At 69.0% G+C, this 56,087-nt stretch carries 52 protein-coding genes and 1 tRNA gene (1 of these 53 running past the window's edge); 30 read left to right on the forward strand and 23 right to left on the reverse strand.

The window, feature by feature from the left end; translation table 11 throughout:
- Positions 1–337 precede the first annotated feature (337 nt).
- Genes ODE13_RS12190 through ODE13_RS12205 form a run of 4 tightly spaced genes read left to right on the forward strand, consistent with a single transcriptional unit; the run spans position 338 to position 4,194 of the window.
- Complete coding sequence (locus ODE13_RS12190) at positions 338–808, forward strand: DUF3052 family protein (protein WP_179542870.1); 471 nt, start codon at positions 338–340, stop codon at positions 806–808.
- A gap of 41 nt (positions 809–849) precedes the next feature.
- Positions 850–1,329 (forward strand): redoxin domain-containing protein, encoded by a 480-nt coding sequence (locus tag ODE13_RS12195; protein WP_322479533.1) that lies wholly within the window; start codon positions 850–852, stop codon positions 1,327–1,329.
- The gene (locus tag ODE13_RS12200; RefSeq protein WP_322479534.1) at positions 1,326–2,663 is read left to right on the forward strand and encodes an MFS transporter; all 1,338 of its coding nucleotides are present in this window, start codon (positions 1,326–1,328) and stop codon (positions 2,661–2,663) included. Before ODE13_RS12195 ends, ODE13_RS12200 begins: the two co-directional genes overlap by 4 nt.
- 55 nt (positions 2,664–2,718) lie before the next feature.
- A complete protein-coding gene (locus ODE13_RS12205; RefSeq protein ID WP_322479535.1) occupies positions 2,719–4,194 on the forward strand; it encodes an NCS2 family permease in 1,476 nt (491 codons plus the stop codon).
- On the opposite strand, the gene ODE13_RS12210 is transcribed toward ODE13_RS12205, so the two are convergent.
- Positions 4,149–4,631, reverse strand: a complete 483-nt coding sequence (locus ODE13_RS12210) for a RidA family protein (RefSeq protein ID WP_322479536.1) — start codon at positions 4,629–4,631, stop codon at positions 4,149–4,151. The two genes, ODE13_RS12205 and ODE13_RS12210, sit on opposite strands and share 46 nt — an antisense overlap.
- Before the next feature lie 367 nt (positions 4,632–4,998).
- On the opposite strand from ODE13_RS12210, the gene ODE13_RS12215 reads away from it, so the two are divergent.
- The 3 genes from ODE13_RS12215 to ODE13_RS12225 all read left to right on the forward strand — a co-directional run bounded on the left by ODE13_RS12215 (position 4,999) and on the right by ODE13_RS12225 (position 8,858).
- Positions 4,999–6,048, forward strand: coding sequence for an iron ABC transporter substrate-binding protein (locus ODE13_RS12215; protein ID WP_322479537.1), 1,050 nt, complete (start codon positions 4,999–5,001; stop codon positions 6,046–6,048).
- A 75-nt stretch (positions 6,049–6,123) separates the two neighbouring features.
- Positions 6,124–7,653, forward strand: a complete 1,530-nt coding sequence (locus ODE13_RS12220; protein ID WP_322479538.1) for an iron ABC transporter permease — start codon at positions 6,124–6,126, stop codon at positions 7,651–7,653.
- Positions 7,650–8,858, forward strand: a complete 1,209-nt coding sequence (locus ODE13_RS12225) for an ABC transporter ATP-binding protein (protein WP_322479539.1) — start codon at positions 7,650–7,652, stop codon at positions 8,856–8,858. Before ODE13_RS12220 ends, ODE13_RS12225 begins: the two co-directional genes overlap by 4 nt.
- 23 nt (positions 8,859–8,881) lie before the next feature.
- Here ODE13_RS12225 and ODE13_RS12230 read toward each other — a convergent pair whose 3' ends face one another.
- The gene (locus tag ODE13_RS12230) at positions 8,882–9,421 is read right to left on the reverse strand and encodes a DUF3995 domain-containing protein (RefSeq protein WP_322479540.1); all 540 of its coding nucleotides are present in this window, start codon (positions 9,419–9,421) and stop codon (positions 8,882–8,884) included.
- A 298-nt stretch (positions 9,422–9,719) separates the two neighbouring features.
- On the opposite strand from ODE13_RS12230, the gene ODE13_RS12235 reads away from it, so the two are divergent.
- Both ODE13_RS12235 and ODE13_RS12240 read left to right on the forward strand, forming a co-directional pair.
- The gene (locus tag ODE13_RS12235; RefSeq protein ID WP_322479541.1) at positions 9,720–10,052 is read left to right on the forward strand and encodes a metalloregulator ArsR/SmtB family transcription factor; all 333 of its coding nucleotides are present in this window, start codon (positions 9,720–9,722) and stop codon (positions 10,050–10,052) included.
- Entirely contained in the window at positions 10,049–10,201 is a 153-nt protein-coding gene (locus tag ODE13_RS12240) for a zinc transporter permease (RefSeq protein ID WP_322479542.1), read from the forward strand. The genes ODE13_RS12235 and ODE13_RS12240 overlap by 4 nt, the downstream gene beginning before the upstream one ends.
- A 99-nt stretch (positions 10,202–10,300) precedes the next feature.
- Here ODE13_RS12240 and ODE13_RS12245 read toward each other — a convergent pair whose 3' ends face one another.
- The 5 genes from ODE13_RS12245 to ODE13_RS12265 all read right to left on the reverse strand — a co-directional run bounded on the left by ODE13_RS12245 (position 10,301) and on the right by ODE13_RS12265 (position 14,479).
- Positions 10,301–10,921: a M23 family metallopeptidase gene (locus tag ODE13_RS12245; protein WP_322479543.1), complete on the reverse strand. Its 621-nt coding sequence runs from the start codon at positions 10,919–10,921 to the stop codon at positions 10,301–10,303.
- 106 nt (positions 10,922–11,027) lie between these two features.
- Positions 11,028–11,100: transfer RNA gene (locus ODE13_RS12250), tRNA-Val, on the reverse strand.
- 96 nt (positions 11,101–11,196) lie between these two features.
- Positions 11,197–12,105, reverse strand: a complete 909-nt coding sequence (gene ppgK / locus ODE13_RS12255; RefSeq protein ID WP_322479544.1) for a polyphosphate--glucose phosphotransferase — start codon at positions 12,103–12,105, stop codon at positions 11,197–11,199.
- A 195-nt stretch (positions 12,106–12,300) separates the two neighbouring features.
- Entirely contained in the window at positions 12,301–13,197 is an 897-nt protein-coding gene (gene map / locus ODE13_RS12260; protein WP_322479545.1) for a type I methionyl aminopeptidase, read from the reverse strand.
- Between the two features lie 52 nt (positions 13,198–13,249).
- Complete coding sequence (locus ODE13_RS12265; protein WP_322479546.1) at positions 13,250–14,479, reverse strand: MFS transporter; 1,230 nt, start codon at positions 14,477–14,479, stop codon at positions 13,250–13,252.
- Positions 14,480–14,509: 30 nt separating this feature from the next.
- Here ODE13_RS12265 and ODE13_RS12270 point away from each other — a divergent pair, with 30 nt between their 5' ends.
- Both ODE13_RS12270 and ODE13_RS12275 read left to right on the forward strand, forming a co-directional pair.
- The gene (locus ODE13_RS12270; RefSeq protein WP_322479547.1) at positions 14,510–15,283 is read left to right on the forward strand and encodes a DeoR/GlpR family DNA-binding transcription regulator; all 774 of its coding nucleotides are present in this window, start codon (positions 14,510–14,512) and stop codon (positions 15,281–15,283) included.
- A gap of 18 nt (positions 15,284–15,301) precedes the next feature.
- A complete protein-coding gene (locus tag ODE13_RS12275; protein ID WP_179542855.1) occupies positions 15,302–15,472 on the forward strand; it encodes an SPOR domain-containing protein in 171 nt (56 codons plus the stop codon).
- A gap of 10 nt (positions 15,473–15,482) precedes the next feature.
- On the opposite strand, the gene panB is transcribed toward ODE13_RS12275, so the two are convergent.
- Positions 15,483–16,412, reverse strand: coding sequence for a 3-methyl-2-oxobutanoate hydroxymethyltransferase (gene panB / locus ODE13_RS12280; protein ID WP_322479548.1), 930 nt, complete (start codon positions 16,410–16,412; stop codon positions 15,483–15,485).
- Between the two features lie 127 nt (positions 16,413–16,539).
- Here panB and ODE13_RS12285 point away from each other — a divergent pair, with 127 nt between their 5' ends.
- On the forward strand, positions 16,540–17,880 hold the full coding sequence (locus ODE13_RS12285; RefSeq protein WP_179542853.1) for a glutamine synthetase family protein: 1,341 nt from the start codon (positions 16,540–16,542) through the stop codon (positions 17,878–17,880).
- A gap of 16 nt (positions 17,881–17,896) precedes the next feature.
- Positions 17,897–20,968 (forward strand): bifunctional [glutamine synthetase] adenylyltransferase/[glutamine synthetase]-adenylyl-L-tyrosine phosphorylase, encoded by a 3,072-nt coding sequence (locus ODE13_RS12290; RefSeq protein ID WP_322479549.1) that lies wholly within the window; start codon positions 17,897–17,899, stop codon positions 20,966–20,968.
- Here ODE13_RS12290 and ODE13_RS12295 read toward each other — a convergent pair.
- Positions 20,953–21,951 (reverse strand): LLM class flavin-dependent oxidoreductase, encoded by a 999-nt coding sequence (locus ODE13_RS12295; RefSeq protein ID WP_322479550.1) that lies wholly within the window; start codon positions 21,949–21,951, stop codon positions 20,953–20,955. The genes ODE13_RS12290 and ODE13_RS12295 overlap by 16 nt on opposite strands.
- A gap of 231 nt (positions 21,952–22,182) precedes the next feature.
- On the opposite strand from ODE13_RS12295, the gene ODE13_RS12300 reads away from it, so the two are divergent.
- Positions 22,183–22,314 (forward strand): hypothetical protein, encoded by a 132-nt coding sequence (locus tag ODE13_RS12300; RefSeq protein ID WP_281366358.1) that lies wholly within the window; start codon positions 22,183–22,185, stop codon positions 22,312–22,314.
- Positions 22,315–22,334: 20 nt separating this feature from the next.
- The gene (locus ODE13_RS12305) at positions 22,335–23,453 is read left to right on the forward strand and encodes a N(5)-(carboxyethyl)ornithine synthase (protein WP_416210687.1); all 1,119 of its coding nucleotides are present in this window, start codon (positions 22,335–22,337) and stop codon (positions 23,451–23,453) included.
- 127 nt (positions 23,454–23,580) lie between these two features.
- On the opposite strand, the gene glnA is transcribed toward ODE13_RS12305, so the two are convergent.
- Positions 23,581–25,005, reverse strand: coding sequence for a type I glutamate--ammonia ligase (gene glnA / locus ODE13_RS12310; RefSeq protein WP_179542850.1), 1,425 nt, complete (start codon positions 25,003–25,005; stop codon positions 23,581–23,583).
- 389 nt (positions 25,006–25,394) lie between these two features.
- On the opposite strand from glnA, the gene ODE13_RS12315 reads away from it, so the two are divergent.
- Positions 25,395–25,832, forward strand: coding sequence for an RDD family protein (locus tag ODE13_RS12315; RefSeq protein WP_322479551.1), 438 nt, complete (start codon positions 25,395–25,397; stop codon positions 25,830–25,832).
- A 49-nt stretch (positions 25,833–25,881) separates the two neighbouring features.
- On the opposite strand, the gene ODE13_RS12320 is transcribed toward ODE13_RS12315, so the two are convergent.
- Genes ODE13_RS12320 through ODE13_RS12330 form a run of 3 tightly spaced genes read right to left on the reverse strand, consistent with a single transcriptional unit; the run spans position 25,882 to position 28,558 of the window.
- Positions 25,882–26,859 carry a COX15/CtaA family protein gene (locus ODE13_RS12320; protein WP_322479552.1) on the reverse strand — a complete coding sequence of 326 codons (978 nt, stop codon included), beginning with the start codon at positions 26,857–26,859 and terminating at the stop codon, positions 25,882–25,884.
- The gene (locus tag ODE13_RS12325) at positions 26,850–27,614 is read right to left on the reverse strand and encodes an ABC transporter permease (protein WP_179542848.1); all 765 of its coding nucleotides are present in this window, start codon (positions 27,612–27,614) and stop codon (positions 26,850–26,852) included. The genes ODE13_RS12320 and ODE13_RS12325 overlap by 10 nt, the downstream gene beginning before the upstream one ends.
- A complete protein-coding gene (locus ODE13_RS12330) occupies positions 27,611–28,558 on the reverse strand; it encodes an ABC transporter ATP-binding protein (protein ID WP_322479553.1) in 948 nt (315 codons plus the stop codon). The genes ODE13_RS12325 and ODE13_RS12330 overlap by 4 nt, the downstream gene beginning before the upstream one ends.
- A gap of 153 nt (positions 28,559–28,711) precedes the next feature.
- Between ODE13_RS12330 and ODE13_RS12335 the strand changes: the two genes are divergently transcribed.
- From ODE13_RS12335 to ODE13_RS12365, 7 genes are all read left to right on the forward strand, one after another.
- The gene (locus ODE13_RS12335; RefSeq protein ID WP_322479554.1) at positions 28,712–29,575 is read left to right on the forward strand and encodes a helix-turn-helix transcriptional regulator; all 864 of its coding nucleotides are present in this window, start codon (positions 28,712–28,714) and stop codon (positions 29,573–29,575) included.
- Positions 29,572–31,029, forward strand: a complete 1,458-nt coding sequence (gene sufB, locus ODE13_RS12340; protein ID WP_179542846.1) for a Fe-S cluster assembly protein SufB — start codon at positions 29,572–29,574, stop codon at positions 31,027–31,029. Before ODE13_RS12335 ends, sufB begins: the two co-directional genes overlap by 4 nt.
- 123 nt (positions 31,030–31,152) lie before the next feature.
- Positions 31,153–32,442, forward strand: a complete 1,290-nt coding sequence (gene sufD, locus ODE13_RS12345) for a Fe-S cluster assembly protein SufD (protein ID WP_322479555.1) — start codon at positions 31,153–31,155, stop codon at positions 32,440–32,442.
- A 92-nt stretch (positions 32,443–32,534) separates the two neighbouring features.
- The gene (sufC, locus tag ODE13_RS12350; RefSeq protein ID WP_322479556.1) at positions 32,535–33,293 is read left to right on the forward strand and encodes a Fe-S cluster assembly ATPase SufC; all 759 of its coding nucleotides are present in this window, start codon (positions 32,535–32,537) and stop codon (positions 33,291–33,293) included.
- 28 nt (positions 33,294–33,321) lie between these two features.
- Positions 33,322–34,683, forward strand: a complete 1,362-nt coding sequence (locus ODE13_RS12355; protein WP_322479557.1) for a SufS family cysteine desulfurase — start codon at positions 33,322–33,324, stop codon at positions 34,681–34,683.
- The gene (gene sufU, locus ODE13_RS12360; protein ID WP_322479558.1) at positions 34,676–35,170 is read left to right on the forward strand and encodes a Fe-S cluster assembly sulfur transfer protein SufU; all 495 of its coding nucleotides are present in this window, start codon (positions 34,676–34,678) and stop codon (positions 35,168–35,170) included. The genes ODE13_RS12355 and sufU overlap by 8 nt, the downstream gene beginning before the upstream one ends.
- 109 nt (positions 35,171–35,279) lie before the next feature.
- A complete protein-coding gene (locus ODE13_RS12365; protein WP_179542842.1) occupies positions 35,280–35,612 on the forward strand; it encodes a metal-sulfur cluster assembly factor in 333 nt (110 codons plus the stop codon).
- 33 nt (positions 35,613–35,645) lie between these two features.
- Here the strand turns inward: ODE13_RS12365 and ODE13_RS12370 are convergent, their stop codons facing one another.
- On the reverse strand, positions 35,646–36,440 hold the full coding sequence (locus ODE13_RS12370; protein ID WP_322479559.1) for an ABC transporter ATP-binding protein: 795 nt from the start codon (positions 36,438–36,440) through the stop codon (positions 35,646–35,648).
- A gap of 58 nt (positions 36,441–36,498) precedes the next feature.
- Here ODE13_RS12370 and ODE13_RS12375 point away from each other — a divergent pair, with 58 nt between their 5' ends.
- Positions 36,499–38,097: an ATP-binding cassette domain-containing protein gene (locus ODE13_RS12375; protein ID WP_179542841.1), complete on the forward strand. Its 1,599-nt coding sequence runs from the start codon at positions 36,499–36,501 to the stop codon at positions 38,095–38,097.
- 64 nt (positions 38,098–38,161) lie between these two features.
- On the opposite strand, the gene ODE13_RS12380 is transcribed toward ODE13_RS12375, so the two are convergent.
- The gene (locus ODE13_RS12380; protein ID WP_322479560.1) at positions 38,162–38,926 is read right to left on the reverse strand and encodes an SDR family oxidoreductase; all 765 of its coding nucleotides are present in this window, start codon (positions 38,924–38,926) and stop codon (positions 38,162–38,164) included.
- Between the two features lie 49 nt (positions 38,927–38,975).
- A complete protein-coding gene (gene fabG, locus ODE13_RS12385) occupies positions 38,976–39,683 on the reverse strand; it encodes a 3-oxoacyl-ACP reductase FabG (RefSeq protein WP_322479561.1) in 708 nt (235 codons plus the stop codon).
- A gap of 113 nt (positions 39,684–39,796) precedes the next feature.
- Here fabG and ODE13_RS12390 point away from each other — a divergent pair, with 113 nt between their 5' ends.
- From ODE13_RS12390 to ODE13_RS12400, 3 genes are read left to right on the forward strand one after another with little or no spacing between them, the layout of a single operon-like run.
- A complete protein-coding gene (locus tag ODE13_RS12390; protein WP_322479562.1) occupies positions 39,797–40,222 on the forward strand; it encodes a DUF3099 domain-containing protein in 426 nt (141 codons plus the stop codon).
- A complete protein-coding gene (locus ODE13_RS12395) occupies positions 40,209–40,508 on the forward strand; it encodes an acetone carboxylase (protein ID WP_322479563.1) in 300 nt (99 codons plus the stop codon). Before ODE13_RS12390 ends, ODE13_RS12395 begins: the two co-directional genes overlap by 14 nt.
- Positions 40,505–41,416 carry an SURF1 family protein gene (locus ODE13_RS12400; protein WP_322479564.1) on the forward strand — a complete coding sequence of 304 codons (912 nt, stop codon included), beginning with the start codon at positions 40,505–40,507 and terminating at the stop codon, positions 41,414–41,416. The genes ODE13_RS12395 and ODE13_RS12400 overlap by 4 nt, the downstream gene beginning before the upstream one ends.
- Before the next feature lie 27 nt (positions 41,417–41,443).
- Here ODE13_RS12400 and ODE13_RS12405 read toward each other — a convergent pair whose 3' ends face one another.
- The 3 genes from ODE13_RS12405 to ODE13_RS12415 form a co-directional block, all read right to left on the reverse strand.
- Entirely contained in the window at positions 41,444–42,475 is a 1,032-nt protein-coding gene (locus ODE13_RS12405) for a M56 family metallopeptidase (protein WP_322479565.1), read from the reverse strand.
- Positions 42,476–42,520: 45 nt separating this feature from the next.
- Positions 42,521–42,865: a BlaI/MecI/CopY family transcriptional regulator gene (locus ODE13_RS12410; RefSeq protein WP_322479566.1), complete on the reverse strand. Its 345-nt coding sequence runs from the start codon at positions 42,863–42,865 to the stop codon at positions 42,521–42,523.
- Between the two features lie 178 nt (positions 42,866–43,043).
- The gene (locus ODE13_RS12415; protein WP_322479567.1) at positions 43,044–45,647 is read right to left on the reverse strand and encodes a DNA topoisomerase IV subunit A; all 2,604 of its coding nucleotides are present in this window, start codon (positions 45,645–45,647) and stop codon (positions 43,044–43,046) included.
- Positions 45,648–45,739: 92 nt separating this feature from the next.
- On the opposite strand from ODE13_RS12415, the gene ODE13_RS12420 reads away from it, so the two are divergent.
- Entirely contained in the window at positions 45,740–48,478 is a 2,739-nt protein-coding gene (locus ODE13_RS12420) for a GNAT family N-acetyltransferase (protein ID WP_322479568.1), read from the forward strand.
- A gap of 45 nt (positions 48,479–48,523) precedes the next feature.
- Here ODE13_RS12420 and ODE13_RS12425 read toward each other — a convergent pair whose 3' ends face one another.
- The gene (locus ODE13_RS12425; RefSeq protein ID WP_322479569.1) at positions 48,524–49,129 is read right to left on the reverse strand and encodes a TetR/AcrR family transcriptional regulator; all 606 of its coding nucleotides are present in this window, start codon (positions 49,127–49,129) and stop codon (positions 48,524–48,526) included.
- An 81-nt stretch (positions 49,130–49,210) separates the two neighbouring features.
- Between ODE13_RS12425 and ODE13_RS12430 the strand changes: the two genes are divergently transcribed.
- Entirely contained in the window at positions 49,211–51,061 is a 1,851-nt protein-coding gene (locus ODE13_RS12430; protein WP_322479570.1) for an ABC transporter ATP-binding protein, read from the forward strand.
- 3 nt (positions 51,062–51,064) lie between these two features.
- On the opposite strand, the gene ODE13_RS12435 is transcribed toward ODE13_RS12430, so the two are convergent.
- From ODE13_RS12435 to ODE13_RS12445, 3 genes are read right to left on the reverse strand one after another with little or no spacing between them, the layout of a single operon-like run.
- Positions 51,065–52,120: an NAD-dependent epimerase/dehydratase family protein gene (locus tag ODE13_RS12435; protein WP_322479571.1), complete on the reverse strand. Its 1,056-nt coding sequence runs from the start codon at positions 52,118–52,120 to the stop codon at positions 51,065–51,067.
- On the reverse strand, positions 52,117–54,900 hold the full coding sequence (locus ODE13_RS12440) for an alpha/beta fold hydrolase (RefSeq protein WP_322479572.1): 2,784 nt from the start codon (positions 54,898–54,900) through the stop codon (positions 52,117–52,119). The genes ODE13_RS12435 and ODE13_RS12440 overlap by 4 nt, the downstream gene beginning before the upstream one ends.
- A complete protein-coding gene (locus tag ODE13_RS12445) occupies positions 54,894–55,922 on the reverse strand; it encodes a 3-oxoacyl-ACP synthase III (protein WP_322479573.1) in 1,029 nt (342 codons plus the stop codon). The genes ODE13_RS12440 and ODE13_RS12445 overlap by 7 nt, the downstream gene beginning before the upstream one ends.
- A 61-nt stretch (positions 55,923–55,983) precedes the next feature.
- Between ODE13_RS12445 and ODE13_RS12450 the strand changes: the two genes are divergently transcribed.
- Positions 55,984–56,087 carry the 5' portion of a DUF5998 family protein gene (locus tag ODE13_RS12450; protein ID WP_179542830.1) on the forward strand. The gene runs 517 nt beyond the window's last position, so 104 of the gene's 621 nt are visible here — the first part of the coding sequence; its start codon is at positions 55,984–55,986; its stop codon lies beyond the right edge, outside the window.

A 56,087-nucleotide genomic window follows, 5' to 3' on the forward strand; every position in this document is an offset into this window, starting at 1 on the left:
CTCCAACCATTCCTGAGTCTCTTCAGGATCACGATCCGGAAGCTGATTGGTCAGACCACTGCGAATATGCGAGATCTCTTCACCAGCGCTCACAAGCACCTCTCTCAAAAATCGAAGGACAACGCCGGTGGCCCGAGGACAGGGATGGTCCTCGGCGACGCCGTGGAGGTCAGGCACGCTCGTCAGGGTGCGGGCGCGCGTCGTCACGGCAACTCTACCCGGAACACCAGGTGTCGCACTTCCCACCGAGCGCCCTGGGGACGTAACGTTGCCTGTGAGAGGCGCGGCACACGCCGTCGTCCTCTGTCCCATGACATGAGAGGAAGTGACGCCCGAGGTGAGTCAGGCAGCCGCTGCCGAGGACCCGTTGAGTGCTGAGACCGGGCAGCTCTACGACGCCGCGACCAATGTGGTCGAGACATCCGGACTGCTGGGGGAGCTGGGTTTCTCGTCCGATTCCCTCGTCCAGGAGATCGGCGTGGACGACGACGTCGACGACGCCTTCCGAGATGCCCTGGAGGATCTGCTCGACGAGCCGCTGGTCGACGAGGACGACGATGAGGTCGTCGACGCCGTGCTCCTGTGGTTCCGCGAAGGCGACGGAGACCTCACCGATGCGCTGGTGGACTCGCTGACCACCCTCGATGAGGGAGGGGTCGTCTGGCTGCTCACCCCGCGCTCCGGTCGTGACGGTTATGTCGCTCCGGTGGAGATCCAGGACGCCGCCCCGAACGCCGGGCTGCACGTGACCTCCTCGGCTGGAGTGTGTGCTCACTGGGCCGCGGCGCGCCTCATGCCGCGCAAGTGACCGGTGCGGCACGGACCCGCCGCGACGGTGCAGGCCCAGGGGTGACCGGACAGCTGAGCGTGGGGGACCGGATCCCGTCCCTGCGGGGCCGCACCCACCACGGGGAGGACCTCTCCCTGGAGCAGCTCGCCGGGGCGCCGGCCCTGGTGATGTTCTATCCCTTTGCCTTCAGCCGCGTCTGCGGCTCCGAGCTCGCGGCTCTGCACGCGGCGCGCGGCGACCTGGCGGAGCTGGGCGCCCGGGCGGTCGCCATCAGCTGTGACGCCGTCCATGCTCTGCGCGCCTACGCCGAGCACCTGGCTCCTACGGAGGCTGAGCTCGGCTTCGACCTGCTGAGCGACTTCTGGCCTCACGGCGCCGTCGCCCGGGGCTGCGGCGCCTTCGACGAGGCCCGCGGGGCCCCCACGCGGACCAGCTACATCCTTGACCCGGCTCTGCGGGTCCGCCACGTCCAGCACGTCCCTGCCCACCAGTCGCGTGACCTGCAGGAGGCTCTGGTCGAGCTCGGCCGCGCCGCATGACCGCGGCCGATGCCCCCTCCGCGGGGCCTTCGCGCCTGCTGCTCCTGGCCACCGTGCTTCTGGTGGCCGCCAATCTGCGCCCGGCGATCACCGTCGTCGGCCCGCTGATCGAGCAGATCGGTGTGGAGAACGGGATCAGCCCGAGCGCCCTCGGTCTGCTCGGGGCCCTGCCCGTGCTGAGTCTGGGCGTGTTCTCGCCGCTGGTGCATCGTCTCTCGGCTCGGATCGGCATGGAGCGCAGCATCCTGCTGGGCCTCGTCGTGCTGGCAGGCGGCACGGTGCTGCGTTCGCTGCCCGGTGGCCAGATGCCCAGCGGGGCGTGGACCCTGTATCTGGGCACTGCGATCATCGGGGCGGCCATTGCCGTGGGCAATGTGCTGGTCCCGGCAGTGGTCAAGCGTGATTTCCCCCACCAGGTCCCGCTCATGACCGGTCTCTACACCGCGACGCTGGTGGGCGCGGCGGCGGTCGCCTCCGGAGTGGCGGTGCCCCTGGCCGAGCTGGTGGGCTGGGAGCTGACCCTCGGTGCTGCGGCGCTGCTCGCTCTCGCGACGGCCGGCATCTGGGTGCGGCGCGGTCCACCTCCGCCTCGGGGCGCTCTGCGTGAGGGCCCTGTGCGTGAGGGCCCTGTGCGGCTCGGCCGGCAGGGCCTCGTCCCCGTCGAGGGGCGGGGGGCCGAGGGCGTGACGGGAAGGAGCGGCGCAGGCCCGGCAGGGCGTCCCGGCCGTGCGCTGCTCCGCTCGCCCGTCGCCTGGCAGGTGACCGCCTACTTCGGGCTCCAGTCTGCGGTCTTCTATGTGATGCTCACGTGGCTGCCCTCGATCCAGACTTATCAGGGCGTCACACCGGTGGTGGCGGGCTGGTGGCTGTCCGGCTATCAGGCGATGGGGATCGTCGCGAGCCTGGTGGTGGGGCCGCTCATGCAGCGCACCAGCGATCAGCGGGTCATCGCCGTCGGACTCTCGGCGATGATGGGCCTCGGAGTGGCGGGCATGGCCTTCGCTCCGGAGCTGCTCCCGATCTGGTGTCTGATCTCGGGATTCGCCTCCGGGGCGACGCTGCTGGTGAGCCTGACCATGGTCTCGCTGCGGGCGCGCACACCGCAGCAGGCGGCCCGGCTCGCCGGGATGGCACAGGGCATCGGGTATCTGGTGGCCGGCCTCGGGCCGCTGGCGGCAGGCGTGCTGGTCGACGTCGCGGGCTCCTGGCTGCCGGTGCTGCAGGTGCTCCTGGTGGTGGTGGGTGTGCAGGGCATGGCCGGGTGGTTCGCCGGGCGAAGGGTCTTCGTGGACGGAGCGCCCGAGGAGGGGCCGGCAGGAGGTCCTCCTCGGTGACGCGTGGGGGCGGACCGGCGGACGCCCGGGTGCTGATCGCTTAGAGTGGGTCCCCGTGAGTGTTCAGAGTTCCCCAAGGACGCAGCTGGGCGTCCTCGACCGCTATTTCCACATCTCCGAGCGTGGGTCCACCATCGGGCGCGAGGTCCGTGGAGGACTGGCCACGTTCTTGGCCATGAGCTACATCATCGTGCTCAATCCCCTGATCATCGGCGCCGCGGCGGATTCCACGGGGCACTACCTGGGCGGAGGGACCGAGCCCAACCTGCCCGCGGTGGCCGCGGCGACCTCGCTGATCTCCGGAGTGCTGACCATCCTGATGGGCGTCATCGGCAAGTTCCCCATGGCGGTGTCCTCGTCGCTGGGTCTGTCTGCGTTCATCACCTACGGCATTGTGGTGCTGCCCGGCATGACCTGGGCAGACGCGATGGGTCTGGTGGTCATCGAGGGCTTCATCCTGCTGATCCTCGTGCTCACCGGCTTCCGCTCGGCGATCTTCAACGCCGTGCCGTCGCCGCTGAAGACGGCGATCAGCGTCGGCATCGGTCTGTTCATCGCCCTGATCGGCATGATGAATGCCGGGTTCATCCAGAACTCCGGCGGCGTCGGGCTTGAGCTCGGGGTGGGCGGCTTCCTCTTCGGGTGGCCGCTGCTGATCTTCCTGGTGGCCCTGTTCGCGCTGTTCGCCATGTGGGCGGCGAAGGTGCGCGGGGCCATCCTCTACTCCATCATCGGCGCCTCAGTCCTGGCGATCACGGTGGAATCGATCTTCCGGGTGGGCCCGCAGACCGGTCCCGACGGCGAGGAGAACCCCTTCGGCTGGGGGCTCTCCGTGCCGACGCTGGACCAGGACTGGTTCACCCTTCCGGACCTCTCGCTCCTGGGCGAGTTCAGCCTGCTGGGATCCTGGCAGAACATCGGGATCATCGCCGCGTCGCTGGCGATCTTCACGCTGCTGCTGGCCAACTTCTTCGATCTGCTGGGCACCATGGTGGGCGTCTCCAACGCCGGAGGGATCAAGGACGAGAAGGGCGACATCCCCTATTCACGCCGGATCATGGTCTCCGATGCGATCGGCACCATGGGCGGCGGCCTCGGCTCGACGTCGGTGAACTCCGGGTTCATCGAGTCCACCGTCGGAGTCGGCGACGGCGCCCGCACCGGCCTGGCCAACGTCGTCACCGGCCTGCTGTTCCTGGCCACCATCGTCCTCGCTCCGCTGGCAGCCGTGATCCCGACCGAGGCGGCCTCGGCGACGCTGGTGCTCGTCGGGTTCCTGATGATGCAGCAGATCACCCGGATCGACTGGACGGACGTGGAGATCGCCATCCCGGCGTTCATGACCGTGGTGATGATGCCGTTCTCCTACTCGATCACCAACGGCATCGGTGCCGGTTTCATCACCTTCGTGGTCATCAAGGTGCTTCGCGGCAAGGCTCGTGCGGTGCATCCGCTGATGTACGTCACCGCCGTGCTGTTCGTGCTCTACTTCGTCTCCGGGCCCATCCAGGAGGCGCTCGGCGTCAGCTGAGCGGTCGGCTCCGCGTCGACGACGGCCGTGGACTCGATCTCCACGAGCTGGTCGTCGTAGCCGAGGGCGGCCACACCGACGAGGGTGCTGGGCACGTCGTGGGCGCCGAAGCTGTCGCGGACGACCTCCCAGGCCGCGACGAGGTCCTGCTGCCGGGACGAGGCGACCAGCACGCGGGTGGTGGCCACATGGCTCAGGTCGGCACCGAGCTCGCTGAGCACCGTGCGCAGATTCTCCACGCACCGGTGGGCCTGGCCCGCGACGTCGCCGACGGCGACGGTCCGCCCGTCGGCGTCGAGCGGGCAGGAGCCGGCCAGGAAGGCCAGTCGGGCTCCGGCGGGGACGGTGGAGGCATAGGCATACTCGGCGACATCGCTCAGCGTGGCGGAGCGGTGCAGGGTGACGGGCGAGGGTCGGTCAGCGGGGGAGGCGTCCATGGGTTCATCATCTCAGCCCGCGGCCGCCACCAGGGGCTCGGGTGCGATGGCCTCGACGTGTCATATTCCGTGGTGCTGACGCGCGACATCCAGGAACTGACGCGCGTCATGTGACAGGCAAGGGGTGCCTCACTCCATTGGAGGGCACCGGAGCTCAATTAGTGAACACCCGCCTTGCGTATACTGTGGCATTGTGCCCGTCGGGGACGTCGGGCACGCGCTGTCGCACACCAAGGACCGCACCTGCGGTCGCCACGCACCACACCGACAGTCACGCAGACCGGGCCACGGCCCCGGGCGTCCGGGCACCCCGGGACGTCCATCGGCCCGGGCGCCTGCGACGCCCCTTGGAAAGGACACTCATCCGATGACTCGCACTCTGATGCCGGCGGCCCTTGCGCTGCTGGCCCTGACGCTGACCTCCTGCGGCAATGCCGCCGATGACCAGGAGGACGGCGCCGGCGAGCAGGCCGAAGCCGGTCAGGACAGCCTCGTGCTGTACTCCGGACGCAACGAGGAGCTCATCCAGCCGCTGATCGATCAGTTCAGCGAGGACTCGGGGATCGAGGTGGAGGTCCGCTACGGCGACACCGCCGAGCTCGCGGCCCAGATCCTCGAAGAGGGAGAGGACACACCGGCGGACGTCTTCCTCGCCCAGGATGCCGGTGCTCTCGGCGCGGTGGCTCAGGAAGGGCTCTTCGACGAGCTCGACGCTGAGACCCTCGGCCAGGTTCCGGAGGCCTTCCGCGACGCGGAGGACCACTGGATCGGCGTCTCTGGCCGGGCTCGCACTCTGGTCTACAACACGGACCTCCTCGACGAGGAGGACCTGCCCGACTCGGTGGCCGAGCTCACCGAGCCCGAGTACGAAGGACGCGTCGGCGTCGCCCCGACCAACGCGTCCTTCCAGTCCTTCGTGACCGCGTACCGCGAGGTCGAGGGCGAGCAGGCCGCAGAGGACTTCCTCACCGGCCTGGCCGAGAACGATCCACAGATCCGTGAGAAGAACGGCGAGATCGTGTCCGATGTCGCCGACGGCGCCATCGAGATGGGTCTGGTCAACCACTACTACCTCTACGGTCGTGCGGCAGAGCTCGGACAGGATCCCGCCGACCTGAACATCGCGAACCACCTCTTCGGCGGCGGCGACATCGGGGCCCTGGTGAACGTGGCCGGCGTCGGGCTGTTCGACGCGGAACACGAGGCCTCCCAGAGGCTGGTGGAGCACCTGCTCAGTGAGGACGGACAGCGCTACTTCGCGGAGGAGACCGCGGAGTACCCGCTGATCGAGGGTGTGGAGGGACCCGAAGGGATGCCCGCTCTGGAGGACCTAGATGTCCCTGAGATCGACCTGAACTCCTTGGAAGACCTGGAGACCACCGTGCAGATGATCACCGAGTCCGGGCTGGTGGGCTGACCCATCACCCTGGCCACCGCCGGACGCCTCCGGCGCACTCGCGGCTCCGCCCCCGGCAGGGGCGGAGCCGTCGGTGTGCCCTGGTGGCTGCGGGCGGCCGCCCTGGTTGGCACAGGTGTGGCACTGCTGCCGCTGGCCTACCTGGTGGTCCGAGCCGCCCAGTACCCGCCGGGGGACTTCATCGACGTGGTGTTCAGCGCGCGCAGCGGGCGGCTCGCCGTCACCTCACTGGCCCTGACTGGTGCGGTCACGGCGCTGTGCGTGGCCGTCGGTGTCGGTCTCGCCGTACTGGTGACCCGGATCCGGGTGCGCGGCCGCCTCGCCTTGGGCGTAGCCGCTGCGCTGCCGCTGGCCATCCCCTCCTATGTGGCGGCCTTCGGCTGGCAGTCGATGAACGCCCTGATCAGTCCAGGAACCACCTTCGAGGGCTTCGCCGCCGCTGTGCTGGTCATCACGTCGGTGACCTACCCCTATGTGTACCTTCCCGCAGTCGCTGCGCTGGTCGCCGTCGACCCCGGTCAGGAGGAGGCGGCCCGGTCACTGGGTCGGGGACCGGTCATCACGTTCTTCACCGTCACCGCACGGCAGGCCGCTCCGGCGATTACGGCCGGAGGGCTGCTGTGTGCTGTCTACGTCATCGCCGACTTTGGTGCCGTGTCGATCCTGCGCGTTGACACCTTCACCCGTGCCGTGTTCACCAGCTTCTCCATGGGCTTCGACCGGCTGGGAGGCATTGCGCTCTCCTCGGTGCTGCTGGTCTTCACCCTCTGCGTGCTCACTGCCGAGGGACGCATCCGACGCACCGGAACCCGCTACGCGAGCCTCTCCGGTGCGAGCCGCACGCGCCCGGAGCTTCTCGATGTGGGGCGCTGGGCGGCCCCGGCCGCGCTGCTGGGATGGGCGCCGGTCGTCGTCGGGCTCGGCGTGCCGCTGTGCGCCCTCGGTGTCTGGAGTGCCCAGGGGGTCTCGCGGCCCGGATCGATCGGGGAGATCCTCGCCGCACTGGGAAGCTCTCTGTGGGCCGCCGGCGCCGCAGCGGCCGCGACCACCGTGGTCGCGGTGCCGCTGGGCCTGTGGCTCGCCCGGCGCCCCACCGTGCTCGCTCGACTCCTCGAGCGCACCGCCTATCTGGCGCACTCGCTGCCCGGCGTGGTGATCGGGCTCTCTGTGGTCATGCTGGGCATCACCGTGCTCCCGGGGCTCTATCAGACGATGTGGCTGCTCACCCTGGCCTACTGCACCCTCATGCTGCCGCTGGCCCTGGGTCCGGTGCTCGCCTCCGCGCTGACCGCCCCTCCCGAGCTGGAGGATGCCGCCCGCGCACTCGGCAAGAGCCCCCTGCTGGCCTACGCCCGGGTCACCTTGCCGCTGATGTTCCCGGGGATCATCTCCGGGGCGCTGCTGGTGCTGCTGACCGTGATCAAGGAGCTTCCCGCGACCCTCATGCTGCGACCCACCGGATTTGACACCCTGGCCACGCGGCTGTGGACCTACACCGGCAACGAGTCCTATGCGGCCGCCGCACCGTTCGCGGCGCTGCTGGTGCTCGTCGCCGCGGTCCCGGCCTGGATGATGATCTCTCGACTGCTCAAGGAGGTCCGATGAGCGCCCTGACCCTGAACACCTCGACGTCCGAGCCCCACCCTGCCGCGGCCGCGTCGAGTCCGCTCGATGTCGCCACCCCCGCGGGACTGGAGGTCACAGGCGTGGCGGTCAGCTTCGGCGGGGAGGGGGTTCTCCGCGACATCGCTCTGCAGGTGTCGGCCGGCACCACCACCGCGATCGTGGGGCCATCGGGCTCTGGAAAGACCTCGCTGCTGCGGGTCATCGCCGGATTCCTCGACCCTGGATCCGGGGCCGTGCGGCTCCGCGGCGCTGATGTCACAGCCGTGGCGCCACATCGGCGCAGCATCGGCCTGGTGGCGCAGGACGGAGCGCTCTTCCCGCACCTTGACGTCGCCGGCAACATCGCCTTCGGCCTGCCGCGCGGGACTCGACGCAGGGAGACCCGGCGCCGGGTCGAGGAGCTCCTTGATTTGGTCAGCCTGGACCGTGAGCACGCTCGCCGGAGGCCCGACCAGCTCTCCGGCGGCCAGCGGCAGCGCGTCGCACTTGCTCGGGCGCTGGCACGCCGGCCTGACGTCATCCTGCTCGACGAACCCTTCTCCGCGCTGGACGCAGGGCTCCGCGAGACCACTCGTCAGGCAGTGCGTGAGATCCTCGCCACCACCGGCACCACCACGGTGCTGGTCACCCATGATCAGGACGAGGCGCTGTCCTTCGCAGATCAGGTGGCCGTGCTCCAGGAGGGACGCCTCTCTCAGATCGGCAGTCCAGAGTCCGTCTACCGGCGTCCGCGGGACACCCGCACCGCACAGTTCCTCGGGGAGTCGGTGCTGCTCCCGGCGCGGACCACGGGCACCGGCCGAGCCACCACGGCCCTGGGTGAGATCCGAGTGATCTCCCCGGACGCAGCCGAGCCCACGGCCCTTCAGAATTCGCCCAAGGTCCCCGACGGCCAGCCCGGGCACGGCACCGTGATGCTGCGTCCGGAGCAGATCGAGCTCACCGAACAGGGCACGCCGGGGATCGTGGTGTCCTCGCAGTACTTCGGCCACGACACCACGGCTGTGGTGACGGTGGAGGGGCTCAAGGAGCCCGTACGGGTGCGTCGGCTCAACGCCGACTCCCTGCGAGCCGGTGCTGCGGTCGGGCTGACGGTCACCGGGGTCGGGGTCCTGTATCCGGCCGCACCCGGGGGATCAGGGGCTGCGGATGCTCCTGGCATCGAGCTGCTCTCTCCTCGCTGACACCTCGCCGGAGTCTGGCGGAATCATCGCGACGAGGCAACGGGACGACGCCGGCTCAGCACCAGGGCCCCGAGTAGTGCCAGGCCCCACAGCATGAAATGGGGACCCCAGAGGAGGGTGTGCCCGAGGAGACCGGTTCGGTCGGTGACCTCGACGTCCAGGACGCCCATCAGGACGAGCCCGCCGGCGACGATATCGGCGCCTCCATAGAGGATCAGGCCCACGGCTCCCACCCAGGAGGTCGCCCGCCACAGCGTGGGCCAGGGGAGTCTGCCCTCCTCGGCGAGCATCGGCACCCACGCGGCGGCGAGCTTCAGCACGCCGGTCGCCAGGAGGAGGAGCGTCCACGAGGTGTCGCCTTGTCTGACGGCGTCGACGGCCCACTGTCCGACCAGTGGCAGCAGCTGTTCGCCGCCCAGGGCCCAGTAGAAGCTAGGGATCGCATGCAGCGTGCCCAGGACTGCCGCGACCAGGAAGGCGAGACGAATCGTCCGGCGGGACGTCGGCGCGTGCCGCCGAGGCGAGGTGGCGGCAGAGTCGCCGTCAGTGTGGGGGTCAGGCACGGTTCCTCCTCTTCCCGCCGAGTCACACGATGGAGCGCAGCTCCACCGTCTCGCCGGGTCCCGCTCCCTCGCCCCTGGCGTAGGCAGTGCCTCGTCGTCCTCGACACGGACGCTCGGCAGTCTACTGAACCCAGCGGTCGATGGCACGAGCTCACCGGCTGCGGCCCCGCGTGGGGCGGGACCTCCGGGTGGGGTGCCGGATGACGGGTCGGACAGAGGCTCGCTTATCCTGAAGGTCCTGAGAATGATTCCTGATAAATAGATTGCAATCTGTTTATGTATGTGGTGAGGTGGGATTGTGCACGACGAACACGGTGTGGTGGCGGCTGCTCAGCTGTTCAAAGTCCTCGGCAATGAGTCGAGGCTCCAGCTGCTGCAGCTGCTCGGCGAGTCGCCCCGAACGGTGGGGACACTGGTGGAGGTGACAGGAATGTCGCAGCCGTTGGTCTCCCAGCACCTGCGGTCCCTGAAGCAGGCGGGACTGGTGGCGGCGGACCGGCATGGCAAAGCCATGAACTATCACCTGGCGGACGATCATGTCGCACACATCGTCGATGACGCCATCGCGCACGTCGAAGAGTCTCACACCACGAAGGCGGCCGACCGACGGCCCGGAAGGATCTCACCATGACTGACCACAAGACTGCCGAGCACACCGTCGAGGAGCACCAGCACGGCGAGAACTGCGGCCACGAAGCTGTGCCGCACGAGGACCACGTGGACTACGTCCACGACGGCCACCGCCACGCCGCCCACGGCGACCACTACGACGAGCACTGAGCGCACGCGCGGTCAGCCGGGCCTCTCAGGACCTGACCGGAGCCCGGGCCTACGCATCAGCGTGGACCCGGGCTCCCGTCATCGGATGCTCGGGTGGAGTCAGATCTTCCCGCTGTCGACGATCGCACCACTGGCCGGCAGCGAGCCGCGCAAGGTGAAGGGCATGGCCCGGGCGCGCTCGACGTCGAACCGGTCCATCGCCTGAAGGTGGAGGTGCGGTTCGGTGCTGTTGCCTGAGTTCCCGCAGCGTCCCAGCATGTCGCCGGGACGCACCCTCTGCCCGACCTCCACGCAGACACTGCCCTGCTGGAGGTGGCAGAGGGCGATGACGGCGCGGTCGGCGTCGATGAACACATGATTGCCGGCGAGCGCGATCCAGCCTTGGGCCGCGCGGGAGCGCTGGGTGAGGGCATAACCGACTGAGGGCAGCCCGCGATGGGCGGCGTGATCGCCTTCGGCGTCATGCGCCGCCACGATGACCCCATCGACGGGCGCCAGCACCGGGCGGCCGAAGCCCGGGAACCGGTCCGGCGACTCCGGGCGCACCAGTGAGCGCAGGGAGATCGGAGCGGTGCGCCCGGTGTCGTCCACGGGCACGAAGTCGATGGCGTACGAGGCGGCGAACAGGGCAGTGCCATGGCTGGGCACTCGATCGGCAGGGCTGTTCTGCGTCAGCCACTGGCCGTCGAAGGGGTAGTGCAGGTCCACAGCTGCGGACATCGGGTGCCTCGTTCCGAGTGGCGCCTCCTCACCGAGTCCGCGTCAGGAGACTGGAGATGCGCTGGTGCGACGGGCGTCCGATGGGCTGAGGACGACGCCGATTGTGTGGGCCCTGCCGGGATCGAACCGACGACACTCGCGGTGTAAACGCGATGCTCTACCAGCTGAGCTAAAGGCCCTGGACCGGCGGCCTCGTCCCGTGGTCGCGCGGTGACAGGGGACGGGCGCGCCGGCGTCTGAACTATACCAAGACTCCCTGCGGACGAGGCCGGAGCTCAGGCTTCAGCGGCAACTTTCTCCGCGGCCACGCGATCGAGATCCGCGGCGTCGGATCGCTGGGCCAGGGCGCGCTGTTCCGCTCCATAGAGGGCCGCGCCCACGATGCCGGCGTTGTTCTTCAGCTGTGCCGGGACCACGGGGGCGCGAGGGCTGCTGACCTGAGGCAGGAAGTCGTCGCTGCGTTTGGAGATGCCTCCTCCGATGATGAACTGCGAGGGGGAGAACAGCCGCTCCACATGGGTGAGATAGCGGTCTAGGAGCCTCCCGTACTCATCCCAGGGCATGTCCATCCGCTCCCGGGCAGCGGCGGAGGCCACCACCTCGGCGACCTCGCCCTCGAACTCCAGATGGCCCAGCTCGCTGTTGGGCACGAGCACCCCGTCGTGCACCAGGGCCGAGCCGATGCCCGTCCCCAGGGTGATGGTCAGGACGGAGCCCGACCGCCCGGCGCCGGCGCCATAGCGCGCCTCGGCCAGGCCGGCACCGTCGGCGTCGTTGAACGTGAAGATGTCCCCGGGGAGCTCGCGCAGCAACTCGCCGGCGTCGCATTCGATCCAGGAGTCGTCGATGTTCGCCGCGGAGAGCACGACGTTGTCGATCACGATGCCGGGCACCAGCACGCCCACCGCCAGTTCGTCGCGGTCGGGAGCCCTCTCGCGCCCCAGCAGCTCCTCCAGGATGGTGCTGATGACCTCGGCCACGGCCTCCGGCGTGGCAGGCCTCGGCGTCGGGATGCGGAATCGTTCCCCGACCAGCTTGCCCTTGTGGAGATTGACGATCCCGCCCTTGATGCCGGTGCCGCCCACATCGATGCCGATGGCGCGCTTCGGCAGGTGGTCGAGGGCGACGCTGGCCGGGGCCACCGCCTGGGCGGCCAAGGGCTGGGACTGGTCAGACTGGGTCATTGCTCTCCAAGGGGTGAGGCGAGAAGAGCACGGCCGACGGTCGGCGACGCGCCTTCGGCTCCGCTCGCGGGCCACAGGGACTGGACGTGCGTCGTCGCACCGGATGTGATCGACCGGACGCTCCTGCGAGCCGGCCACGGACCAGGATAGCCGGTGTACGCGATCTAGGTCACCTCTGTCACCCGCGAGCCGTGGTCAGCCGTCGTCCCCCGAGGGCAGTGTGAGGATCTCGGAGCCGCCGTCGGTGACGACCAGCGTGTGTTCGAACTGGGCGGTGCGCCTTCTGTCCCGGGTCACTGCGGTCCAGTCATCGGCCCACATGTCCCAGTGACGGGTGCCGAGAGTCAGCATCGGCTCGATGGTGAACACCATGCCCGGCTCCATCAGCTGGGAGTGGTCCGGGGCGGTGTCGTAGTGGGGGATCACCAGGCCGGTGTGGAAGGCCTTGCCCACGCCGTGGCCGATGAACTCACGCACCACCCCGTATCCGAACCGTTTGGCGTAGGACTCGATGGAGCGGCCGATCACGTTGATGGGGCGCCCTGGTTTCACCGCACGGATGCCACGCATCATCGCCTCATGGGTGCGTTCGACGAGAAGGCGCGACTCCTCGTCGACGTCGCCCACCAGGAAGGTGTGGTTGTGGTCGCCATGGACTCCGTCGAGGTAGGCGGTGATGTCGAGATTGACGATGTCGCCGTCCTGCAGCGGGGTGGAGTCCGGGATCCCATGGCAGATGACCTCGTTGATGGAGGTGCAGATCGCCTTGGGGAAGCCTCGGTAGGAGAGGCAGGATGGGTAGGCCCCCCTTGAGATGAGGTAGTCGTGGGCGAAGGCGTCCAGCTCGTCGGTGGTCACCCCGGGCCTGATCTGTTCCCCGGTGGCGACCATCGCGTCGGCGGCGAGCCGTCCCGCCCGGCGGATCCGAGCCACGGTCTCGGCGTCGTAGACGTTCTCGCCCGTGTAGTCGGGCGGGGCGTCCAGGCCGACATAGTTCGGCTTCTCGATGTGGTCCGGGACCGGGCGCGGCGGGCTCACGGTGCCCTTGGTCAGCGTGCCGACGGGGGCAGTCGTGGGAGAGACGGAAGCCATGGGATCCATCCTATCGTCGGCATCGGTCCGACCGTCGAGACGAGGGTGGACATCAGGGTCCCGTCGGGCCGCCGCGGGGTTCAGCGCCCCGGGTCCGCAGCTGCAGCGCCAGCGCCAGCACCGCGATCAGCGTCACCACGGTGAGGGCGATCGGCAGGGAGGTTCCCTGGCTCAGGGCACCGATCGTCGGAGAGAGGCTCAGAGTGACCGTCCGCATCGTCCAGCTGATCCAGGTGACGCCGCTGTGCGGAGGCAGGCCGGGAACCGCGTCGGCCCGGGCGAAGGCGATGGGTACGGTGACGGCGCAGCCCAGCCCGGCCAGCGCCAGGCCGGCCAGCGTCAGCACGATGGTCGGAGCCCAGGCCGCGGCGAGGAGTCCGAGGATGACGGCTGCGAGGCTCAGCAGCAGCGACCGGCGATCGCCGAGACGGTCGATCACGCGATCGCCGAGCATCCTGCCGATGAACTGGGCGGTCAGCAGCACGGTCAGACCCACGCCGGCGGAAGCGGCTGCCATGTCCCGTTCGCTGGAGAGCAGCACCGCCGACCAGTTGTTGCCGACGTCCTCCACCGAGATGCCGGCCAGGGCGACCAGCGCCAGGGGGACGAGGATCTTCGCCGTCGCCCAGCCGGTGGGTCGTGTGGTGCTCTGGGCGGTGCCCAGGACGCGCCGCGGCTCAGGCAGGAACGCACGCGCGGAGAGGCTCATGGCCAGCACGCAGATCATCGCCCAGACCGCCATGTGCCCGAGCAGCGGAATCCCGGCCAGGGCCGCCAGCGTGCCGATGCCGCCACCGAGTGCGGCACCGATGCTCCAGCCCGCGTGCATGGAGTTCAGCAGAGAGCGGCCGTAGGCCTCCTGGACCCGAAGCCCCTGGGAGTTCTGCGCGACGTCCACCGTGGCGTCACCGAAGCCGGCCAGGAGAAGGCCCGCCACCACCAGCCAGGGATCGCCGAGGGCGACGCCGACGGTGGCCAGCACCAGCGAGGCGCCGACCCACAGGGTGCCGAATCCTGCGGCGCGCGCCACGCCGACGGTGCGGGAGACCACTCCTGGAAGGTGTACTGCGAGTGTGCCCCCCAGGCCGAAGCCGACCACCAGCAGGCCGAAGAGCGCCGGGCTCAGCCCCAGAGTCTCCTTAACCTCCGCGTAGCGAGCCAGCAGCGAGGCCGGCAGCGCGCCGTTGGTGGCGAAAGCCGTCATGGTGGCCAGACGGCTGCGGCGCAGCGGGACGGAGACCGGTCCGTGTCGGTCTCCGCGCGGTGAGGTGGGCGTTTGCATGGCGAGCAGTCTTCCGCTGGAATCGCACACATGCAACGTGCGAACAGACATAGAACGATCATCGCGTCCGTCCGCGGAGGTGAGGAGGTCCGTGCCGCCGATCTGGTGCGAGCCACCGGGGCGTCGGCGATGACGATCCGGCGGGACCTCAGCGAGCTCGAACAGTGTGGCCTGCTCCGTCGCACCCACGGCGGCGCGGTCGGTCTGCCCGCACGCGGCATGCATCTGCCCTATGAGGTTCGGAGGGAAAGCCATGTCGAGGAGAAGCGGGCGATCGGTCGGGCTGCGGCCGCGCTGATCCCGGACGGCTCCAGCGTGATCATCGATGACGGCACCACCTGCACGGCGGTGGCCCAGGCACTGGCCGGTCGGGATGTCACGGTCCTGGCGCTCTCTCTGCACATCGCCGTGGTGCTGGCTCGGGACCCCGGGGCGGCGGAGCGTGGCACCCGGGTCCTCACCCCGGGAGGAGAGCTGAACGCCGGGGAGCTCTCCTGGAGCGGGCACCGGGCCGTGCGGGACATCGAGGGGTTCCGTGCCGACGTCGGGGTGCTCGGGGTCTGCGGCTGGGACGAGTACTCCGGGATGACCGCCTCCACCGTCCAGGACGCCGACGTCAAGCGAGCCATCCGGAGCTCATCGCGTGAGATCATCGCCGCCGCAGGTGCGGACAAGCTGGGCGTCTCGGCGACCTTCGCGGTCTGTGCGACCGAAGAGATCGGGACGGTGGTCACCGGCGAGCTGCGCCTCGTGCAGCGCCTCTGGCTGGAGCATTCAGGGGTGGATGTCGTCACCGTCGGCTGACCGGCGTAGGCTGGCTCCATGACCACGCAGTACTGGTACAACGTCCGCACCGGCGAGGTGGAGCAGGGGGCGCAGTCCAGCTGGAAGCACCTGCTGGGCCCCTATGACTCCCACGCCGAAGCCTCTCAGGCCATGAAGAAGGTCCAGGCCAACAACGAGCGCTGGGAGGGTGAGGACGCCGAGGACTGAGCCGGACTCCTCAGAAGCCGTGCTCCTCGGCGGGGAAGGCCCCGGAACGCACGTCCTCGGCGTAGGCGGCCGCAGCCGCGGAGACGGTGCTGCGGAGATCCGCGTACCGCTTCACGAAGCGCGGAAGCCTCCCTGGCGTCATGCCCAGCATGTCCTGCCACACGAGCACCTGACCCGTGGTCGCGGGACCGGCCCCGATCCCGATCGTCGGGACGTCCAAGGCGGCCTCGACCTCGGCCGCGACGTCGGAGGGGACCATCTCCATCAGCACGCAGAAGGCCCCGGCCTCCTGCATGGCTCGGGCGTCGGCGAGCACGCGGGCGGCGGCGTCTCCGCGTCCCTGGACGCGGTAACCGCCCAGGGCGTGCTCGGACTGCGGGGTGAATCCCACGTGCGCCATCACCGGGATCCCTGCTGAGACCATGGCCCGCACGTGGCCGGCCATGGACGCGTCGCCCTCCACCTTGACGGCGTGGACCTCGGCCTCCTTCATGAAGCGGACTCCGGTCTCCACCGCCTGCTGGGCTGAGGCCTCATAGCTGCCGAACGGCACATCGGCCACCACGAGGGCCCGCTCGGCCCCGTTGACCACGGAGCGGGAGAAGACCAGCATCTCCTCCACAGTAATCGGCAGGGTCGTGCTGCGGCCCATCATCACGTTCGAGGCTGAGTCGCCCACCAGCAGGACTTCCACGCCCGCCTCGTCGAAGATCGAGGCGATCTGCGCGTCATAGGCGGTGAGCATGGCGAAGCGGCGACCTTCCTCCTTGAAACGCCGCAGGTGCACGGTGCGGATCCGCGCGGGCGTGCGAGGAGGCTTCTGGGGCGCCGTGGGATCGCCGGTGCCCGCGTCACCCGGCGCGGCGGCGCCCCCGTAGGGGCGTGGAGCGTCCGAGGCGGGGTCGACGGGGGCGTGGCTGCTCTGATTCTCGGCTGGCATGACACCAGGCTAGCCTCTTGCGGACTCACGGGTGCCTCCCGGGCCAGGCTGCCCCAGACCTCAGTGGAGTCTTGGGTAGAGTGGGAACGGCGAGACACCCACGCATGTCAGAGAGGCTGCAGCGAGCATGGACCGACAGCAGGAATTCGTACTTCGCACCATCGAGGAACGAGACGTGCGTTTCGTGCGCCTCTGGTTCACCGACGTCGTCGGCGCGCTCAAGTCCGTGGCGCTGGCTCCGGCCGAGGTCGAGGGCGTCTTCAGCGAAGGGCTGGGCTTCGACGGCTCCTCCATCGAAGGGCTCTCCCGCGTCTTCGAATCCGACATGCTGCTCAAGCCGGACCCCTCCAGCTTCCAGATCCTGCCCTGGCGGGGTGAGGAGGAGCCGACGTCGCGGATGTTCTGCGACATCCTGACCCCGGACCAGGAGCCTGCCTCCGCGGACCCGCGATCGGTGCTGCGCCGTCAGCTCGACTCCGCCGGTGAGATGGGCTTCACCTGCTACACCCACCCGGAGATCGAGTTCTACCTGCTCGACTCCGAGGAGCTCGACGCCACGGGCAGCCCTGTTCCTGTGGACCGCGCCGGCTACTTCGACCATGTCACCGGCAGCGTCTCCCAGGACTTCCGCCGCCATGTGGTCTCCATGCTCGAGGCCGTGGGCATCTCGGTCGAGTTCAGCCACCATGAGGCCGGCCCGGGGCAGAACGAGATCGATCTCCGCTACGCCGACGCCCTGACCACCGCGGACAACATCATGACCTTCCGCACGGTCATCAAAGAGGTCGCCGTCATGCAGGGGAAGTACGCGACCTTCATGCCGAAGCCCTTCACCGAGCACCCGGGCTCCGGCATGCACACGCATTTCGGGCTCTTCGAAGGCGACACCAACGCCTTCTTCGCACCCAACGCGGAGTTCAACCTGTCGACCATCGCCCGGCAGTTCATCGCCGGAGTGCTGACGCACGCGCCCGAGTTCACTGCCGTCACGAACCAGTTCGTGAACTCCTACAAGCGGCTCTGGGGAGGGGGAGAGGCCCCGTCGCACGTCTCCTGGGGGCACAACAACCGGTCCGCGCTGATGCGTGTGCCGCTGTACAAGCCGACGAAGGGCGGATCCGCCCGTGTGGAGTTCCGCGGCATCGACTCCTCCGCCAACCCGTACCTCGCCTATGCCGTGGTGCTCGGCGCCGGGCTGAAGGGCATCAAGGAGGAGTACCAGCTGGCAGAGGCGATCACCGAGGACGTCTGGTCGCTGACCACTCCCGAGCGCAAGGCGCTGGGCATCAAGCCGCTGCCGGGCACTCTGCACGACGCGATCCGGCAGATGGAGGAGTCCGAGCTGGTGGCCGAGATCCTGGGAGAGCAGGTCTTCGAGAACTTTCTGCGCAACAAGCAGCAGGAGTGGGACGAGTACCGCATCAACGTCTCTCCGTTCGAGATCAACCGCTACCTCGGGATGATCTGAGCCCGGTCGGGCGAGCATGAGCGGACTGACCTCACGTGACCTGATCGCTGCCGGATTCGACGAGCTGGAGCGGGCGGCGACCTTCCTCCAGGATGAGCAGCTCAGCGGCCTGGACCGCACCGCCCTGCTGCGGACACTGCGCCGGGCGCCTGACGCTGACCAGGCGCTGCTGCTGCTGATCCGTCTGCTCGAGCGGGCTCCGGAGGTGTGTCGGCTCTTCGACGATGTCGATGAGGGGCACCACCGGCAGGCCGTGCCGCTGATTCGGCTCCTGGGCGCGTCTCGGGCGCTGGGCGAGTTCCTCGTCCGAAGGCCCGAATCCGTCCAGGTGCTCTTCGACCACGCCGCGGCCGGTCAGGGGGAATCGCCTCGCGAGCTGCCCGCGGTGGTCGACGCCGAGACCTTCCGCACCGGGCTCATGGAGGCGGTGCGCGCAGATCCGCAGGCGGAGGCGCCCGCCGCCGGGCTCGAGGGGGAGTTCACCGCACGGGAGGCCGCCGTCGCCCTGCGTGTGGCCTATCGTCGCGAACTGACCGCCGTCGCGCTCCGCGACCTCTGCGCCGCAGATCCGCTGGCCTATCAGCCTCTGGTCTCCCAGCAGCTGGCGGACCTGGCCGCGGGAGCGGTCGACGCCGCCCTGGCCGTCACACGTGCTGAGCTGGCTGACCGCCACGGCGAGGCCGCCCACCAGGTGGAGCTCGCTGTCATCGGCATGGGCAAGTGTGGAGCCCGGGAGCTCAACTACATCTCCGACGTGGACGTCGTCTACGTCCACCGGGCCCCGGAGCACCTCGACGAGATCGAGGCGCGCAGGATCGCCGTCAGCCTGGCCGGCGGGATCTCCAGGACCATCAACTCCTCCGCCCCCGAGCCCGGGCTGTGGGAGGTGGACGCGAACCTGCGCCCGGAGGGCAAGGACGGCGCGCTCAGCCGGACCCTGGAGTCCCACGTGGAGTACTACCGCCGATGGGCCCATGGATGGGAGTTCCAAGCGCTGCTGAAGGCCCGGCCGATCGCCGGCAGCATGGCCCTGGGCCAGGACTACATCGAGAAGCTCTGGCCGCTGGTGTGGAGCTCCTCGCAGCAGGTCGAGTTCGTGGAGAACGTCCAGCGGATGCGCCGCCGGGTCTTCGAACACATCCCCGCCGAGGACGTCGACCGGGAGATCAAGCTCGGGCGGGGCGGGCTGCGCGACATCGAGTTCACCGTCCAGCTGCTCCAGCTGGTCCATGGCCGGGTGGACGAGGACCTCCGCGTCCGGGACACCCTCACCGCCATCCGCGCTCTGGACGAGGGCGAGTACATGGCCCACCGGGACCAGGAGGCGATGTCGCGGTGCTACCGGCAGCTGCGCCTCTATGAGCATCGCATCCAGATGTCGAACATGCGGCGCACCCATCTGATGCCGACCCGTGAACCGGAGCTGCGGGCTCTCGCGCACGCCGTGCGGCCCCCGCAGGCCGAGCGCCGTGACACGGCCCAGGACCTGCTCAAGGCCTGGCGCAGCGTGGTCCGTGAGGTCGCCACCTTCCATGAGACGATCTTCTACCGACCGCTGCTCTCCACCACTGCCGTGCTCTCCGACGAAGAGGTCAGGCTCTCCTCGCAGGCCGCCCAGGACCGCCTGGCCGCGCTGGGCTACTCCGACACTTCCGGGGCGATGCGGCACATCGAGGCGCTGACCTCCGGAGTGACCCGCCGGGCCACGCTCCAGCGGCGGATCCTGCCGATGATGCTCGGCTGGTTCGCCGAGGGAGTGGATCCTGATCGTGGGCTGCTGGCCTTCCGCCGGCTCAGCGAGTCGCTGGGCACGAGTCCCTGGTACCTGACCATGCTGCGTGACTCCTCGGTGGCGGCCGAGCGGCTCTGCCACATCCTGACCAGCTCCCGGTTCATCTCGGACCTGCTGGAGCACTCCCCGGAGTCGAGCCGGTGGCTGGGAGACGACACCGCCCTGCAGCCGCTGAGCTTCGAGTCCCTGTGGACCGAGATCCGTCATCAGCTGGCTCGCCACGAGGGTGATTCCTCCACGGCGGTGAGGCTGACCCGGCTGGTGCGTCAGCGTGAGGTGCTGCGCATCGCCATCGCGGACGCCGCCGGGCTGCTGGAGCTCGACGAGGTGGGGCGGGCGCTCTCCGACGTGGACCGTGCCGCCACGCTCGGGGCCCTGCATGTGGCCGAGCGGGAGGTCTTCGCAGAGCACGGCGAGCAGGTGAAGTTCCTGGTGGTGGCCATGGGACGTCAGGGCGGCCGCGAGATCTCCTACGGCTCGGACATGGACGCGATGTTCGTCCACCGTGCAGTGGACGGCGCGGATCCCTCCGTCGCCGATGAGCAGGCTCATCGACTGGCCACCCGACTGACCGCGCTGCTGTCCCAGTCGGTGAAGCCGCCGGTGCGCGGTGAGGATCCGCTCAAGTTGGACGCTGATCTGCGACCGGAAGGAAAGAACGGGCCCATCTCGCGGACACTGGAGTCCTTCCGTGAGTACTACCGCCGCTGGATGGACGTCTGGGAGCGGCAGGCTCTCCTCCGAGCCCGCCCGATTGCCGGTTTCGACGGTCTGGCGGAGGATTTCATGGCGCTGGTCGACGAAGTGCGCTATGGCGCGGCACCCAGCGCGGCCGAGGTGCGGGAGATCCGCCGCATCAAGGCGCGCGTCGAGTCCGAGCGGCTGCCTCGTGGAGCCGATCCCTCACGCCATGTGAAGCTGGGCCGCGGTGGGCTCTCCGACGTCGAATGGCTCGCTCAGCTGATGCAGCTCCAACATGCCCACGATGTGCCGGCGCTGCGGGTGACCAACACGTTGGACACCCTGGAGATCCTCGTCCAGCACGAGCTGATGGACAGTGCGGACGCCGGTGTCCTGGCCGAGGCGTGGCGGCTCTGCACGCGGGTGCGGGCAGCCTCGAAGGTCTGGAGCGGCAGGACGGCGGACGTGCTGCCCTCCTCGCGTCGTGACGTGGAGGCGGTGGCCCGCTGGTGCGGATTCGACGCCGGCTCCGCGGCTGCCTTCGAGGAGCACTATCTGCGCACCACCAGGCGGTGTCGACAGGTCTACGAGCGGCTCTTCTACGCCGAGGCCTGAGGAGCGAGCAGCTCGAGACTGCGGTGCTGCACGTCCTCTTGGGGAGCGAGGTTGACCAGCATCAGCTCATCGGCGGAGGCCTCCTCGGCGAAGGTGTCCAGCCAGTCGATGACCTCCTCCGCGGTGCCTGCCACAGTGCGGCTGAGCATGCCCAGAACCTGCTGCCCGGCCGGGTGGTCACGCAGCATGACCACGTCATCGTCGCTGAGGGTGCGGTTCCGGCCCAGCATGTTCCGGATCCAGGAGTCTTCTGCGGCCTGACGCTGCGCCCGAGCGATGTCGCCGTCGTCGTGGGCGATCACGTTGGCCGCGGCGATGAAGTGGGGACGGGCGTCCGGGCCCAGCAGCGATGTGGAGGCGTCGAACGATGAGCGGTAGACGTCGGCGGCCTGGACGAGCATCTGCGGGGCGAAGTGGGAAGCGAAGGCGTAGGGCAGACCGAGCTTGGCGGCCAGCTGGGCGCCGAACAGCGAAGAGCCCAGGACGTACATCGGGACCCTGGTGGCATGGCCGGGATACGCGTGGACCCCGGGGATCCGGGAGTATCCGGCCAGGTAGCCGTTGAGCTCCATGATGTCGGACTCGAAACGGTCCGCCTCGGTGCCGTCGCGCCGCAGCGCCCGCATGGTGGCGCCGTCGGTGCCGGGTGCCCGCCCCAGTCCCAGGTCGATCCTTCCCGGGAACAACGTCTCGAGCATGCCGAACTGCTCGGCGATGACCAGCGGTGTGTGATTGGGCAGCATGATTCCCCCCGACCCGACGCGGATGGTCGACGTCGCGGCGGCGATGTGCTGGATCATCAGCGCGGTTGCTGAGGAGGCGATGTGCGGCATGTTGTGGTGTTCGGCGAACCAGAGCCGGGAGTAGCCGAGTCCGTCGGCGGTGCGGGCCAGACGCCGACTGCGGGCGATCCCGTCTGCGATGCTCTCCGAGCCTCGGACGGTCGCCAGATCCAGCAGGGACAGCGGACGGGATGCAGGCACAGCGACTCCTCGCGACGGGGACGGGCCAGGACGATTCATCAGGCCCTCTGGTGCAACGGGGAGGGCACAGGTGGTCATCCCGGGTTCGCTGAGAGCATCATCACCCTTCGACCACGGGCCGCCTTCCCTGGTGCCGGATCCGGGCCGGAGCTACCGGGAGTCAGCCCCGTGGACGGAACAGGCGTACGGTGGGGTCATGGAGCCGTCCAGGCTTCCAACCCAGGAGTCACCATGAGCGATAAGTCGCCTCGTAAGAATCTTTCCAAGAAGTCCGAGAAGTCCATCAAAGAGAAGCGCGCCGACAAGCGGGCTGCGGCGGCTGAGAAGTCCTTCGGCGAGAAGCTCGCCGGGAAGAAACGCTGACGGGCCGATCCCTTGGCGTGGTGGGGACCTCGACCAAGGAGAACGAATTCCGCCTTCCGCTGCATCCCGATCACCTGGGGCGACTGGACGAATCGATCCGGTCCCGCATCACCCTGGAGCACGGGTACGGGCAGCGGTTCGGCTGCACTGATGATGATCTGGGCGAACTCGTCGGCGGCTTCGCGCCGCGGGACGAGCTGATCGCGACCTCCGACGTCGTGCTGATGCCCAAGCCCCAGCATGAGGACGTGGCGCTGATGCGCGAGGGCCAGGTGCTCTGGGCCTGGACCCACTGCGTCCAGGACCCGGGGATCACGCAGCTGGCGATCGACGAGGGCCTGACACTGATCGCCTTCGAGGCCATGCATCATTGGACCGCCGACGGCGCGGTGGGACTTCATGTATTCCACAAGAACAACGAGCTCGCCGGATACAGCTCGGTCCTTCATGCCCTACAGCTGACAGGATCCACAGGTGACTACGGACGCCCGCTGAGCGCCGTCGTCATCGGATTCGGTGCGACCGCCCGAGGGGCGGTCACTGCTCTCAACGCACACGGCGTGCATGACGTCCATGTGCTGACCAACCGCGGTGTCGCGGCCGTCGGGTCACCGATCCACTCGGTCCGGATCCGGCAGTTCGAGCACGACCGCGACGGCGCACACCTCTCCGAGGTCATCACCGACGAGGGCCGCATGCCGCTGGCGGCGTTTCTGGCGCGTGCTGACATCGTGGTCAACTGCACCCTGCAGGACACGGCCGCACCGTTGACGTACCTGACTCACGACGACCTCGACCGTTTCCGTCCCGGAAGTCTGATCGTGGACGTGTCCTGCGACGAAGGGATGGGTTTCGAATGGGCGCGGCCGACCTCGTTCATCGACCCGATCTTCACCGTGGGCGAGAACGTCATCTACTACGGAGTGGACCACAGCCCCTCCTATCTGTGGAACTCCGCGACCTGGGAGAACAGCCTCGCGCTGCTCGGGTTCGTGCCGACGGTGCTGGACGGGCCGGAGGCTTGGGAGGGGGACGAGACGATCGGCCGCGCGATCGAGATCCGCGACGGCCACGTCATCAACCCTCAGATCCTGGCGTTCCAGGGTCGCGCCGCAGAGCACCCCCATCTGGTCGGCTGAGCTGAGCAGAGGCCGGACATGACAGAAGCGCCGCACGCAGCTGGTGGACAGCTGCGAGCGGCGCTTCTGTGTCTGTGTCACCTGGGGGAGGAGCGGGCGATGGCCCCGCCGCCTCCCGGTGAACCCGTCAGACCGAGTAGTAGAGCTCGAACTCGTAGGGGTTCGGGCGCAGGTTCAGCGGGAGGATCTCCTCCTCGCGCTTGTACGCGATCCAGGTCTTGACGATCTCCTCGGTGAACACCCCGCCTTCGAGCAGGAACTCGTAGTCGTTCTCCAGCGCCTCGAGGGCCTCGTCCAGCGAGCCGGGAGCCTGCGGGATGGTCGCGAGCTCTTCGGCGGGCAGCTCGTAGAGGTCCTTGTCGACCGGCTCGTGCGGCTCGATGCGGTTCCGGATCCCGTCCAGGCCCGCCATCATCTGCGCCGCGAAGGCCAGGTAGGGGTTGCCCGAGGCGTCGGGGGCGCGGAACTCGAGGCGCTTGGCCTTCGGGTTGGCGCCGGTGATCGGGATGCGGATGGAGGCTGAGCGGTTGCCCTGCGAGTACACCAGGGAGACTGGAGCCTCATAGCCCTTGACCAGTCGCTTGTAGGAGTTCACGGTCGGGTTCGTGAACGCGAGCACCGCGTGGGCGTGCTTCAGCAGACCACCGATGTACCAGCGAGCCGTGTCCGAGAGGTTCGCATAGCCCTTCTCGTCGAAGAACAGCGGCTCGCCGTCCTTCCACAGCGACTGGTGGCAGTGCATGCCGGAGCCGTTCTCCTCGAAGATCGGCTTGGGCATGAAGGTTGCGGACTTGCCGAACTGGTCAGCGGTGTTCTTGACCACGTACTTGAACTTCTGCACGTCGTCGGCCGCGTGGACCAAGGTGTTGAACTTGTAGTTGATCTCCTGCTGGCCCGGGGCTGCGACCTCGTGGTGCGAGCGCTCGACCTCGAGGCCGACGTTGTCCATGGCCACGCAGATCGCGTCACGGAGGTCGGCGGTCTTGTCCTGCGGGGAGACGGGGAAGTATCCGCCCTTGGTGGCGAGCTTGTGGCCCATGTTGCCGCCGCTGATCTCTTCCGCGGAGTTCCAGTTGGCCTCCTCGGCGTCCACGGCGTAGAAGGACGCCTGCGGGGAGGACTGCCACTTCACGTCGTCGAAGACGAAGAACTCTGCCTCGGCGCCGAAGAAGGCGGTGTCGGCGATGCCGGAGGACGCCAGGTACTCCTCGGCCTTCTGCGCGACGCCGCGCGGGTCGCGGACATAGGGCTCCCCGGTGCGCGGGTTGACGATCGAGAAGTTCATCGCCAGGGTCTTCTCGACACGGTACTCGTCGATGAACGCGGTCGCGACGTCGGGGAGCAGCTGCATGTCAGACTCTTCGATGCCCTGGAATCCACGGATCGAGGAGCCGTCGAACAGCTGGCCGTTCTCGAAGAAGTCGAGGTCGACAGTCTTGGCCGGGACGTTGAAGTGGTGCTGGCTGCCAGGAAGGTCGGTGAAGCGGATGTCGACGAACTTGACGTCCTCCTCCTGGATGAACTTCAGGACTTCTTCGGGATTGCTGAACATGCGTCCTTGCTCCTCATGGATATCGTGCTGGGCTCCGGGCGGACCCGGTCTGCGTTGTTCACCCTAGCGGCATCGGCACAGGCATGTGGGACCGATCACCGTGGATGACCTGCCGACCGTGATGCCTCGTCGCCGCGGTCACGCGGTGGTCGGTCCTGCGATTCTGTGCTGTGAGCCGGGGCTCTCGCTCGGGCTCAACGGTATGCAGGCGGCATTTCTCGACCGTCACGCAAATGTTTCAGCCATGTAACTTAAGTTGCTCATCGGGTCCCGTGGAGCGGACGTCCACACGGTCTCCCGGGGCTCACTGTGCCTGAGGTGCCACTAGACTGATGGGCCTGAAGGTGCCGGCCGACCAGCGCCGGTGATCCGCCGAGCAGAGGAGATCCGTGGCAGCCAGTCGAGACCCGCGTCCTGGGCGTTCTGAGGAACCCGAAGGAGGCACCGGGGACAGATGGCCCGGGGACCGCCTGGGGCTGCCGGAGCGCGGGCCAGGCAGCCTGGCCCCCTTCGGGCGGAGGGTGCTGGCCCTGCTGATCGACTGGGGCATCGCGCTGCTGATCTCCACCATGTGGTTCGACGCGGACCCGATCGTCACGCTGCTCCTCTTCGCGGCGATGCACATCATCCTCATCGGCCTGCTGGGAGTGACCATCGGCAAGCGTCTGGTCCGCATCCAGGTGGTGCGCGATGCTCGCGCTCCCGGACCCCTGTGGGCCACGGTACGGACACTGCTGCTGCTCGTAGTCATCCCGGCGATCGTGTTCGGCCCGGATGGACGCGCAGGGCATGATCGTGTGGCCGGGACCATGCAGCTGAGGATGTGACTGCACGGCTGACCATGCCGTTGACCGTGCTGCTGAGGATCGACCCCGCTCAGCGTGACACGACGTCCTCGGCGGACGCGCCCTCCAGGCCGCGGGTCCGATAGCTGGCTCGGAGTCGGTCGAAGACCATCGTGGCGGTGGCGATGAGCAGCGCGGACCCCAGCATGTGAAAGAGCACCAGCAGGATCGGCAGCCCGGTGAAATGCTGGATGTAGCCGATGGTGCCCTGGGCCAGGATGACCGTGACCAGCCACCAGGCGGCCTTCTTCTGCGCCGGTGAGGCCTGCAGCCGACGCTGGCGCAGCATGATCGCGACGGCGGCGGCGCACAGCACATAGACGGGGACCACATGCAGCCGGGTCACCAGGTCGGCGTCGAAGTCGTGGCGTGGTGCGCCCGGGTCTCCCGCGTGCGGCCCGGTGCCGGTGACGATGGTGCCCAGGATGACGGCGGCCCAGCTGGCGGCGAGGACCACCGGGGCCATGGCCGTGGTCACGGAATCGGTGGCGCCGTCGACCAGCGGGCGCCCGGTGGCCCCGTCATGGTGAAGCTCGAGGGTGACCCGGTGGAGCAGCTGGGCGGCCAGCATCACCAGCACCGAGGACAGCACGAAGTGCAGTCCCACGACCCAGGGGTTGAGGTTGGTCCAGACGGTGATCCCGCCGATGACCCCCTGCAGCGGGATGCCCAGGCCGATCAGCAGAGCTCGGACGACCAGGGGCCGATGGCTGTCCCAGAGCCTCACGAGGGCCAGGAACATGGCCAGACTGATGGCGATCAGGACATAGGTCAGCAGCCGGTTGCCGAACTCGATGGCTCCATGCATGCCCATCTCGGGGGTGGAGACCCAGGAGTCCGGAGTGCACCGCGGCCATTCCGGGCAGCCCAGGCCGGAGGCGGTGAGCCTCACGGCCCCGCCGGTGATCATGATGCCGATGTTGGAGATCAGCGTGGCGATGGCCAGGAGCCGCGTGGTGCGCGTGATCCGTGTGGGGAGACGGCTGGTGAGGGAGTCGGTCAGCGCCATTGGAACCACCTTCGTGCGGCGAGGACGGCGAGCACGGACCAGCTCGCCAGGACGAGTGCAGGGACCGGGGCGAGGGCCCCGTCGATCGTGGCCGCGCGCAGTCCCTCTCCCAGCGCGGCGGAGGGCAGCAGGAGGAGCAGGACGCCGGGACCCTCATGGTGCAGGGGGAAGACGGCGCCGCCGGCGGCGCCGAGCAGCACCCAGAGGATGTTGGTGACCGCGAGAGTGGCCTCCGCGCGCACAGTGCCCGCCAGCAGGAGCCCCAGCGCGGTGAACGCTGTGGCGCCCAGCAGCAGGAAGATCAGCAGCCAGGCCAGGCCGCCGGGGGAGGGCTGCCAGCCCAGCACCAGACCGGCGGTGCCGATCACGACCACCTGGATCGCCACCACGCAGGCCACGGCCACGGCCTTGCCCAGGATGAGGCCGGTCGGGCCCAGGGGAGTGGTGGACAGATAGGCCAGCACTCCGTACTGCCGTTCGAAGCCCGCGGCGATGCCCTGACCGGTGAAGGCCGAGGCCATCACCGCCAGGGCCAGGACGCCGGGGGTGATGACGTCGATGCTGGGCACGGTGAGCCCGTCCGCGGCACTGCCGGCGACCAGGTCCAGGCGGTGCGCCCCGACGAGCACGAGCAGCGGCAGGATCACCGAGACGAGCAGCTGCTCGCCGTTGCGCAGCACGTTGCGGGTCTCGTAGGCGCCGTGGGCGAGGATCCGGCGTGCCGCGGGGGCCGGGCTGGCGGTCTGGAGGCTCATGAGACGGACACCTCCCAGAAGACGTCCTCCAGGGTGCGAGCCTCGAAGGAGACCTCGCCGGGCATCAGATCGATGTGCTCCCACCAGGCGGTCAGCCGGTGGAGGTCCTCGGGTCCGGCGATGGCCCCGACCGCCCAGCGGGCGCCGGGCTCGTTGTCCGCACCGCCGTCGAGCGACACCGGCGTCGGGGCGGCGTCGAGCTCTGCCCGGGTGAGCGTACGCGGAGAGACGAAGAGCAGGCGGCGGCTGCGGCCGTCCTCGGTCAGTTCGGCGACGGTGCCGTGGCGGACCACGACGCCGTCCTTGAGGATGTGGACCGAGTCGGCGAGCCTCTGGGCCTCCTCGAGCAGATGTGTGGTGAGCACGATGCCCAGGCCTCTGTCGCGCAGATGCGTGATCAGCTCGAAGGTCATCTGCCGCGACTGCGGGTCCAGCCCCGCTGAGGGCTCGTCGAGGAAGACGGCCTCAGGGTTGCCGATCAGGCTCGCGGCCAGGGCCACGCGCTGGCGCTGTCCACCCGAGAGGCGGCGGATCGAGGTGGTCATGAAGTCGGCCATGTCGAGCCGCTCGACGAGGTCGGCGAGCGGCCAGGGGGTGCTGTGCAGTCTGGCCACGTGCTCCAGGAGGATCCGCGGGCGGACGGACTGGGGGAGGCCGCCGTCCTGGAGCATCACGCCGACGCGGGCGCGCAGCGCCGCGGAGCCGTGCCAGGGATCCTCTCCCAGCAGGCTTACGGCGCCCTGCGAGGGGCGCAGCAGGCCCTGCGCGCACCCCAGGGCGGTGGTCTTTCCTGCACCATTGGGGCCCAGGAGCACGGTCACCTCGCCTCGGCGGGCGGTGAAGTCGACGCCGCGCAGGATCTCCTGAACCCCGGCCCGTGAGCGGGCGGAGCCGACGGCGTATCGGACCTGGCGCAGGCTGAGGCAGAGAGATTGCTGGGGCACCAGGACATTCTACATTTCTACAGGTTGTAGTAGAGGGAGCCTCCGGGTCCTCCGTGCCAGATGACGGAGCAGGGGTCACGCTGTGGGGTCGACCGCGGTCAACACAGGGTCGCCTTACTGGCACGCCAGATCTGAATAAGTCACAATAGACTCATGTATTCGAGCCGGAACTCCGAAGAACCCGAGCTGGCGTCCTCCGACGCCGGTCGGGACGGCGACGGCACCACCCGCGAGCGGGTGCTGCAGCTCGTCGTCGAGGAGGGTCCCATCAGTGCCGCGGCCCTGGGTCGGCGGCTCGACCTGACGGCGGCGGCTGTGCGCCGTCACCTCGACGCCATGGCCGAGCAGGGCATCGTGGAGATCAAGAACGTCACCTCGCGCCGCAAGGGCGCCGGCCGTCCCTCCCGTCGATATGTCATCTCACAGCGCGGCCAGGAGGCCCTCGGTGACGATTATCTCTCGCTGACCCGCCGTGCTCTCGACGTGCTCGGGGACTCGGTGGGCGAGGAGGCGCCCCGCGCGCTGGCCGCGGCATACTTCGCTGACCATGAAGAGCGCTACCGGGAGCAGCTCGCCGGAGTGGAGGACCTCGACGAGCGCACCGAGAAGCTCGCCGAGCTCTTCAACGCCGACGGCTTCGCCGGATTCACCCGCAAGGTGGGCCGCGACAACCCCCTGATGGCCATGCAGTCCACCCAGCTCTGTCAGGGCCACTGCCCCGTCCGGGAAATAGCAGAGGCCCATCCGGTGTTCTGTGAGGAAGAGACCGAGATGATCTCTCGACTTCTCGAGGTCGATGTCCGGCGTCTCTCCACCCAGGCCTCCGGGGCTCATGTCTGCACGACACATGTCCCGGTCGGTCGCGAGCGGCTCGCCGCCGAGCAGCGGGCCCGGCGCGTCGCGTCGGAGGACCCGCAGGACCCCACGTCACGCCCCGCCTCCGCAGGCCCCCGCCTGTCCGGCGGTGGGCGCAAGAGAATCGTCATCTCCCCCCGTCAACAAGAGAGGTTGTCATGACCGAGCAGATCCAGCGCACCGAGGACCCGGGTGTCATCTCCGAGATCCTTGAGAAGAATCCGGAGCTGAACGGGATCGGCGCCTACGAGTACGGCTGGTCCGACTCCGACACCGCAGGGGCCAACGCCAAGCGCGGCCTCGATGTGAGCGTCGTCGAGGACATCTCCTCCAAGAAGTCCGAGCCGGAGTGGATCCTCAAGCTGCGCAAGAAGGGCCTGAAGTACTTCCAGCGCAAGCCGCAGCCGATGTGGGGAGCGGACCTCTCGGGGATCGACTTCGACAACATCAAGTACTTCGTCCGCTCCACCGAGAAGCAGGCCCGTACCTGGGAGGACCTGCCCGAGGACATCCGCAACACCTACGAGCGGCTCGGGATCCCCGAGGCGGAGCGTGGGCGCCTTGTCGCCGGCGTCGCCGCCCAGTACGAGTCAGAGGTCGTCTACCACCAGATCCGCGAGGATCTGGAGGCCCAGGGCGTCATCTTCATGGACACCGACACCGCTCTGAAGGAGCACCCGGAGTTCTTCGAGGAGTACTTCGGCTCCGTGATCCCCGTCGGCGACAACAAGTTCGCCGCGCTGAACACGGCCGTGTGGTCCGGCGGCTCCTTCGTCTACGTGCCCAAGGGCGTGAAGGTGGAGATCCCGCTCCAGGCCTACTTCCGCATCAACACCGAGAACATGGGCCAGTTCGAGCGGACGCTGATCATCGCCGACGAGGACTCCTACGTCCACTACATCGAAGGCTGCACCGCGCCGATCTACGACACCGACTCGCTGCATTCGGCCGTGGTGGAGATCGTGGTCAAGAAGAACGCCCGAGTCCGTTACACGACCATCCAGAACTGGTCCAACAACGTGTACAACCTGGTCACCAAGCGTGCCGTGGTCGATGCCGGCGGGACCATGGAGTGGATCGACGGCAACATCGGCTCCAAGGTCACCATGAAGTACCCGGCGGTCTACCTCACCGGTGAGCACGCCAAGGGTGAGACCCTCTCCCTGGCCTTCGCCGGCGAAGGCCAGCACCAGGACACCGGTTCCAAGATGGTCCACATGGCCCCCCACACCTCGAGCTCCATCGTCTCGAAGTCGGTGGCCCGCAACGGCGGCCGCGCCTCCTACCGTGGCCTGATCCAGATCAACGAGGGCGCCGAGCACTCGGCGAACTCCGTGGTCTGCGACGCGCTGTTGGTGGACACGATCTCCAAGACCGACACGTACCCGTACATCGACATCCGCGAGGACGACGTCACCCTCGGCCATGAGGCGACGGTCTCCAAGGTCTCCGAGGACCAGCTGTTCTACCTGATGGCTCGCGGGCTGGCCGAGGACGAGGCCATGGCGATGATCGTGCGAGGCTTCATCGAGCCGATCGCCCGTGAGCTGCCGATGGAGTACGCCCTCGAGCTCAACCGCCTCATCGAGCTGCAGATGGAAGGCTCTGTGGGCTGATCACCGCCCGCCTCACACCGCGACGCGGTGCCCACGGACACCCGCTCAGGGGCTGCCCTGAGCGGGTGTCCGTGGGAACAGACTTCACCGACATCTCCACGACAGACAAGGGACGAGGAACAGATGACGAACACCCCCGCTGACCAGGCGGAGAAGGTCTCCGGAGTGGAGGTCGGCGAACGCCGCATCTCCATCCCCGGCATGACGGAGGAGGGCGAGAACCTCGCCGCCCAGACCAACCAGGCCGCCGAGCACACCCACGGCGGCCTCGGCGAGACCAAGAAGCTCACCTCGGGCATCGGATCTCGCGCCAACCGTCACGTCGGCTTCGACGCGGCGGGCTTCCCGGAGCCGAACGGCCGCGAAGAGGAATGGCGCTTCACCCCGCTGAAGAAGCTCGCCGGCGTGCTCACCGACACGCCGGGCGACGCGGAGGCCGTCGACTACCAGGTCACCGCCTCCGACGCCGTCGTCGTCTCCTCTCTGGCCCAGGGTGCTGCGCCGCGCAACAGCGTGCTGCAGCCGGCCGACCGTGCCGCCGTCCTGGCCACCAAGAACGTCGCCGAGGCCCTCCACGTGGAGGTCCCCGCCGACGTCGAGGTCGCCGAGCCGATCCGGGTGGACGTCACCGGCCGGGGGGCGGGACGTCGTGCCAACAGCCACATCGTGCTGGAGGCCGGGACCCACGCCACCGCCGTCTTCGTGCTCGAGCACCGGGGCAGCGCCGACTTCAACGGCAACGTGGAGGTCGTCGTCGGGGACGGCGCCCACGTCAAGGTGATCTCGCTGCAGCGCTGGGACGACGACGCCGTCCACGTCGGCCAGCACGACGCGGAGGTCGGCCGCGACGCCACCTACAAGCACGTCGCGATCTCGCTCGGCGGGTCGGTGATCCGGCTCAACACCAACTTCCGCTACGCCGCTGAGGGAGCCGAGGCCGAGATGTACGGCCTGTACTTCGCCGACTCCGGCCAGCACATCGAGCACCGCACCTTCGTGGACCACAATGCGCCGCGCAACACCTCCAACGTGCTCTACAAGGGTGCGCTGCAGGGAGAGTCCGCCCGGACGGTCTGGGTCGGCGACGTGCTGATCCGCAAGGCCGCCGAGGGCACGGACTCCTACGAGAAGAACCAGAACCTGGTGCTCACCGACGGCGCCCGCGCGGACTCGGTGCCCAACCTGGAGATCGAGACCGGGCTCATCGATGGTGCCGGACACGCCTCCTCGACCGGGCGCTTCGACGAGAACCACCTGTTCTACCTGATGGCCCGCGGCATCCCGGAGAAGGAGGCTCGCCAGCTGGTGGTCCGGGGCTTCCTCAACGAGATCATCCAGAAGATCGGTGTGGCCAGCATCGAGGACTCGCTGCAGGACGACCTGGAGAACGAGCTGGAGATCGCCGGCTTCTGAGCACCGATCGGTCACCGCACGCCGATGATGCGGGCCCGCCCCATCGCTTCACACTGACGCTTCAAGACACAGCAAAGGACAACGGACACGACATGTCTTCTCTCGAGATCAAGGACCTCCACGTCTCCATCGAGACCGAGCAGGGCAGCAAGGAGATCCTCAAGGGCGTCTCCCTGACCATCAACTCCGGCGAGATCCACGCCATCATGGGCCCCAACGGCTCCGGCAAGTCGACTCTGGCCGCGACCATCGCAGGCCACCCTCGCTACGAGGTGACCTCCGGCTCCATCACCTTCGACGGTGAGGACGTCCTGGAGATGGGCGTCGACGAGCGCGCCCAGGCGGGCCTCTTCCTGGCCATGCAGTACCCGGTCGAGGTCCCCGGGGTGACCATGACCAACTTCCTGCGCACCGCCAAGACCGCCCTGGACGGCGAGGCGCCGAAGCTCCGCACCTGGACCAAGGAGGTCCGTGATGCGATGGAGCTGCTGAAGATCGACGCCGACTTCGCCAGCCGGAACGTCAACGAGGGCTTCTCCGGGGGTGAGAAGAAGCGCGTCGAGATCCTGCAGCTGGAGCTCTTCAAGCCGAAGTTCGCCGTACTTGACGAGACCGATTCCGGCCTGGACATCGACGCGCTGCGCGTGGTCTCCGAAGGCGTGAACCGTGCCCAGCAGAACAACGACATGGGCACCATGCTCATCACCCACTACACGCGCATTCTGAACTACATCAAGCCCGACCACGTGCACGTGTTCATCGACGGGCGGGTGGCCGAGCACGGCGGTCCCGAGCTTGCCGACGAGCTCGAGGCCAACGGCTACGACCGCTTCCTGGCCGCCACCGCCTGAGACGCCCATCTCGAGAGGCTCTGATCCGATGACTGCTGCTCAGCCGCAGCCCGCCGCGTCCACCGGCTCCGCCCGCTCCCTGAGCGCGGCGGAGCTGGCGGCGCTGCGCGCGGACTTCCCGCTGCTGGAGCGCACTGTGCGGGAGGGGCGGCCGCTGGTCTATCTGGACACGGCGGCCACTTCGCAGAAGCCGCGCGCGGTGCTTGACGCCGAGCGTCACTTCTACGAGCACACCAACGCCGCCGTGCATCGCGGTGCCCACCAGATCGCCGAGGAGGCCACGGAGGTCTACGAGGCGGCCCGTGCCGCGGTCGCCGGCTTCGTGGGCGTGGCCGAGGACGAGGTCGTCTGGACCAAGAACGCGACAGAAGCGCTGAATCTGGTCTCCCATGCCTTCCTCCACGCCACCCTCGATGCGCGTCTGGGCCGCGGCGAGCCTGATTCCGCGGAACTGTTCGCGCTGGCCCCCGGAGATGAGATCATCGTGACCGAGGCTGAGCACCACGCGAACCTGGTGCCCTGGCAGCAGCTGGCCGCCCGCACCGGGGCCACGCTGCGCTGGATCGGCCTGACCGATGACGGGCGGCTGGACCCGGAGACCTTCTCAGTGATCACCGAGCGCACCAGGATCGTCGCGCTCACCCATGCCTCCAACGTCACCGGGGCGATCAGCCCGGTCGCCGAGGTGGTCTCCCTGGCTCGTCGATCCGGTGCGATCGTCGTGCTGGACGCCTGCCAGTCCGCGGCACATCTGCCCCTGGACCTGCGGGCGCTCGACGTGGACTTCGCCGCGTTCTCCGGGCACAAGATGCTGGGCCCCACCGGCATCGGCGTGCTCCATGGGCGCCGCGACCTGCTGGCCGCCATGCCTCCGGTCATCACCGGCGGGTCGATGGTGGAGGTGGTGACCATGGAGACGACCACCTTCATGCCCCCGCCGAACCGCTTCGAGGCCGGCACCCAGATGGTCGCCCAGACGGCAGGCGTCCACGCCGCGGTCGACTATCTCCAGAAGGTCGGCATGGACGTCTTCGCCGCCCATGAGGCCGAGCTCACCGAGATGCTGCTCTCCGGCATCGAGTCGGTGCCCGGCGTACGTGTGCTCGGCCCGCAGGACGCGGTGGACCGCCTCGCCGTGGTCTCCTTCGCCGTGGACGGCGTGCACCCGCACGACGTCGGACAGGTGCTCGACGACGCCGGCATCGCCGTGCGGGTGGGTCACCACTGTGCTCAGCCGGTGCATCGTCGGCTGGGGGTGCATGCCTCCGCCCGCGCGTCGGCGGGGATCCACACCACAGCGGCGGAGATCGAGTCCTTCATCGACGCGCTGGGCCGGGTCCGGCCCTTCTTCGGCCTCGGCTCGACTCCCGCGGGAGGTGTCCATGGCTGATGCGATGGAGCAGCTCTATCAGCAGGTGATCCTGGATCATTCCCGGGAGCGCCATGGGCAGGGCCAGCTCGAGATCTTCGACGGGGAGTCCTTCCAGATCAATCCCACCTGCGGTGACGAGGCCCGGCTGCGGGTGCGGGTGGAGGAGCACGGCAGCACCAAGGGCGGTGACGCCGCCCTGCGGATCGTCGACCTGGGCTGGGAGGGTCAGGGATGCTCCATCTCCCAGGCCTCCCTGTCAGTGATGCACGACCTCGTCGACGGCGTCGACCTCACCGAGGCCGAGGCGCTGGGAGAGACCTTTCGCGACCTGATGCGAGGGCGCGGGCGGCCGTTGGAGGACGAGCAGCGGCAGGAGAGCCTCGAGGACGCCTCGGCGTTCGTCGGGGTCGCCAAGTATCCTGCACGCATCAAGTGCGCGCTGCTGGGGTGGATGGCCCTGCACGACGCGCTGCTGCAGGCCCAGGCCTCCCGAGGGCGGACCTGACCCTGGTCCGTGGCCGGCCCTCGGGCCGCGCCCCACAGCAGCCGGCCGCACGGGCCGGGCATACACGGTGACGCCGAGGCGTTACGCCATCCAGGAAGGAGACCAGAGCATGAGTGAGACCCCGACCACCGAGCGGACCCCGCTCGAAGACATCGAAGAGGCCCTCAAGGAGGTCATCGACCCCGAGCTGGGCATCAACATCGTCGACCTGGGCCTGCTCTATGGCCTGAACTATGCGCAGGACGGCGCCCTGGTGATCGACATGACGCTGACCACCGCGGCCTGCCCGCTGACCGACGTCCTCGAGGACCAGGTCGGCCAGCACGTCGGCACCATGGTGGACGAATGGCGGCTGAACTGGGTGTGGATGCCGCCGTGGGGCCCGGAGAAGATCACCGAGGACGGCCGTGAGCAGATGCGCGCCCTCGGCTTCAACATCTGAGGCTGCCCGCCTGATCCGGCGGGCTGGTGACCCTCAGGCTCCTTCGGGAGTCTGCAGGGCGAGCCTGCGGTAGCGAGGGATCGCTGCCGCGGGCTCATCGTCGTCGACGAGCCTGCCGTGATCGAAGACCAGGACCCGGTCCGCCTGCGCGGCGAACTCCAGGTCATGGGTGGCCAGCAGCAGCGGGACCTCGAGCCCCAGCAGGCGCCGTCGGAACTCGACGGCGTTGCGGAGGTCGAGCAGGGTGGTGGGCTCGTCGGCGATCACCAGCTCGGGCTCGGTGGCCAGCACACCGGCCAGCGCGACCTTCTGCCGCTCTCCGGAGGAGAGCTCGTAGACGCTGGCCTCCTCCCGGTGGCCCAGCTCCAGGGACTCGAGGATCTCGCGCATCCTGCGGCTGCGCTCGGCCCGACCCTTGATCGTGCCGCGCAGTGAGAACTCGATGTCCTCGCCGACCACCGGCATGATGATCTGCGCCTGCGGGTTCGCGAAGATGAACCCGGAGCGCGGCACGGTGGGGAAGAAGCGGATCTCCCCGGCGGAGGGCGCGACCAGCCCTGCCACCAGCCGCAGCAACGTGGACTTCCCGGAGCCGTTGGCGCCGACCACCGCCACCACATGTTCTTCCAGCGTGAGGCTCAGCTCGTGGAGGATCGTCCGTCGTGTGCCGTCAGGGGAGTCCACCTCCACCTGGACCTCTGAGATCTGCGTCACCAGCCCGGCGGCGGGCTGGCCCGCCGTCGTCGTCCCCGCCCCGGGGCTCGACTGGACAGTCTCGTTAGACTGTCCAGGGTGCCGGGGTCCCGTGCCATCGAACATCTCTGCCATATCGACTGCTGCTCCGCTCTGCGGTGGTCTCTGTCTACCTCAGGAAGGCCTGTCAACTGTGATCAGCGTATCGAACCTCGAGCTCCGAGCCGGCGCCCGTCTGCTCATGGACGAGGTGTCCTTCCGCATCGACTCCGGGGACAAGATCGGCCTGGTGGGGCGCAACGGTGCAGGCAAGACCACTATGACCAAGGTGCTGGCCGGCCAGGCGGAGCCCGCGGACGGCCACGTCGAGCGCAGCGGCTCCGTGGGCTACCTGCCGCAGGACCCCCGGGTGGAGAACATGGAGCAGCTGGCCCGGGAACGCATCCTCTCCGCCCGCGGACTCGACGACGTCATCACTCGGATGCGCACCGCCGAAGAACAGATGAGCTCCTCCGACGAGACCGTCCAGGCCCGGGCCATGAAGCGCTACTCCTCGCTGGAGGCCCGGTTCGTGGCCGCCGGAGGCTATGCCGCCGAGTCCGAGGCCGCCACGATCTGCGCGAACCTCGACCTTCCCGAGCGCATCCTCACCCAGCCGCTGAAGACCCTCTCCGGAGGTCAGCGCCGCCGTGTGGAGCTGGCGCGCATCCTGTTTTCGGACGCGGACACCCTGCTGCTCGACGAGCCCACCAACCACCTGGACCAGGACTCCATCGTCTGGCTGCGTGACTACCTGCAGCACTTCTCCGGCGGGTTCATCGTGATCTCTCACGATGTGGAGCTCATGGAGCGCACCGTCAACAAGGTCCTCTACCTGGACGCCAACCGCTGCGTGGTCGACGTCTACAACATGGGGTGGAGGAACTACCTCACCCAGCGGGAGCAGGACGAGGCACGGCGCAAGCGGGAGTTCGCCAACGCGGACAAGAAGGCGACAGCCCTGCGGTCCCAGGCCGAGAAGATGCGGGCCAAGGCCTCGAAGGCCGTGGCCGCCCAGAACATGCTCAAGCGCGCCGACCGCATGATGGCCGGCGTCGAGGGCGAGCGGCAGGCTGACCGGGTCGCCAACATCCGCTTCCCGCGGCCTGCTTCCTGCGGCAAAACTCCACTATTCGCCGAGGGTCTCTCGAAGTCATACGGCTCCCTGGAGATCTTCACCGGCGTGGACCTGGCCATCGACCGCGGGTCCCGCGTGGTGATCCTCGGCTACAACGGTGCCGGCAAGACCACTCTGCTGCGCATGCTCGCCGGAGTCGCTCAGCCGGACTCCGGGGCGGTCATCCCCGGACACGGGCTCAAGCTGGGGTACTACGCCCAGGAGCACGACACCCTGGACACCGAGCGCACCGTGCTGGCGAACATGAAGACTGCGGCCCCGGAGCTCGCTGACACCGAGCAGCGACGGATCCTGGGCTCCTTCCTGTTCACCGGCGACGACGTCCACAAGCCGGCGGAGGTGCTCTCGGGCGGGGAGAAGACGCGCCTCGCCCTGGCCACATTGGTCGCCTCGAGCGCCAACGTGCTGCTGCTCGACGAGCCCACCAACAACCTCGACCCGGCCTCCCGCGAGGAGATCCTGGCCGCGCTGCGCACCTATGAGGGCGCCGTCGTGCTGGTCACCCACGATGAGGGCGCGGTGGAGGCCCTGGCTCCCGAACGGGTGGTGCTGCTGCCCGACGGCGTGGAGGACCTCTACACCGCGGACTATCAGGACCTCGTCAGCCTCGCCTGAGGTGGCCTGAGCCTCGGCGCGCCCAGGCCCTGGGGCCCGGGCGCATGGGCCTGAGCGCGTGGGCTCAGCCCTGCCTCTCCAGGAAGTCCTGGGCGCCGCCGACGAGCTCCACATGCCCCTGCGCCAGGCCCTCTCGATTCACCTGGGAGGCGATCTCGACGGCGAACTCCTCCACCGAGTAGAGCCGGCCTGCGGCTTCGCGGCGGGCGTCGATGGCCCCGGGCTCGGCGCGTTCGAGCAGCGTGGCGGTGATGGTCCCCTCGATCATGTCGCCGGAGACGACGGTCAGAGTGATGCCCTTCTCCTCCAGCTCCGGAATCATGGCGATCAGCGCGTCCTCACCGGCACGCTTGGAGCGTGCCACCGGTTCGTAGGCGTCCATGGTCGCGGTCTCATTGATGAAGTGCGCCTGGTGGCTGGTGACGAAGACGACCTGAGAGCCGCGCGGCATCACCGCCATGGCGGTGCGCAGCATCTGCACCTGGGCGTCGCGGTTGAGCGTCAGCGCATAGTCCTCGCCCCGGCCGGCCTCCATGCCGCCGGAGGCGTTGAGGATGAGCAGGTCCAGGGAGCCGAAGGTGGAGACCGCGGCGTCGACCAGAGCCTGGGCCCCGGCGGCCTCGGTGAGGTCGGCGCCGACGGCGACGGCGCGGCCGCCCGCCTCCTCGATGCCCTTGACGACCTTCTGGGCGCGCGGGGCCTTCTGGCGATAGTTGACCACGACGCCGGCGCCCCGAGCGGCGATCAGCTGGGCGGTGGCGGCACCGATGCCGCGGGAGGACCCGGTGATGACGGCGCCGGTCCCGGCGAGGTCCTGGGTGTCAGTCATGTCTGTGAACTTCCTTCTGTGCTGGATGTCGGAGGGGGGGGCGAAGGACTCAGTGGCCCATTCCCAGGCCGCCGTCGACGGGGATGACGGCGCCGGAGATGTAGGCGGCCTCGTCGGAGGAGAGCCAGCGGACCACCTGTGCGACCTCGTCGGTCTCGGCGAAGCGGCCCGCCGGGATGTTCGCCAGGTACTTCTTCTGGGTGTCCTCGTCCAGCGCGTCGGTCATGTCCGACCGGACGAAGCCGGGCGCCACCACGTTGGCGGTGATCCCTCGTCCTCCGAGCTCGCGGGTCAGCGAACGGGCCATGCCCACCAAGCCCGCCTTGGACGAGGAGTAGTTGATCTGGCCCGGGGAGCCATAGAGGCCCACCACCGAGGAGATCAGCACCACGCGGCCCCTGCGCATCTTCAGCATGCCCTTGGAGGCCCGCTTGAGCACGCGGAAGGCGCCGGTGAGGTTGGTGTCGACGACGTCGGTGAAGTCGTCCTCGGACATGCGCAGCAGCAGCGTATCCCGGGTGATGCCGGCGTTGGCGACGAGCACCTCCACCGGGCCGTGCTCCTTCTCCACCGTGGTGAAGGCCTCATCGATCGAGGCGGCATCGGTCACGTCGGCGGCCACGCCCAGCGCGCCCTCCGGGGCGTCACCGTTGCGGGTGGTCACCGCCACCTTGTCTCCATCCGCGATGAACTTCTCGGCGATGGCGCGGCCGATGCCTCGGTTCCCGCCGGTGATCAGTACGCTGCGTCCGCTCATGGGTCTCCACTCGTCACGATGGTCAGAACTGCCCACCAGCCTATGTCAGCGACCCGGTGACCGTCTCGTCACATCGCCGGTGTGCTTCCAGGTCGGAGCACTACAATGGAGCGGTGAACGAACAGGTCCACTCCATCACGGACGCTCCCCAGCGCCACAGCGAGGAGCAGCACGGCCGCATGGTGCGCTACGCCGTCTCCATGGGCATCCGCGCTGTGTGTTTCGTGCTGGCCGTGGTCGTGCAGAACTGGATGACCTGGGTGTTCCTCGCACTGGCCGTGGTGCTGCCCTACGTCGCGGTCACCGTGGCCAATGCCGGCACCGACCGCTACTTCCGCTCCCGTGACGCCGAAGGGGTGCCCGAGACGCCGCAGCTGCCCTCCGGCACCGCGCAGCTGGGCAGCGTCCCGTCTTCGGAGAGCGAGGCCGACGCCGACGACGCCGCCGGTGACCCCGGGCCGGAGGGCGACGATCACGGGCCGGTGCAGATCATCGAAGGTGAAGTCGTGCGAGATGATGGAGACGATGGACGTCCTTAGCTCGCTGGGCGGACCGGACGGCCAGGACGCCGGTCCGGAGACCCCCCAGTGCTCCCGCAGAGGCTGCCGCTCCGAGGCGTGCTGGCAGATCCTGTGGAACAACCCGAAGATTCATGCGCCCGATCGCCGAAAGATCTGGCTCGCCTGTGATGAGCATCGCCCGTGGCTGGAGAACTTCCTCGCGCAGCGGCTCTTCTGGCGCAGCACCGAACCGCTGCCCTCCCATCCTGCAGACGGCCGCTCCGGAGGGCGCGGTCCAGGTCACGCCCAGGAGGGCTCCGGATGACTCGCTACCGCTTCCTACTCAACCCCACTTGGTTGGGCTGGCTGGCCGTCTGTGTGGGTTTCGCCGTGGCGTGCGTCTTCCTCGGCCAGTGGCAGCTCGACCGCCGTGAGCAGGCTATGGAGGACATCAACCGTGTCGTGTCCAACTACGACGAGGAGCCGGCCCCGTATGCGGAGGTGCGGGAGACGTTCCACCAACCCCACGCCGACGATGAATGGACTGTCACCACGATGCGCGGGCAGTACCTGGCCGACGATGTTCGGCTGGTCCGCAACCGCGGCCACAGTGGGGCCGTGGGCTATGAACAGGTGATGCCGTTCCAGATCGACGGCAGCGACGTCGTCGTGATCAGCCGCGGCTGGCTCCCCACGGACAGCACCGACGCGTCCCTGCCGGCCTATATGCCGGAGCCGCCGCGCGGAGAGGTCGAGCTGACCGTGCGGCTCAAACCTGCGGAGCCGGACATCGATCGAGGGGCCCCCGAGGGGCAGTTGGCCTCCCTGGACCTGGTCGACTATGAGGAGCAGCTGGGCCGGGAGATCGTCACCGGGGCCTACGGGCTCATGGCCGAGGAGGATCCGGCTCCTGCCGAGCAGCCTCGCCCGCTGGCGAGGCCTCAGCTCGACGAGGGCCCGCATCTGTCCTACTCCATGCAGTGGTACGCCTTCGGGCTGCTGGGGTTCATCGGCTGGGGATACGCGGCGAGGCTGACGGCCAGGAACCGAGATCTGGACCTCATCGCCGAGGAGGAGGGAGGCCGGGAGCGCGCCGCCGGCGTGGCCTCGGCGGGAGTCTCGAAACAGGATCGCCTGCGCGAGGCGCGTCGGATCCGCCGCCTGCGCGCCGGCAGGGCCAGTGACGAGGACGTCGAGGACGCCTGGGTCGAGGAACGTCTCGGCTCTCGCTGAAGCCGCTGGGGCCTGCCCCACGCCGGATCAGAGGATCAGCAGCAGGGCCGTCGGAACGGTGAGCAGAGCTGCGGCCGTGGCCACGACGACGATCTGAGCGGCACGCGGGAGCGCCGGGGGTGGGATCAGCAGCCGCCGGAGCCGTGCGGTGGTGATCACCGCGCCGCTGGCGCCCGCCGTCGCTCCGCGGGCCGCGTCCACCGGCGGGGCAGCTGCTCCTTCAGGAGCGGCCGCAGCCTCAGTGGACGCGGCGTCGGGGGTGCTCAGCGCCAGAGAGCGCAGGAGATCTTCACGGGAGTGCTCCTGCAGGGCGCCATCATCGGCGAGCATCTCGGTGAGCTCCAGCACCGCTTCCCGCCCGTAGCGGGTCGTCGGCAGCCAGGGCAGTGCGCGGTACCAGGCGTCGAAGGCCATGGTCAGCAGGTGATGGCGTTGCTGCAGGTGGGTGCGTTCATGGGCCACTACGGCAGCGAGTTCCGCGCGGGAGAGCTGCTCCAGCAGGCCGCGGGAGAGCACCGTCACCGAGGTAGCGTTCGTGCGCCCGGGTAGGCAGTAGGCCAGCGGGGCATCGTGGTCGATGACGTGGGCCTCGTCCAGGGCGGCTCCGGACATCGACGGCCCGGCCTGGGCCGGTGTGCTGCTGTCGAAGGGGGTGGACAGCAGTCTGACCAGGTCCCGATGCCTGCGCCGAGATCCCAGCACGCGGATGTAGGTGCGAAGCAGGGTGAGCAGCAGATGCGCGCCGAGCATGACCCCCAGGCACAGCGCGAAGACATGGAGGGGGAGGACATGCAGATCCTCCAACGCGCTGAAATCTGCCGCGAACAACAGGCGCAGCACCTCCGCGGCGGCCTCATGGAGGGATTCCCCGAACGGGCTGAGCCCGTAGACCAGCGGCGCTCCGATCAGGGCGAGCCCTCCGGCCAGCGCGATCGCCTGCCACAGCAGCATGGCGGTCCAGGGGGAGCGCGCGCGGAATCTGGCGCGGCTGAGCATCCGTGGGATCGGCACGGCCAGCAGGAACGCCAGGACGGCGAGGAAGAGGGCCAACGAGGTCACGATGTCAGTCTATGGGCCCGTCGGCTCAGGGTCGGCGAACGGTGGTCAGGAAGACTTCAGGATGCGCCGGAGGGCGGCGGCCTCGGAGTCCGAGACCCCGCCGATGAATCGGGCCAGGACGGCTTCTCGGTCAGAGGCGGTGCCCAGGACCTCTTTCAGCATCTCCACGGTGTGCTCCTCACGGCTCGCGGCGGCGGAGTAGCGGTGGGGCCGGCTGGAGCGCTCCCGGGTGACCAGGCTCTTCTTCTCGAGGCGGGAGAGGACAGTCAGCACGGTGGTGACCGCCAGGTCCTCGTCCAGACGATCACGCACGTCATTGGCGCTCAGGGACTCGTTGCTGTCCCAGAGCAGGCTCATGACGGAACGCTCAAGGTCGCCGAGGGTGGCCATGCGGTGGATCTCCTTGCCGATGGGTGGACTGTCGTGGACGTGCCCGGGCCTGCGGGCAGGTCCCGGAATCCGTGGTGCTTCTCCACAATACTCCTGGTGGGCAGCTGATTTCTACAACCTGTAGTAGGCCTGTGTCATATCCTGAGACACATCTGCCGGGTACGTCGAGCCTTGAGGATCAGGTCTCGTCGCCCGCACCGTCGGCCTCCCCAGCTGCGGCGATCCGTGCCCCGGCCACGCGGGTGAGCGCCTCCGGACTCGAGGCCACCGCCTCCACGGTCTGGTCCAGCGGGACTCCTGACCCGTCGCGGCGGGCCATCTCCGCGGGAAGCACGCGGGCGGAGCCGTTCCTGGCCGCACCCAGAGCGGGGCCCATTCCTGCCCAGGCCAGCCGCAGCCGGTCCTCCCCACGGAGGAACCGGTGAGCGCGCACCCCGGCGGTGGAGCGGCCCTTGGCCGGGAACTCGGAGAACTCGGTCACCTTCACACTGCCGGCTTCGAAGCCCTCCAGCGGCTCGTCACCTGCGGCGACTGTGACCACCACCGGCGTCCAGCCGGCAAGCTCCTCGGCCGTGCCACCCTGCGCGTCGCCGAGCCCGGCGGCCGGCACCACGGTGAAGCTGATGGCCTCGTCGGCGTCGGCGATCTTGATCCCGGCCATGCCGGCGGCCGTGCGCCCCTGCGGGCGCACCAGTGCGGCGTCGAAGCGCAGCAGCTGGGCGCCGGCGGTGACGAAGACCAGTTGGTCGCGCTCCTCGGCGGCCACCTGCGCTCCGATCACGCGGTCGCGGCCCTTCAGTGAGATGACCTCCCACTCATCACGGTTGAGCGGGTAGTCCGGATTGACCCGCTTCACGCGGCCTGCGCCGGTGCCCAGGGCGATCACAGCGTCCAGTGGGACGAAAGACACCAGCTCCTCCTTGCGCTCCAGGGAGAGGAAGTCCTTGACCTTGGCCCCGTGATTCAGGTTCACTTTCCCGGCGGCGACCTCCACAGCAGGCATGTCCACCACCGGGACGCGGATCATCCTGCCCAGCGAGGTGACCGCGCCGATCTCTCCACGTGCGGAGACCGGCACCATCGAGATCAGGGCGTCGTGCCGGCCGCGCCGGGTCGGGTGGACCAGCCCGGAACGGTCCGTGGTCCGGGCCAGCTGACCCGAGGTGGACAGCAGCGCCCAGCACGGGGTGTCGGCGATCTGCAGGGCAGAGGCGGTCTCGTCGGAGGAGGCGGCCTTCGCCGGTGCCGGGGCCGCCAGCGTCTCCGACTCGACCAGCTGGGTGCGCCGGTCATCCCCATGGGCCAGAGCGACCTGCTCCAGCTCGTCGGAGACCACCTCACGAAGCCGCTGCTCCGAGTCCAGGATGGCCTGCAGCTCGGAGATCTCCTCCTCCAGGCGCTGCTTCTCCTGCTCCAGCTCCAGCGCGGAGTAGCGGGTCAGCTGACGAAGCCGCAGCTCCAGGATGTGCTCGGCCTGAAGGTGGGTCAGGTCGAAGATCGTCATCAGCCGCTCCCGCGCGGTGGCGGTGTCCTCAGCCGCGCGGATGATCTGGATGACCTCGTCGATGTCGAGGATCGCGATCAGCAGCCCCTCGACCAGGTGCAGCCGGTCCTGGCGCTTCCTCAGCCGGTAGGCGGTGCGGCGACGCACCACGGAGATCCGGTGGCCCACGTAGACCTGCAGCATCTCCACGAGCCCGAGCGTCCGCGGCTGACCCTCCACCAGAGCGACATTGTTGATCCCGAAGGAGTCCTCCAGCGGAGTGAGCTTGTAGAGCTGGGCCAGGACCGCCTGGGGGTTGAACCCGGCTTTGAGCTCGATGATCATCCGGAGCCCGTGCTTGCGGTCCGTGAGGTCGAGGACGTCGGAGATGCCGGCCAGCTTCTTCGACTGCACCGCGTCCTTGATCTTCTCGATGACCTTCTCCGGGCCGACCATGTACGGCAGCTCGGTGACCACGATCCCGGTCTTCCGTGCGGAGACCTGCTCGATGGAGACCGTGGCTCGGGTCTTGAACGATCCGCGGCCGGTCCGGTAGGCGTCACGGATGCCGTCCAGCCCCACGATCCGTCCGCCAGAAGGCAGGTCCGGCCCGGGGATGTGGACCATCAGGTCCTCGAGCGTGGCCTCGGGGCACTTGATCAGGTGCCGGGCTCCGGCGACCACCTCGCCCAGATTGTGCGGAGCCATGTTGGTGGCCATGCCCACCGCGATGCCGGAGGCGCCGTTGACCAGCAGGTTCGGGAAGGCGCTGGGCAGCACTGACGGCTGGGTGAGCTGATTGTCGTAGTTCGGTTCGAAGTCGACGACGTCTTCGTCGAGGTCGGTCGTCATCGACACCGACGCCGCCGTCATGCGCGCCTCCGTGTAGCGCGGAGCGGCCGGTCCGTCGTCGAGCGAGCCGAAGTTGCCATGCCCGTCCACCAGGGGCAGGCGCAGCGAGAAGGACTGCGCCATGCGCACCAGCGCGTCATAGATCGCCGCGTCGCCGTGCGGGTGCAGCTTCCCCATCACCTCGCCGACCACCCGCGCCGACTTCACATGCCCCTTCTCAGGACGCAGGCCCATCTGGGACATCATGTACAGGATCCGCCGCTGCACCGGCTTCAGGCCGTCCCGGGCGTCCGGCAGGGCGCGGGAGTAGATCACCGAATAGGCATACTCCAGAAACGAGGTCTCCATCTCCGCCGAGACGTCGATGTCGACGATCTGATCCTCCGGTGTCACCGGGGGCTGCTCGGAGCCGGAGCGCGGGGAGCGGGAAGTCGAACGGCGGGCCATGGGGGCTGGAGGTGTCCTTCGTCGATCGGTCTGGTGGTCTCAGCAGATGCTGTCGGTGTCAGTCCCTGAGATCTTCTCGTACTCTTGATCCTATGGGTGAGCCAGCTGAATCCCGCGGATATCCGGCCCACTGGGAGGCTGATGTCGTGCTGCGCGACGGTGCGGCCGCCCACCTGCGCCCGATCAGCACCGACGACGCCGAGCGGCTCCAGCGCATGCACGCCGCGCAGTCCGAGTCCTCCATCTATCTGCGCTACTTCACCTACAAGTCCACGCTCACCCCGAAGGAGCTCCGACGGTTCACCCAGGTGGACCATGTGGACCGGGTGGCCATGGTGGTCCTGCTGGCGAGCCCCTCCGGCGAGCAGGAGATCATCGGGCTCGGCGGCTACGACCGGATCGACGGCTCGGCCGAGGCCGAGGTCTCGTTCAACATCTCCGACGCCCATCAGGGCCGAGGACTCGGATCCATCCTGCTGGAGCACCTGGCCGCCGCGGGCCGCGAGCGAGGGCTGAGGCGGTTCTCCGCCGAGGTGCTGCCGCAGAACCGCAAGATGCTCACCGTCTTCTCCGAAGCCGGCTATGAGGTCCAGCGTCGGTTCGAGGACGGTGTCGTGCTGCTGGAGTTCTCCATCGATCCCACCGAACGATCCCGTGCGGTCATGGAAGCCCGGGAGCATCGGGCGGAGTCGCGCAGCGTCGCCGAGCTGCTCGCTCCGAAGCAGGTGGCGGTGATCGGAGCCTCCCGCGAATACGGCTCGGTGGGGTACCACCTGCTGCAGAACCTCGTGGAGGGCCGGTTCACCGGGGGCGTGCACTCCGTGAATCCCGAGGCCTTCGAGGTCGGGGGCACCGAGGCCTACGCCTCGCTGGCCCATATCAAGCAGGACGTCGACCTGGCGGTGGTCGCCGTGCCGCCCGAGCGTCTGGCCGAGGTCGTCATCGACTGCGGCCGCCACGGGGTCAAGGGACTGCTCGTGGTCACCTCCGGGCTCGACCGGACCGAAGGACTGGGGCTGGATCAGCGTGAGCTGGTGCGTCTCGCCCGTCAGTGGGGGATGCGCGTCATCGGCCCGGCCTCGGTGGGTCTGATCAACACCGCCCCCGACGTGGCGCTCAACGCGTCGTTGTCCCCCCAGATGCCGCTGCGCGGGGGAGTGGGGCTCTTCAGCCAGTCAGCCTCCATCGGAGTCTCCCTCTACGCGGCCGCGCATCGTCGGCAGATAGGGCTCTCCGCTGTGATCTCCGCAGGCAATCGCGCCGACCTCTCCGGCAATGACGCGATGCAGCGTCTGGAGGACGATGAGGCCACCCGGGCGGTCGGCATCTCCCTGGAGAGCTTCGGGAACCCGCGGAAGTTCTCCCGCATCGCCCGTCGGCTCTCCCTGACCAAGCCGGTGGTGGTGGCGACCTCCGACGTGACGGGCCGCCGTCTGCCCCCTGGGCACGACGTCCGCACCACCAGTGCACCGCAGGGCGCGCTGGACGCCATGCTGGAGAACTCCGGGGTGATCCGCTGTGGCAACCACGACTCCCTGATGGACGTGCTGCAGGTCCTCGCCACCCAGCCGCTGCCTGCCGGTGGACGAGTGGGGACCCTGTCCAACTCCCCGTCAATGAGCCGGGTCCTCGCCGACGCGGCGGAGGCCCACGGGCTGGAGGCGGCGCACCTCGACGGAAGCCTGGATCTCGAGGGGACCCAGAGGGAAGCCGCCGCCGCCCTGGCCGAGGCCCTCGACACGATGCTCGGCGCTGAGGAGGTCGACGCCGTCGCCGTCTGTCTGCAGCCGAGCATCACCGGGGAGCACCATGACCACTCCCGCACCATCCTGGAGACCGCCCAGCAGCATCCGAAGCCGGTCGTCGTGTCCCTCATCGGGATCCTGGAGCCCGATGTGCCGCTGAACCATGTGGCCGCCGCCGCGCCGGTGCTGGCGACCGGATCCCTGCAGCAGGGCGTGCCGGTGTTCTCCTCCCCGGCACGATCGATGGCCGCACTCGGGAAGATCGTCACCTACCAGCGCTGGCGCCGGCAGGGCATCGGAGAGTACCGGGTCCCGCCTGACCTGGAGGGCACTCAGGCTCAGCGGGCCGGTGACGAGCTGCTGGAACGCTGGTTGGGGGAGTCCGTTGACGGCGCTGATCTGTGCAGGCTGGATCCAGGAAGGACGGACCAGCTGCTGGAGGTCTACGGGCTCGAGGCCATGGAGTCGGCCCCCTTCGACACCGAGGATGAGGCGGTTGAGGCCGCCGAGCGGCTCGGGTGGCCCGTGGCGGTGAAGGCCACGAGCAGTCACCTGCGCCACCGCCTGGACCTCGGCGGGGTGCGGCTCAACATCAGCGACGCGACGATGCTGCGGCGCACTGTGGCAGAGATGCGGCACCAGCTGGCCCACTACGGTGCCCCCGGTCTGGAAATCCAAACGATGGCCCCCATCGGTCAGGGCTGCATGGTCCGCGCCATCGAGGACCCGCTCATGGGCCCAGTGGTGTCCTTTGGCATCTCCGGCGATGCCGTGGACCTGCTCGACGACTGGGCCCATGCGGTGCCGCCGCTGACCGACCAGGACATCCGCCAGCTGGTCCGTGGGCCCCGCGCCGCGCGGAAACTGTTGGGGCACCGCGGGCTGCCCGTGGTCGACATCGCCGCCGTCGAGGAGGTCGTGCAGCGGGTGGCCCTGCTCAAGGACAATCACCCCCAGGTGGCCTCCTTGGAGCTGGCTCCGCTGCTCGCGGCCCAGGAGGGCGTGCGGATCCTTCACGCCGCCGTCGACATCGCGAACCCGGAGCAGCGCACCGATTCGGCGCGCCGGGCGATCAGCCGCTGGTGAGCAGGGACGAATCGTGGGGGGGGGCAGGGCCGGGGAGCGCCCGGCTCAGGGAGCGGCGGGATCGGCCGCCACCGCCTTCAGGAGAGTCCGCAGACCCTGCTGACGGGCCTCGAATGGGCTCAGCCCGCCTTGGGCGGGGACGAAACGGATCGCATAGAGCGTGGCCCAGGTGAGGTTGCTGACCCATTCCACACTGAGTGCCGGATCCACGCTGCCGTCCTGCTGACCGCGTGTCAGCGCCTCCGCGATCAGTGCGTCCTCCTGTGACCACTCCTCGCCTTCGGAACCCTCGCCCTCAGAACCCGCGCTCTCACAGGCCATCCACCAGGCCAGCGTGTCGATCCGGCTGATGAGCTCACCGCACAGGCGGCGAAAGGCCTCAAGACCGGTGCCGTCCGCCAGGCGGGCGTTGTGGACGGCCAGCTTCCACTGGTCCTCCGCCAGCGAGTCCACGCCCTGACGCAGTGCGGCGCGATCGGCGAAGTGCCGGTGCAAGGTGCTGCGCGAGACTCCGGCCTGGGTGGCCACCTCGCCGAGTGCGGCGCCGGGATTGACGGAGAGAACCTCCACGGCGGCCAGCAGGATCGCCTGGCGCGTCCGGGCGGCGGTGCTGCTGGGCTCGGCGGGAGCCGCGGTGTCCTGATCGCTCATGCCACAAGCCTACCGGACCTTCATGGCCTGTAGAGTGCCGGCACTTGACCAATACGGGACAGATGTGTCTCACTAGGTGTCATGAATGAATCATCAACTGAGGTCTCGTCGGCCTCCTCCTCGACTCGACTGCGGGTGCTGTGGTCTTTCGCCCGACCCCATCTGCCCGTGCTCGGACTTGGGCTCCTGCTCTCCCTGGCGGTCTCCGCCATGGGCCTGGCCAGCCCCATGGTCACCAAATGGGTGCTGGACAGCCTGACTGAAGGTGCTTCGCTGCGTGATCCCGTGCTGGTGCTGGTGGGACTGCTGATCCTCGGTGCGGTGCTGGGTTGGATCCAATGGGTGCTGCTAGGGCGGCTGGCCGAGGACATCGTCCATGACGCCCGGCGACGCATGATCCTGCGCTACCTGGGTGCCCGCGTCTTCGAACTCCTGCGACGCGGTCCCGGCGAACTGGTCACCCGGGTCACCTCGGATACGGTGCTGCTGAACCAGGCCGCCTCCACAGCGATCATCGGGCTGATCAACGGCACCATGATGATCATCGGATCCCTGGTGCTGATGGCCCGCCTCGACCTGCCTCTGCTGGGGCTCACGCTGGGCACCGTCATCCTGGTGCTGGCGATCTTCGCGGTGCTGATGCCCCGGATCGCCACGGTGGAGGAGAAGGCGCAGGCCGCCCTGGGGGATCTCGGGTCCGAGCTGGAGGGGACCGTGCGAGCGATCAAGACCGTGAAGTCCTCCGGGGCCGAGCCGCGACGTTTCGACGCGCTCATGCGGCATGTCGGCGATTCCAGGCGGTACAGCCTGCGCTCGGTGCGCATCCAGGCCGGGGCGTGGACCGTGGCCGGCGTCGGCCTGGACGGGGCAGTGATCATGGTGCTGGCCTTCGGGGCGTGGAGGGTGGCCGACGGAGAGATGGGGGTCTCCACGATGGTGGCCTTCCTGCTCTACGTCTGGGGACTCACCGGGCCCCTGATGGAGCTCACCCAGAACCTGACCACGCTGCAGTCAGGCCTGGCTGCGGCCGGCCGCATCAGCCAGGTGGAGGCCATGCCCGTGGAGGACCCGCGGGCCGACGTGCGTGTCCTGGGGGAGGAGCATGAGGACGTAGAGGCGGCCGTGCGGCGCATGTCGACCGTCGCCTCCGGGGTGCTGGAGAGGAGGGAGCCGCCTCAGGACGGGCTGGCGGAGTCTCCGGTGGTGGAGCTGGACCGGGTGACCGCCCGCTACGGGGCGGATGCCCCGGCCGCAGTCAAGGAGGTCAGCATCGAGGTGCCCGCGCGTGGGCATCTGGCGCTGGTGGGGGCATCCGGCGGAGGGAAGACGACCTTGCTCTCGCTGATGATGCGCTTCCTGGAGCCGGAGTCCGGACTGATCCGGCTGGGCGGGCGCCCCTACGCGGAGCTCAGCCACGCCCAGGTGCGCGCGGCCTTCGCCTACGTGGAGCAGGAGACGCCGGTCGTACCGGGCACGGTCCGGGAGAATCTGCTGTTCTCGGCCCCGCAGGCCGGTGAGGATCAGCTTCAGGCCGTGCTGCAGCGGCTGCATCTGGGGGACCTGGCGGACCGGCTCGCGCAAGGCCTGGACACTCCATTGACCGACACCAACGTCTCCGGCGGACAGCGTCAGCGGATCGCCCTGGCACGCGCCCTCCTCGCCCGTCCCGCCGTGCTCCTGCTCGACGAGGCCACTGCCCAGGTGGACGGCATCACCGAGGCCGCCATCCAGGCCACGATCGCCGAGCATGCACGAGATGCGGCGGTGGTGACGATCGCGCATCGACTGTCCACAGTGGTCGACGCCGACCGGATCCTGGTCATGGATGCCGGTGAGATCGTGGCCGCCGGCACCCACGCGGAGCTGCTGGGCAGCTCGGAGATCTACCGAGACCTCGTCTCCGCCCTGCGGATGGAGGTCGCCGCGCGCTGAGCCTCAGACACCGCCGGTGCGACGTACATGCTCTGCGAGGCGGGCCAGTCCCTCGTCGATGCTGACCACCGGGGCCCAGTCCAACGCCTCTCGGGTCTCGCGCTGGTCGAACCAGTGGGCGGTCGAGAGCTGCTCGGCCAGGAATCTCGTCATCGGCGGTTCGTCCCCGAAGTCGCCGAAGGCGCGCTCGGCCAGCCCCCAGAGCGTCTCCACGGCGCGTCCGGCGGCCTTGGCCGCGCCTGGAGCGATGCGCAGCCGGGGACGTCGAGCCCCACCGGCGGCCGCGATGCCCATGATCAGTTCGCCGATCGGTCGGGGCTCGCCGTTGGTGAGCACCAGGCGCTTCCCATGGATGGCGGGCAGCCGGCGCAGCCCGGCCGCGAAGGCGTCCACGGCGTTGTCGATGTACAGGGTGTCCACCAGGGCAGCCCCGGAGCCGATCAGCGGCAGCCGTCCGGAGCGGGCACGGTCCACGATGCGGCGCGTCAGCTGACCGTCCCCGGGCCCCCAGATCAGGTGAGGGCGGATGACCAGCACCTTCATCCCGGCGGCGGCCCGGGCCTGCACGAGCAGCTCGGCCTCCGCCTTGGTGCGGGCATAGTGTCCCTCGGCCGCCTCGGGGTCCGGGTCACCTGCACCCGCGCCGACCAGAGAGGCGCCGGTGTGGGCCACCGAGGGGGAGGACACGTGCAGCACGTGCTCCACCCCGACGGCCTCGGCCGCGTCGAGGACGTTCTCCGTGCCATGGATGTTCACGTCCACGAAGTCCTGCTGACGGCCGGAGACCGAGACCTTCGCGGCCATGTGGACCACGGCGTCCTGGTCTGCCATGGCCTCGGCCACGACGGCCCGATCGGTCAGCGATCCGCGGACATCCCGAACGCCCTCGAGCTGGGACGCGCCGCGCTGCAGCGTGGTGACCACGTAGCCGGTCTCGGCCAGGCGGTGGGCCACGCTGCGGCCCAACAGGCCTGAGGCGCCAGTCAGGAGCACCCGTGAACCGGGAGGAATCTCCAGGGGGGTGGTGGGCTGGTCCTCCAGCCGGGTGGCGGCGGTCACGGTGTGCCGGGCCTCCTTCCGGTCAGTGCGCGATCGGCCCAGACAGCGAGTCGTGTGCGATCGATCTTCGAGTTGTGGCGGATGTCGGTGGGAAGCTCTCCGAGCACCAGCACGGCGGAGACGGTGATGTCCCCCGCAGCGCCTCGCACGGCGGCGGCGAACTCGGGGGTGGCCAGCGGGGAGCGACCGGTCGACAGCGCGCCAGGATCTCCCTGAGGCTCCACGATCACCACCACGGACTGGGTGCCGGCGGGCCCTACGCCGACGGCCGCGCTGCGGGCGACCTCCTCGAGAGCGTCGACCGGGGTTTCCACTGACCCGGGACCGACAGGCCCTCCGGGGGTGGTGATCACGTGCTGCAGGCGCCCTTCGATCCACAGCCGGCCTTCGGCATCGACGTGTCCTACGTCATTGGTCCGGTGCCAGAGCAGGCCGTCGGCATCGTCGCGGCTGCTGGCCCGGTCGGTGTCCCACAGGCGGTCGTAGCCGGCCTTCATGTGCGCAGCGGAGACGACGACCTCGGCGAGCACGCCCACAGCCTCGGGCTGGGGCGGCTCCTGCAGGACGACGAGCTCCTCGGCGGGGCGGCCCTCGGCGTCCAGGGGAGCCAGAGCCACGTGGACTCCGGCCACCGGACGTCCCACACATACACCGCTCTGCCGGGTGGCCATGGCCTCATGCACCTGGCCACGATCGATGTCTGCCTGCAGCAGCCCTTCGGTCATGCCGTAGGGAGTATGGACCTCCGCAGTCGGGAACAGCTCCTGGACGGCGTCCAGCAGGTCCGGGTGCACCGGGGCCCCGGCGGAGAGCACCAGAGCGATCCGGCTCAGGGCGGCGCGCTGCTCGGGGTCGAGGTCCGCGCCGGTGGCCACCACGTTGCGCAGCGCCGCGGGGGAGCCGAAGAACATCGTGGCCTCACCGGCCAGAGCCGCCTCTGCCACGGCGACGGCGGTCAGCGTGGCGGGTTTCGTCACCGACATGTCCGGGGTCACCGAGGTCGCGCCGATGGCCGGACCGAGCAGCGCGAACGGTGCGAAGCCCGCGATCAGCGAGGAGCCGGGGACGACGTCGAACTGTCGGCGCAGCAGAGCGACCAGGGCGGCGAGCCGGCCATGGGTGTAGATCACGCCTTTGGCGGGACCGGTGGACCCTGAGGTGAAGAGCACCGCAGCCTCGTCCTCCGGAGCAGGAGCGGGGACCTCAGGCGTCCGCCCCACATGGCTGCGCAGCAGCCGCTCCACCGAGGCCACGGTGCCCAGCAGCCGAGCCTGGCGGCTCGAGAGCGCCTGGACGCTGATGCGTCGACCCGGCCATCCGAACGTGCGGGCCAGGGCCAGGCCCGGGGTGGCACCGATGATCCATTCCGGACGGGCGCTGCGGGCCGCCCGTGTCATCCCCCGCACGCCCAGGCCGGCGTCCGCGACGACGGCCACCGCGCCGACGCGCAGACAGGCGTAGAGCACCACGGTCAGATCATTGCCCGGAGGGACCAGGAGCGAGACCCGGTCGCCGCTGGCGACACCGAGCTCGCTCAGACCGCGGGCGAGTGCGTCGATGCGCGCGGAGAGCTCCTGCCAGCTGAGGGTCGCCGGTTCCTCCCCGGTCATGTCCACCACGGCGGGTGATCCCCGACGCCAGCCGGCGGTCATCTCCGCCAGCTGCGCGTGCAGTCCGTCGATCTCGCCGGCAGGTACGGGGGATCGGCGCCCTCCGATCGCCGGGACGAGCTGCCCGTCGGTCCAGGTGAGGCCCTCCAGCCAGGTCAGCACGGACGAGGCGATGTCCCGATCCTCGGCCACCAGATGGCCGGAGCCTTCGAAACGGTGCAGGTCGGCATGCGGGAGTCGACGCTGCAGATCGGCCAGGTGGCGTTCCTGGAACACTGGGTCCTTCGGCCCCCAGAGCACCAGCGAGGGCTTCGTCCACTCGCCCAGGGCGGAGGAGATCTCCTCGAGAGCGCCCCGGGAGACGTGCTCGGCTCGGGCGGGGATGTCGGCGACGAAGCCGCCGACGCCGCCGCGACGGTCTCGGGTCCGGTACGGGGCGAGATAGGCCCGACGGACCTCCGGGTCCAGGCCCTGCTCGGCGAGCGAAAGCGTCACGGAGAGGAAGCCGCGGGTCTCCACGGTGGAGGTGTTGAGCAGGCCGGGCGCCATCGCGGCGCGCAGAGCCGCCGGGATGTGCTCCTGCACCGGATGGTCCACTGCGGTGTTCAAGGTCGCGGTGGCGTCGACGTCGTGCGGGTGGCGCATGGCCCAGCCCAGCGAGATCACGCCGCCCCAGTCGTGGCCGAGGGTGACCAGCGGCAGGGCGGTGTCGACGTCGAGCGCGTCCATCAGGGCGTCGAGGTCGTCGAGGCGCTGCTCCAGGCGCCGATAGCCGGCATCGTCGTGCTGTCCGACATGCTGGGGGCGGGGCGCCCGAGGGTGGGCCAGGCGCTCGGAGAAGCCCATGTCCAGCTGGTCGGGGGCGATCACCCGCCAGCCGGCGGCAGTTCCCTCGGCGCCGCCGCGTCGCAGCGATTCCGCGAGGAGCCCGCGCCACAGATAGGACCAGGTCGGGTTGCCGTGCACCGCGAGGATGGTGCCGCGGACGGGGATGCCCCGCTCGGCGAGCAGCGGTCCGGTGTCGAGCACGTGGAAGGTGCGGCTTCCGTCCGTGGTCCGCGCTGCCACGAGCCGCGACCAGGCTGGGTCGAGGCCGGGCAGGCGCCTCGGAGGGAGCTGCGCGTGGGCCGCAGGCAGGGGACGGAAGCTCAGCCGGGGTGCACTCACCATGCGATCTCCACCATGGCCGTGTTGAGCCCGGATCCCACTCCCATGCAGAGCACCCTCGAGCCTGGCGAGAGCCGGGGGGCCTCACGGGAGAGGGTGATGGGCAGTGAGGCGGGGCCCACGTTGCCCAGCTCCGGATAGGTCACCGGGACCCGTTTCTTGTCCAGCTTGGCGGCCTTGATGATCGAGGCGGTGTGCAGCGAGGAGACCTGGTGGGTGACATAGGCGTCCATCGACTCCCAGTCGAAGTGCTCCTTCGCGTCCTGCCAGGCGTCCATGACGAGCTCCAGACCTCCGTCGAGCAGCCCCCTGGAGTCTGTGTACATGCCGCGGTGGTCGCCGACGCACAGGCCGTGATGCTGGGTGGCGGCCCGCGTGACGCCTCCTACGATCCGGTGGCCCTCCGGGTGGCGGTCGGCCGGGCCGACGACCGCGGCCGCGGCACCCGAGCCCAGGGTCAAGGAGGCGAACTCGGACATGAAGTCCTCCCGGCTGACCATCGACTCCAGACTGCTGATCCGCTCCACGGTGGCGTCCTGGACCTTCCGGGCGTCCTCACCGTTGACGATGAGCACATAGGTCGCCTGCCCGGCGTCGATGAGCGAGCTGGCCAGGGTCATCGCATTGACGAACCCCAGGCAGGCGTTGGTGATGTCGAAGTTCATCGCCGAGCTGGGCAGCCCCAGATCATGGTGGATGCCGACGGCGACGGAGGGCTCGAGATGCTCCCGGGTCACCGACGTGTTGATCATCACCGAGACGTCGGCAGGGTCTATCGCCGCGGCCTGCAGCGCCCGGCGCCCGGCCTCGACCGTCCCGGCACGGACATCGCCGGCCCGCTCCCAGTTGCGTCGCGTCTTCACCCCGGCGACCCGCTGGAGCAGGCCCTGGGGGAGCTTGAGCCGCTTCAGGGCGTCAGCCAGGCGGCGGTCGAGATCCCTCGACGTGAGCGGAACCGGGGCCTGAACCTCGGCCACGGACAGCAGGGCTGCGTTGCGGTGGTGAAAAGTCGCGTTTCCTGGCACTGCTCCATTATCCAGCAGGTGAACCGGGCTAGCGAATCGGCGCCGAGCTAGCATGGGTGCCATGACCTTCAGCCCTGACGACTCCGCGCCCTCTTCGACGCTCTCGCTGCGCGCGGCGATCGAACGCGGCGGCTTCTATCCGTCACTGGTGCACCACACGGTGAC

Source organism: Nesterenkonia sp. HG001 (assembly GCF_034438835.1).
Lineage (GTDB): Bacteria > Actinomycetota > Actinomycetes > Actinomycetales > Micrococcaceae > Nesterenkonia > Nesterenkonia xinjiangensis.

Excerpts from the sequence above, each read along its gene's own strand:
- ODE13_RS12225 (WP_322479539.1), top strand. The coding sequence starts at position 7,650 with ATGAGCGCCCTGACCCTGAACACCTCGACGTCCGAGCCCCACCCTGCC.
- ODE13_RS12430 (WP_322479570.1), top strand. The coding sequence starts at position 49,211 with ATGAATGAATCATCAACTGAGGTCTCGTCGGCCTCCTCCTCGACTCGA.
- ODE13_RS12365 (WP_179542842.1), top strand. The coding sequence starts at position 35,280 with ATGAGTGAGACCCCGACCACCGAGCGGACCCCGCTCGAAGACATCGAA.
- ODE13_RS12240 (WP_322479542.1), top strand. The coding sequence starts at position 10,049 with ATGACTGACCACAAGACTGCCGAGCACACCGTCGAGGAGCACCAGCAC.
- ppgK (WP_322479544.1), bottom strand. The coding sequence starts at position 12,105 with ATGACCCAGTCTGACCAGTCCCAGCCCTTGGCCGCCCAGGCGGTGGCC.
- ODE13_RS12415 (WP_322479567.1), bottom strand. The coding sequence starts at position 45,647 with ATGGCCCGCCGTTCGACTTCCCGCTCCCCGCGCTCCGGCTCCGAGCAG.
- map (WP_322479545.1), bottom strand. The coding sequence starts at position 13,197 with ATGGCTTCCGTCTCTCCCACGACTGCCCCCGTCGGCACGCTGACCAAG.
- ODE13_RS12420 (WP_322479568.1), top strand. The coding sequence starts at position 45,740 with ATGGGTGAGCCAGCTGAATCCCGCGGATATCCGGCCCACTGGGAGGCT.
- ODE13_RS12400 (WP_322479564.1), top strand. The coding sequence starts at position 40,505 with ATGACTCGCTACCGCTTCCTACTCAACCCCACTTGGTTGGGCTGGCTG.
- ODE13_RS12410 (WP_322479566.1), bottom strand. The coding sequence starts at position 42,865 with ATGGCCACCCTCGGCGACCTTGAGCGTTCCGTCATGAGCCTGCTCTGG.
- ODE13_RS12210 (WP_322479536.1), bottom strand. The coding sequence starts at position 4,631 with ATGGACGCCTCCCCCGCTGACCGACCCTCGCCCGTCACCCTGCACCGC.
- ODE13_RS12275 (WP_179542855.1), top strand. The coding sequence starts at position 15,302 with ATGACCACGCAGTACTGGTACAACGTCCGCACCGGCGAGGTGGAGCAG.
- fabG (WP_322479561.1), bottom strand. The coding sequence starts at position 39,683 with ATGAGCGGACGCAGCGTACTGATCACCGGCGGGAACCGAGGCATCGGC.
- ODE13_RS12290 (WP_322479549.1), top strand. The coding sequence starts at position 17,897 with ATGAGCGGACTGACCTCACGTGACCTGATCGCTGCCGGATTCGACGAG.
- ODE13_RS12440 (WP_322479572.1), bottom strand. The coding sequence starts at position 54,900 with ATGGTGAGTGCACCCCGGCTGAGCTTCCGTCCCCTGCCTGCGGCCCAC.
- ODE13_RS12300 (WP_281366358.1), top strand. The coding sequence starts at position 22,183 with ATGAGCGATAAGTCGCCTCGTAAGAATCTTTCCAAGAAGTCCGAGAAG.
- ODE13_RS12395 (WP_322479563.1), top strand. The coding sequence starts at position 40,209 with ATGGACGTCCTTAGCTCGCTGGGCGGACCGGACGGCCAGGACGCCGGT.
- sufC (WP_322479556.1), top strand. The coding sequence starts at position 32,535 with ATGTCTTCTCTCGAGATCAAGGACCTCCACGTCTCCATCGAGACCGAG.
- sufB (WP_179542846.1), top strand. The coding sequence starts at position 29,572 with ATGACCGAGCAGATCCAGCGCACCGAGGACCCGGGTGTCATCTCCGAG.
- panB (WP_322479548.1), bottom strand. The coding sequence starts at position 16,412 with ATGCCAGCCGAGAATCAGAGCAGCCACGCCCCCGTCGACCCCGCCTCG.
- ODE13_RS12370 (WP_322479559.1), bottom strand. The coding sequence starts at position 36,440 with ATGGCAGAGATGTTCGATGGCACGGGACCCCGGCACCCTGGACAGTCT.
- sufD (WP_322479555.1), top strand. The coding sequence starts at position 31,153 with ATGACGAACACCCCCGCTGACCAGGCGGAGAAGGTCTCCGGAGTGGAG.
- ODE13_RS12320 (WP_322479552.1), bottom strand. The coding sequence starts at position 26,859 with ATGGCGCTGACCGACTCCCTCACCAGCCGTCTCCCCACACGGATCACG.
- ODE13_RS12325 (WP_179542848.1), bottom strand. The coding sequence starts at position 27,614 with ATGAGCCTCCAGACCGCCAGCCCGGCCCCCGCGGCACGCCGGATCCTC.
- ODE13_RS12355 (WP_322479557.1), top strand. The coding sequence starts at position 33,322 with ATGACTGCTGCTCAGCCGCAGCCCGCCGCGTCCACCGGCTCCGCCCGC.
- sufU (WP_322479558.1), top strand. The coding sequence starts at position 34,676 with ATGGCTGATGCGATGGAGCAGCTCTATCAGCAGGTGATCCTGGATCAT.
- ODE13_RS12215 (WP_322479537.1), top strand. The coding sequence starts at position 4,999 with ATGACTCGCACTCTGATGCCGGCGGCCCTTGCGCTGCTGGCCCTGACG.
- ODE13_RS12265 (WP_322479546.1), bottom strand. The coding sequence starts at position 14,479 with ATGCAAACGCCCACCTCACCGCGCGGAGACCGACACGGACCGGTCTCC.
- ODE13_RS12200 (WP_322479534.1), top strand. The coding sequence starts at position 1,326 with ATGACCGCGGCCGATGCCCCCTCCGCGGGGCCTTCGCGCCTGCTGCTC.
- ODE13_RS12245 (WP_322479543.1), bottom strand. The coding sequence starts at position 10,921 with ATGTCCGCAGCTGTGGACCTGCACTACCCCTTCGACGGCCAGTGGCTG.
- ODE13_RS12380 (WP_322479560.1), bottom strand. The coding sequence starts at position 38,926 with ATGACTGACACCCAGGACCTCGCCGGGACCGGCGCCGTCATCACCGGG.
- glnA (WP_179542850.1), bottom strand. The coding sequence starts at position 25,005 with ATGTTCAGCAATCCCGAAGAAGTCCTGAAGTTCATCCAGGAGGAGGAC.
- ODE13_RS12335 (WP_322479554.1), top strand. The coding sequence starts at position 28,712 with ATGTATTCGAGCCGGAACTCCGAAGAACCCGAGCTGGCGTCCTCCGAC.
- ODE13_RS12270 (WP_322479547.1), top strand. The coding sequence starts at position 14,510 with ATGCAACGTGCGAACAGACATAGAACGATCATCGCGTCCGTCCGCGGA.
- ODE13_RS12285 (WP_179542853.1), top strand. The coding sequence starts at position 16,540 with ATGGACCGACAGCAGGAATTCGTACTTCGCACCATCGAGGAACGAGAC.
- ODE13_RS12425 (WP_322479569.1), bottom strand. The coding sequence starts at position 49,129 with ATGAGCGATCAGGACACCGCGGCTCCCGCCGAGCCCAGCAGCACCGCC.